The organism is Rhizobium yanglingense, assembly GCF_977109285.1.
In genome coordinates this window covers 825,359-883,029 of sequence record NZ_CDSAWY010000005.1, presented here as the reverse complement: position 1 = coordinate 883,029, position 57,671 = coordinate 825,359, and the positions used below count along the sequence as shown (strand labels likewise).

The following is a 57,671-nucleotide window of genomic DNA, read 5'->3' as shown; positions in this document are numbered from 1 at the left end:
ACGACAATCCGCAGCCGAATGCCTTTGCCACGGGCCGCAATCCGGAGAATGCCGCCGTCGCGGCCTCGACGGGGCTGCTCAGCGCGCTCTCGCCTGAAGAGGTGGCGGCTGTGATGGCGCATGAACTGGCGCATATCCAGAACCGCGACACGCTGACGATGACGATCACGGCGACGCTTGCCGGCGCAATCTCGATGCTCGGTAACTTCGCCTTCTTTTTCGGCGGCAATCGCGAGAACAACAACAACCCCCTCGGTTTCGTCGGCGTGCTTCTGGCGATGATCGTAGCGCCGCTCGCCGCCATGCTTGTGCAGATGGCGATCAGCCGGACGCGCGAATATTCTGCCGACCGTCGCGGCGCTGAAATCTGCGGCGACCCGCTCTGGCTCGCTTCCGCGCTCGGCAAGATTGCCCGTGGCGCGGCGCATATCCCGAATTATGATGCCGAGCGCAATCCTGCGACGGCGCATATGTTCATCATCAATCCCCTCTCCGGGGAACGGATGGACAATCTGTTTTCGACGCACCCGAATACGGAAAACCGTATTGCAGCCCTTCAGGAAATGGCAGGAAACGGTATGAATGGCTCGACGGCGACGGTTCGCACTGGTAATCCGTCGCGCAGATCGCGCTCGGTTCCGAATACGGGTATTGGCCGCGGTGGTTCCCAACCGCCAAAAGGGCCCTGGTCTTGAATTCAGACGGCAGAAACAAGCCATTCAACAAAATGAAACCGCCTGCCAAACGCCTCGCGGTCAAGCCGGGCCTAGAGGCGCGTGCGGCAGCAGCGAAGATTCTCGCTGCCGTGATTGACCGCAAACTGCCGCTAGATGGTGCATTGGATCATGAACACGGAAATCCCGCATATAAGGCACTCGGGGAGAGCGATCGCGCATTGGTTCGCGCTATTCTCAACACTGCGCTCCGTCACCTGCCTCGCATCGATGCGGCGATTGCTTCTCTATTAGACTCGCCATTGCCGGAAGGCGCGCGCGCACTTCATCATGTGCTTGCGGTTGGAGCGGCGCAGATCCTTTATCTCGACGTCCCCGACCATTCGGCAGTCGATCTTGCCGTCGAGCAGGCAAATCAGGATCCTCGCAATCGCCGCTTCGCAAAACTGGTGAATGCGATCCTGCGACGTCTTGGCCGCGAGAAGGAGAAGGTCCTCGAAGACATCGCGAGGATTTCGCCGATGCCGGCTTGGTTTATCGACCGTCTTGAAAAGGCTTACGGGAAAGAGGCCGCCGCCGCGATCGCCGAAGCTCAGCTCGAGCCGGCGGCAATCGATCTCACCGTGAAGTCGGATGCGGCAGGCTGGGCAGCAAGGTTGAATGGGGAAGTCCTGCCGACCGGTGGTGTGCGTCTTGCAGCCTTTGATGGCACTATCCCCTCCCTGGACGGTTTCGATCAAGGCGAATGGTGGGTGCAGGACGCCGCGGCAAGCATTCCGGCCAAGCTCCTTGGCGACCTGTCTGGCAAACGCGTCGTCGATCTTTGCGCCGCACCCGGCGGCAAGACCGCACAACTCATTCTCGCCGGGGGTTGCGTCACTGCGATTGACCAATCCGAAAGCCGATTGAAGCGCCTACGCTCCAATCTCGATCGCCTCGCCCTCAAGGCTGAAACGCTCGCGACGGATCTTGTGAAATACCAGCCGGGCGAGCCGTTTGATGCCATCCTGCTCGACGCCCCCTGCTCCTCGACGGGCACGACGCGCCGTCATCCGGATGTTCTCTGGACGAAGGGGGCCGAGGACATCGCAAAGCTTGCTGGCGTGCAAGAACGCCTGCTTCGCCATGCGCTGACGTTCCTGAAGCCTGGCGGTACTCTCGTCTTTTCAAATTGCTCGCTGGATCCCGTCGAAGGCGAGGATGTCGTCAGCCGCATCTTGGCGGATACACCGAATGTCGAGCGCGTCCGGATCGACGCTGCTCGATGGCCCGGTTTGGAAATGGCGATCAGTCCGCTTGGCGAATTCCGTACGACCCCCGCCATGCTGCGCATGCCCGCAACGGTCGCTTCAGGTCTTGACGGTTTTTACGCTGCAGTGCTGCGGCGTGTTGCCTGATTGGCATGGACCGTCCCTAGATTTCGTTTCTGTCACAATTAATGCAGTCTTACCGCTGAAACCGGCCCTCATTCACCTATTCTTAATCATGAGGGTCAATAGACAATAGAATATGCAGTCCGGCCGGCGGTTTTCGAGTTTGTATGTTCGGGAGGCTTGGCGCCGCATGTCGCGGCGCATCGCATCCCTGCGCCTTCGCCTTTTGCGCCATACAATCCAAGTGCCCGAGAGGCTTATCGTTGCGCCGACCGATCTTCGCGCCATCGATCCTCATATCGCCGAGGAGATCATGAATGGCCGCTTTGCTCTGGCAGGCCGCCTGCTGGAGACGAACGGCAAGTCGCCCTTCGGCTTTACGCTTCCCTCACGCGCTTTTGCCAGCCGTTTGCATGGCTTCGGCTGGCTTCGCCATATGCGTGCCTACAAAAGCGACCTAGCTTCCGCGGTTGCCCGGGCGATCGTCGATAGCTGGCTCTCGTTGCATGCTGGCCGCATGGAAGGCATTGCCTGGGAAATCGATGTCACTTCACAGCGAGTGATTGCCTGGCTCTCGCATTCGCCGGTCGTGCTGCAGAATGCTGATCGCGGCTTTTACCGCCGTTTTATGAAGTCTCTGGCGTTTCAGGTTCGCTACCTGCGGCGTATGGCGGCTTTCGCGCCGGCGGGGGAAGTTCTTTTCCGCCTGCGGATCGCCCTCGCCATGGCTTCGATTGCAATGCCAGCGCGACAAGGTGTGCTGCGCAAGGCCGCCCAGGCGCTGGATAATGAATTCGATAGCCAGATTCTACCCGACGGCGGGCATATCTCCCGCAATCCACGCACAGGCCTAGAATTGCTTCTCGATCTCCTACCGCTCCGGCAGACCTATGTGAATCTCGGTCACGATCTGCCGCAGAAGCTGATTTCAGGCATCGATCGCATGTATCCGGCGTTGCGCTTTTTCCGCCACCACAATGGAGACCTCGCGCTCTTTAACGGCGCGACATCGACGCTTGCCAACGAGCTGATGTCGGTTCTGCGCTATGACGAAACGGCCGGCCCACCGTTCAAGGCAATGCCGCATTCGCGCTATCAACGTCTTGCGGCGGGAAATACCATTTTGATCGCCGATACCGGCCCTCCCGCAGCAGGCCCCCTATCGCGAACGGCGCATGCGGGCTGCCTTTCCTTCGAAATGTCGTCGGGTCGGCATCGCTTTATCGTCAACTCCGGATCACCGAAATTCGCTGGCCGCCGCTATGTGCAGATGGCGCGCACGACTGCGACGCATTCGACCGTGACACTGAACGACACCTCATCCAGCCGCTTCTCGGCCTCGGAATTTCTCGGTTATGTCATGACGGATTCGGTGAAGACCGTTAGCGTCGAGCGCGCTGAAACCGACGACGGACGCGATGGCATCAAGGTCAGTCACGACGGCTATCTGAATAATTTCGGCATGCTCCATGAGCGCGAACTGACGCTGAATGCTGCAGGCTCCATCGTCACTGGCCGTGATCGGCTGGTGCCGCAAGGCGAGCGCGTCATTGACGAGCCTCTTCGTGCTGCCGCGCGCTTCCATATCCATCCGGCCATAAATGTGAAGCAGAATGATCGCGAGTCCGTGTTGCTGACAGCGCCGGATGGCGAAAGTTGGCTCTTTTCGTCGCCGGGGAACGAAGTTCTGATCACTGAGGATATCTTTTTTGCTGACGCCTCCGGCATCTGCGGTTCTGACCAGATCGAGATCGACTTCGTTTTTGCCGAGAAGCCGGAAATTCGCTGGTTTTTGTCCCGCAAGAGCTAGTCGCCGTTTGCGCAGCGGCATAGCTCGTGCTAACGCGGCGCCATTATCCTATACGTCCCTTGCCGGATGTCTCCCGAAGCCCGAACGGAGAAGGTTCATGGCCGTCACTTCCAAGAAAATCCCCGCCCCTGATAAGGTCAAGGTCAAAACCGCGCTACTCTCCGTCTCCGATAAGGCGGGTATTGTCGAGCTGGCCCGCGTGCTTTCCGAAAAGGGCATCCGCCTGCTTTCGACAGGTGGGACGCACAAGGCCATCACAGCCGCGGGTTTGGCTGTCACCGACGTTTCCCAAGTCACCGGTTTTCCGGAAATCATGGACGGCCGTGTGAAGACGCTGCATCCGACGGTCCACGGCGGTCTCCTGGCAATTCGAGATGATAGCGCGCATCAGGAAGCCATGAAGGCGCATGGTATCGAAGGTATCGATCTTGCCGTCATAAATCTCTATCCATTCGAAGATGTGCGTGCCGCCGGTGGTGATTACCCCACGACGGTCGAGAATATCGATATCGGTGGTCCGGCAATGATCCGTGCCTCGGCGAAGAACCATGCTTACGTTACGATCCTCACCGATCCTGCAGATTACCCGGAACTGCTCGAACAGCTTTCGGCCGATGCCGGCCAGACGAACTACGCGTTCCGCCAGCGTATGGCAGCCAAGGCGTATGCCCGCACCGCTGCCTATGACGCGATGATCTCCAACTGGTTCGCTGAAGCGCTTTCCATCGATACGCCGCGCCATCGGGTGATCGGCGGCGTTCTGAAGGAAGAGATGCGCTACGGTGAAAATCCACATCAGAAGGCGGCTTTCTACGTTACCGGTGAAAAGCGACCGGGTGTTTCGACGGCGATGCTGCTGCAGGGCAAGCAGCTCTCCTATAACAACATCAACGACACCGATGCGGCCTACGAACTCGTCGCGGAATTCCTGCCTGAAAAGGCACCCGCCTGCGCCATCATCAAGCACGCCAATCCTTGCGGCGTTGCCACGGGGCCAAGCCTTGTCGAAGCCTACAAACGGGCGCTCGCCTGCGATTCCGTTTCTGCGTTCGGCGGCATCATTGCGTTCAACAGCACGCTCGATGCGGAGACCGCGGAAGAGATCATCAAGCTCTTCACCGAAGTGATCATCGCTCCGGATGTAACCGAAGAAGCCAAGGCGATCGTTGCGAGGAAGCCGAATCTGCCGCCTGCTTTCTGCCGGCGATCTGCCCGATCCGCGTGTCGCTGGCCTGACGGCGAAAACAGTCTCCGGTGGCCTGCTGGTCCAAAGCCGTGACAACGGCATGATCGAAGATCTGGAGCTGAAGGTCGTGACCAAGCGCGCGCCGACGCAACAGGAACTGGAAGACATGAAGTTTGCCTTCAAGGTCGGCAAGCACGTGAAATCGAATGCCGTCGTTTACGCCAAAGATGGCCAGACGGCCGGCATTGGCGCCGGCCAGATGAGCCGTGTCAATTCCGCCCGTATCGCTGCCCTGAAAGCCGAGGAAGCCGCCAAGGCGCTGGGTTTGCCTACTCCGATGACACGCGGCTCCGCAGTTGCTTCGGAAGCCTTCCTGCCGTTCGCCGACGGTCTCCTGTCGATGATTGCAGCGGGTGCGACGGCAGTCATCCAGCCGGGTGGTTCGATGCGCGACCAAGAGGTGATCGACGCTGCCAACGATCACGACGTCGCGATGGTATTCACCGGCATGCGCCATTTCCGCCATTGAGCGGACAGAACGTTAGCGCTCAGCCGGGGTTCATTTCAGTCTTGCTTCCTGTCCGCCGGATAAGGGGTCGCGATCAGCAGGATCAGTCCGCCTGCGAGGAAAAGGATCAGCGTTGCCATGCCGAGACGCGCTGATCCGCTGGCATAGGTTATCAGCGAGAAGAAGAGCGTTGCCATGAAGCTCGTGGCGCGGCCGGATAGCGCATAAATGCCGAAATAGCGCCCTGCCTCCTGCGGGCTGACGCTGCGCGCCAGATAAGAGCGCGACGAAGCCTGGACGGGACCGAAGGCGAGGCCGATCAACAGCCCGTAAAGAATATAGGCTTTTTCCGCCGCCGTGCCGAAAAGCCCTCCGGCGTCCGCCGTTGACATCGGCAGCAGGCCGAAAAGCGTATAACCCGGCCCCGTCGAAATGATCCCGAGGGTGGCGAGCAAAAGCAGCGTCAGGCTGATCAGGATCGTTGCTTTTGATCCGATCCGGTGATCAACGCGCCCGGCGATGACGCAGCCGAAAATCGCGACGACATTGAGTATGATCCCATAAAGTCCGATTTCGATCGTCGCCCAGCCAAACATGCCGGCGGCGAAGGCGCCACCCAGGATCAGCAACCCGTTGACCCCGTCTTGATAGATCATGCGGGCAGTCAGGAATTTCAGGATGCCTCTTCGGATCTTCAATTCGCTGATTGTGTTTGCGACCTGCCTGAGGCCGGACCGGACGGCAGCAGCGAGCGGCAATCCCTTCGCCGCATCGGGCGTGAAGAGGAACATCGGAATGATGAAGATGAGATACCAGACCGCGGAAATCGGCCCTGTAATGCGCGCGTCCTCGCCGGTATGAGGATCAAGCCCGAACAACGGGTCGAGCCCCAACAGCGTCGTTCCCGTTTCCAGGTTTCCCGCAAGAAGCGTCACAACACTGATGAGCACGATCATGCCGCCGAGATAGCCAAGCCCCCAGGCCGTATTGGACAGCCTGCCGACTTCATCCTTGCCCACAAGGCGCGGCATCATGGAATCGTTGAAGACGATCGAGAATTCCGCGGCGATCGAGGCGAGGATCATCAAGATTACCGGATAGACAAGCGGCGAACCCGGCGCGGCAAACCAAAGGCCGAAGAGGCTGACAACCTTGATGATAGCGAAAAAGGCTATCCACGGTTTGCGGGCGCCGGACTGATCGGCGATGGAGCCGAGGATCGGAGAGAGCAGGGCTATGATCACCGAAGAGATCGTCGCGGTATTGCTCCACATCGCTTGTGCCGAAACCGGATCGTCCGTCAGGCGTGAGACGAAGTAGGGTCCGAAAATGAACGTGGTCACGACCGTGAAAAACGGTTGCGCGGCCCAATCGAAAAGCATCCAGCTCCAGATGCCCTTTTCCGACGCCTTCTGCGGCGCCGGCGTTCCTGTTCCGGTCCAGTCTATTCTACTCACGCCTACACTCCCGCATTCGCGGCGGACTGTGTCACCTCGCCCGGTCGCGCGCAAGATCGGTTAAAAGACCTGCGGCCACTGTAATTCGTGCAAGAGTTGGATCGCCGCTGTCGCTGAGGTTTGACAGCTCTTCGGCAATGCGGTTGATCCTGATGCGATCGACTCCGTGCCACGCCTGAACCGGCAGCTTTTCCTTGCCATGCTCGGACAGCGCCGAGATGACGATATCGCGGCGGGCACTGGCAATTTGGTCGATGCTGCGCGCCAAGGCCAGGCTTTCGTAGTGATCCGAGGTGAGAATGCGGGCGCCGGCTGCGAGCAGCCTTCCGACGCGGAAGGTCTGCGATACCGCAAAATAGCTTTCCGCAGCACGTCCGAGCGCCTCGCCTGTGCGTTCGGCGATCTGCATGATCTCCGGCACCAGAACAAAGCCCGGCAGCCCCGCAATGACGGCGGCCAATCTTTCTGGCAGCCCGGCTTCGCGATACTCCATGGCACGCGCCTCGAACTCTGCGGGAGCCTGCGCGGCGAAGGAGGGTTTCAGTTTCTTCAACGCAGTCTGAAGCCGACTAATGGTTTCTGCTATACCGCCTTTTGCCATGCCGGTCTTCAGGAGCAAGCGAGTCAAAACGGTGAAGCTATGGCCGATCTCTTCATAGACACGGTTTTGCATCTGTCCGGAAATATTGCCGTCCAGCGCATCGGTCTCGGTCCAAAGCCTGGTCAGGTCGAAGCCATCGCGGGCGATGATCGCGGCACGGACGACTTCCGGCGCTGACGCCGCTGTCGCATCCATCATGCTCACCACAAAGCCAGGGCCGCCACGATTGATTGCCTCGTTGGCAAGCACCGTCGCGATGATTTCGCGTTTCAGCCGGTGAGTTGCGATGTCGGAGGCATTGGTTTTTTGCATCTTAGCCGGGAAGTAGTTTGAAAGGGTCGACGCAAAATAAGGATCATCGGGAAGGTCGCTTGCGGCAATGGCATCGAAAAGCACGATCTTGGCGTAAGAGAGCAACACGCCGATTTCCGGCCGCGTGAGCGGCTTGCCGGCAGCATAGCGCTCGGCAAGAGTCGCCTCATCGGGAAGCGTTTCCACCTTCCGGTTGAGCTGCTTGGCCCCTTCCAGCACGCTCATGAAGCGTGCGAGCTCAAGGCCGTTAGCGGTTCCCTTACGTTCGGTCAGCGAAATCGCCAGCGATTGCAGATAGTTGTTGCGCAGCACGAGTGTCGCGACTTCGTCCGTCATCGAGGACAGCAGCTGATCGCGTTTTGCCCGTGTGAGCTGCCCGTCATGCATCGCATTGGCGAGCGCGATCTTGATGTTCACCTCGACGTCCGAGGTGTTGACGCCGGCTGAATTGTCAATCGCGTCGGAATTGCTCGCGTCCGCCTTCAGGCCATAAGTGATGCGGCCCTTTTGCGTGACGCCGAGGTTGGCGCCCTCGCCGATCACCTTCGCCCGCACCTCATCAGCCGTGATGCGGATCGGATCGTTGGAACGATCGCCCACTTCCGTATCGGTTTCCGTCTGCGCCTTCACATAGGTGCCGATGCCGCCGAACCACAGAAGATCTACCGGGCTCTTCAGGATTGCTGTGATGATCTCGAAGGGGGTTGCCACCGCTTTGTCGATGCCGATCGCGGCAACCGCTTCCGGGGTCAGCGTGACGGATTTCGCCGCGCGTGAAATGATCATCGCGCCTTTCGAAAGAACCGACTTGTCGAAGTCCTGCCAACTTGTACGCGGCAGGTTAAAAAGTCGCTGCCGTTCGACGAGCGTCTTTTCCATGTCCGGATCGGGATCGATGAAGATGTCACGGTGGTCGAAAGCGGAAACCAGCTTGATCTTCGGAGAAAGCAGCATGCCGTTGCCGAAAACGTCGCCGGACATGTCGCCGACACCGGCCACCGTAAACGGTGTCGTCTGGATGTCGATATCCATCTCGCGGAAATGACGCTTTACGGTTTCCCAGGCGCCACGCGCGGTGATGCCCATTTTCTTGTGGTCGTAGCCGGCCGAGCCGCCTGACGCAAAGGCGTCGTCGAGCCAGAAACCAGCTTCCTGCGCCAGTGCGTTGGCGGTGTCGGAGAAGGTTGCCGTTCCCTTATCGGCGGCGACGACGAAATAGGGATCGTCGCCATCGAGCCGTACTGTATCTGCCGGAGGCACGATTTCGGTGCCTGAAATGTTGTCGGTGATCGAAAGCAGGGTGCGGATATAGGTCTTGTAGGCTTCGCGGCCGGCATTGAAGATCTCATCGCGGCTGCCGCCAGCGGGCAGTTTCTTCGGATAAAAACCGCCCTTGGCGCCGACTGGAACGATAACGGCGTTCTTCACCTGCTGCGCCTTTACGAGGCCTAGGACTTCCGTGCGATAGTCCTCGGCGCGATCCGACCAGCGCAGGCCGCCGCGGGCAACCTTGCCGAAACGCAGGTGCACGCCCTCTACCTCGACGCCATAGACAAAGATTTCCCGGAAAGGCTTTGGGTCCGGCAGGCCATCGACGAGATTCGGATCGAGCTTGAAGGCAAGCATCGCCTTCGGCGAGCCATCGGCACTGCGCTGGAAGTAGTTGGTCCGCAGCGTCGCGTCGACGACATTGATGTATCGGCGCAGGATGCGGTCATCGTCGAGGCTCGGCACATTGGCGAGCGCCGCCTCGATCGACCGATGCAGGTCGGCGAGCTTTTTCATGCGCGCCTTCTCGCTAAGCTGCGGATCGAGCGCATCGAAAAAGAGGCGGAAGATCGAAGCGGCGATCCCTGGGTATTTGTCGAGGGTCGTTGCGATGTAGTCTTGCGAATAGGCTATACCTGCCTGACGAAGATAACGCGCATAGGCCCGCAGGACATTCGTCTCGCGTGCGGAAAGCCCGGCTGAAAGGATCAGCCTGTTGAAACTGTCATTGTCGATCGTGCCGTCGAAAGCAGAAATGAAGGCCTCTTCCAGCGCCGCACCATGACGGCTGAGGTCAATCTCGGCGCCACTGCGGGCTTCAAGCTCCATATCGTGCAGTACGACGATGTTGACCGTGCCGTCTGCGGTTGGAACTTCGATGTCGAAGGTTCGCTCGCTCAGCACGTTGAAACCGAGATTTTCGAGAAGCGGCACGCGGCGTGAGAGCGGAAGCTGCTCGCGAGCATGGAAAATCTTGAGCGAGAAGACCCGGCCGCGTTCCGCATCATTGCGATAATAGAACTCGATGCGTATCGGCTCGCCAGAGGCGCAATCGGTGATGTCCGGGAGATCGGCAACCGTTTCTTCAGCGGTGAAGGAATCCTGGAAGGCATTGCTGACGGCGATCTTCGGCGCCTTCGGCCCAGCCAGCGCTTCGAAGCGATCGTCCCAGCGGGCGGTGATGGCGCGGATCGCTTCCTCGAGCTTCGATTGCGGAATGCGCGGCGTTTTGCCGCCGGACCGGCCGATGATGAAGTGTACGCGCGCAACCCGCCCTTCCGGGAAGGCCGGGTAATAGGCAGACACCCGGCCGTCATAGACGGTCTTCAGATAGGTGCCGATCTTTTCGCGAACGATGGAATCGTATTCCTCGCGTGGTACATAGACGATGACCGAGACAAAACGGTCGAAATGATCGATGCGCGGCAGAACGCGGACGCGCGGACGCTCGACAAGATCATTGATCTGTTCCGCGAAATTCGCGAGCAGCGTCGTGTCGATCTGGAAAAGATCGTCGCGTGGATAAGATTCCAGCGTGTTGTACAACATTCGGCCGGAATGGCTCATGGGATCGAAGCCGAAATGATCTGTCACTTTGGCAACTTTGGAACGGATGAGCGGAATTTCCGAAGCCGAAGACGTATAGGCCGTAGAGGTAAAGAGGCCGACGATGCGCAATTCACCGGTGACGTTGCCGTCCTTGTCGAATCGCTTGACGCCGACATAATCCATATAGGCGCGGCGATGGACGACCGATTTCACATTCGCCTTGGTGACGATCAGGAAATCCGGACCATCGAGAAAGGCGAGGATTTCCGGCGTCGTCGTTACGGCATCCTTGCCGGTGCGCAGCACCAAGACATCCGGATCGGAAAGAATGCCGAGGCCAGCGCCTTTGTCACGCTCGACCTTCGCTTCGCTCCCCTTGCTGGAATAGACATATTCACGCATGCCAAGGAAGGTGAAGTTTTCATCGCGTAGCCAGGTGAGGAAAGCCAGTGCTTCGTCCCGATCGGCCTTCTTGCGGCTGGCGCTGTAGCTGCCCAATTCGGCAATCACGGTGTCGAGCTTGGAAAGCATAGGCTTCCAGTCGGAAACAGCCTGGCGGACCTGCTCCAGCACGATCATGATGCGCTTTCGAAGATCGCCGGATTGCGCCGTAGTCAACGGCGAAATGTGAAATCTGGATATGGCTGACACGTCTTACCGGATCGCTCGGCTCCTCGGCTGAATAAAGTACCGGCGTTTTGCCATGCTCCATCACCAGGATCGGATGCACCGCCATATAGAGATCGCGATAGGTGCTTGTGATCTCGCTCATAACCAACTCGTAGAGGAACGGCTTATTCTGATCGGTAACCGTCAAGACAGAGACTGCAACGCCACTGGGTTCGACATCGGCCACCGTTTCGATCGTAACGCGCGGGACCTTGCCGTCCCAGCCAGCAAGCTCCTTAGCGGAATGAGCGGCCGAAAGCGCCAGCATCTCCGGTGTGTAGCGATCGAGGTCGTCTCCACTCGCCCGGCCGAAGAGGATTTCCGGATCGAGATGCGGCTCTTTGGCTGCAGCAGCGATCTTCTTTGCGCTTTCGATCAGCTTTTCCCGTCGCGGATGGTTTTTGGCAGCCATTGAGACATTCCCCCAATTTGTGTGATTTGCCGCAAGTTAGCAGAAGAATTATCGAAAAAACCCCTAAAAGAGGCTCCACCTTGGCAGTTTTTGTGCGTTTTTGCCCTTGTTTCAGTAAAATTTCAGAGGATTCTCCGATTATAGGAAACCTAGGCCGGTCTTGGATTTCTTCAGCTCGCCGAGATTTCCACGCATGGATGAAGAATGGTTGACAGCGACGCGGCAAAAGGACGATCAACAGCGCATCGAATTCGGGGTTTAAAATTACTATGCCGGATAATAGTGCTGCAGGAACGGTGATCGTCATCTCCAGCCATGTCGTTCGCGGTTCGGTCGGCAATCGTGCCGCCGTGTTCGCGCTTGAGACGCTCGGCCATCAGGTCTGGGCACTGCCGACGATCATTCTGCCCTGGCATCCCGGTCATGGCCGTTCGACCCGGCTCACTTTTGCGGAGGCCGATTTCGATGCCGCCATCGATGATCTCATCCGTGCACCGTGGGTGGGAGAAGTGAAGGCGGTCTTGTCTGGTTATTTCGGAAACGCTGCCCAGGCTGGTTCTGTTGCCCGTCTCGTCAGTGCATTGCGTGAAAAGAACCCCGAGCTGCTTTATGTCTGCGATCCGGTGATGGGCGATCTGGGAGGCCTCTATGTGCCTGAAGCGACGGCGGAGGCGATCCGCGACCATCTGATCCCGCTTGCGTCTTTGGCGACACCCAACCGCTATGAGCTGGCCTGGATGGTGGGCGCACCAGTTGAAGGACAATACAGCTGTTATGGAGGCTGCTTTGTCACTCGGTCCCTCCCGCATGCTTGTCACCTCCGCTGTTCCGATGATGGCTGGCGGCACCGGAAATCTCTATCTTTCCGGCCGCCATGCTCTGCTTGCCGAGCATCGTGTCGTCGACAAGGCGCCGAATGGACTGGGCGACCTGCTGGCGGCCGTCTTCCTCTCGCGGCTTCTTTCCGGGATGGACGACGAAAAGGCGCTGCAGCTTGCAACAGCCAGCGTCTATGAAGTGCTGGTGCGTGCGGTCAAACGCGGCAGCGACGAGCTTACGCTCGCAAGCGATGCATCAAGCCTGTCGACACCGATGGCCATGGTGCAGATGCGCCGCCTCATGCATCCCGCCCAACGGAAGAAGAGTTAGCGGCGCCCGTTTGCGCATTTCGCATGCGCAGCAGTTGATCTTGCGGCGCCTGCGCGCTAATCGACAGTCATGCAGTGTTTTCCAACTTCACTTCTGGACGGCTATCGCAACTTCATGAACGGGCGTTACGCCGACGCCCGCGACCGCTATAGGATGCTGGCTGAAAACGGTCAGAGTCCGAATACGCTGGTTATTGCCTGTTCGGACTCGCGCGCAGCACCGGAACTCATCTTCGACGCCGGCCCCGGTGAGCTTTTCGTCATCCGTAACGTCGCCAACATGGTGCCTCCTTACGAGCCGGATGGCCATTTTCACTCGACATCTGCTGCTTTGGAATTCGCCGTACAGGTCTTGAAGGTTTCCGACATCGTCGTCATGGGCCATGGCCGCTGCGGCGGTATTCGCGCAGCGCTTGATCCCAATTCCGAACCGCTGTCGCCTGGTGATTTCATTGGACGCTGGATGTCGCTTGTCCGGCCCGCTGCCGAGCAGATCCAAAGCAATGACGTGATGACTGCCGCTGAGCGCCAGACGGCGCTCGAGCGCGTCTCGATCCGCAACTCGCTCAATAACCTCAGAAGTTTTCCGGATATCAAGGCGCTTGAAGAGGCAGGGAAGATCGCCCTGCATGGGGCCTGGTTCGATATCTCGACCGGCGAATTATGGGTGATGGACGCGGAAACGCGCGATTTTATCCGCCCGGAAGTATAACCTTCGCGGGCGGGAAGCTCACTGGCCGTCGATCTGCTGGCCGATATAAGCGATTGCCTGTTGGTAGACCGTTGCGGCGTTCCAGCCTGCGATTGCTGCAAAGTTCGCCTCGCCTGGCTGATAACCGGCGCCCGGCTGCCAGCCGTGGCCTCTGAGGAAGTTTGCCGTCGAAGCCAGGGCATCAGCGCGCGAGCCAACCATGTCGACGCGGCCGTTGCCGTCGCCGTCGGCTCCGAAACGGACCACATTGCGCGGCAGGAACTGCGTCTGGCCGATTTCGCCATGCGCGGCGCCCCGAGCCTGCGGGTTCAGATAGCCTTCGGAAACTAGTTGCAGGGCGGCGTAAAGCTGATCGGTGAAATAATCCGAGCGGCGGCAGTCGTAAGCGAGCGTCGAAACGGCAGACAGGGTATGCTGATTGCCCATGTAACTGCCGAAGCCGGTCTCCATTCCCCAGATCGCGATCAGCGGACCGGCCGGAACGCCGTAGCGGCCCTCGATCGAGGCAAAGAGTCCTTGATTGGCGCGTTTCATGCTTCTGCCGCGGGAGATGATCGTTGCGCCGCCCCGCTTCTTCATGAATGCGTCGAAGGATAGCTTGAAGCTCTTTTGGCCACGGTCGGCTGCGATTGTCGATTTATTATAGCTTACATTGGCGAAGGCCCGGCTCAGCACCGATGGGCTGACGCCGCTGGCGGCCGCTTCCTGCTTAAAGTCGGCAACCCAGGCTTGAAAACCCGCGCTATTGTTGCCGCACTGGGCAGCCTTTGCTGCTGCCGGAAGAGCTTGGAGTACGCTCGCCGCTGCGACGACCGCCACAAAGAATTTTGTCATGCTCATCAGAAACCCCGATCTCCATCTGCACAAGCTTGGCGCCGCGCAAGAATGCCAGCAGCAGATAATTTTGTCACGATCACCTTTCGGTGGGCCCTTGCAACCTGATGGCCGTCGGCCAGTTTTCGTAGGAAGCCCCGCATGATCAGGCGATATGCGGGGCTGATAGTAAATTATGGTTAATTTTTGGTATCAGGCGGCCTTCTTGCGTGGCTTGATGAGGCCGCGGTTGACGAGGAGCTCGGCAATCTGGATTGCATTCAGAGCAGCGCCCTTGCGTAGGTTGTCTGAGACCACCCATATGTTCAGGCCATTCTCGACCGTCGCATCTTCGCGGATGCGCGAAATATAGGTCGCGTCTTCGCCGGCAGATTCGTAAGGCGTGATATAGCCGCCGTTTTCGTGCTTATCGATGACGAGGCAGCCTGGAGCGTCACGCAGGATATCGCGCGCCTGATCGGCGGTGATCTCGTTTTCGAACTCGATATTGACCGATTCCGAATGGCCGATGAAAACCGGAACGCGTACCGCCGTGCACGTGACCTTGATTTTCGGGTCGAGCATCTTCTTGGTCTCGGCTAGAACCTTCCATTCTTCCTTCGTGTAGCCATCCTCCATGAAGACGTCGATATGGGGAATGACATTGAAGGCGATGCGCTTCGTGAACTTCTTGTTTTCGATTGGATCGGCAACGAAGACGGCGCGTGTCTGGTTGAAGAGCTCGTCCATGCCGTCCTTGCCTGCGCCGGAAACCGATTGGTAGGTCGAGACGACAACGCGCTTGATCTTGGCGAAGTCATGCAGGGGCTTCAAAGCCACCACGAGCTGTGCGGTCGAGCAATTCGGGTTGGCTATGATGTTGCGCTTGGTGAACTGCGTCACGGCATCCGGGTTCACTTCCGGAACGATCAGCGGCACGTCGGCGTCGTAGCGCCAGGCCGAGGAGTTGTCGATCACGACGCATCCCTGCTGGCCGATCTTCGGCGAGAACTTCTTGGACACCTCGCCACCAGCAGACATCAGGCAGATGTCGGTGTCGGAGAAATCGTAGTTCTCCAGATTGGAAACCTTCAGTGTCCGGTCACCGTAGGAAACTTCCGTACCCTGCGAACGCGCGGAGGCGAGCGCCACGACTTCGTCGGCGGGGAAGCCGCGCTCCGAGAGGATGTTGAGCATTTCCCGGCCCACATTTCCGGTCGCTCCCGCAACTGCAACTTTGAAACCCATTTCAAGCTCTCTTTCTCTCTCTCCTCTTGTCCGGTGAGGGGGAAGGCGCGAAACGATCGCGGCTTCCTGTCCCCAGCCGGGCCGGGGAGAGAGCGGCAGGCCAGAGACGTCAGACGGTTTTCGTCGTCGTTTTGGCCTTGGTTTTGGAAGAAACCGGAACAGCAATATCCATCCCGGCACTTGGTGCCAGATCATTGCGTGCAGCAATGGCGTGTTCGGCGCGAACCATGGATATTCCTTTCCGCCGTTGCTCATAAAAGGTTTTCCACAGGAGTCAAGGTTTTTGCAACCTTGCTCCCTGTCGAGCACTCGGGCAGAGGTTGCGGCCCAAATCGGAAGAAGCCTTGCCTGCGACAATCTGTGCATAGGCATTAGACTAAAGTCATAATCCCAAAGCCGCTCTCTTTCTCCGAATCCTTTTCTGTCACACTCTCGTCAGGCGAGTTGCGTCCAAGGATGCTTTGAGGAGAGCTTGGGGCGCGTCTCGTTGCTTATCACTCTGTGGAGGACAGACAATGGCAAATGTCGCAAGCGTCGGAGACGCGAGAGTCGGCCCGATGACAGGCGAGGAGAAGAAGGTCATCTTCGCCTCGTCGCTCGGGACTGTTTTCGAATGGTATGACTTCTATCTTTACGGTTCACTCGCCACCTATATCGGCGCTACCTTTTTCAGCCAGTATCCGGAAACGACGCGAAACATCTTCGCGCTGCTCGCCTTTGCAGCGGGTTTCCTGGTGCGCCCGTTCGGCGCATTGGTCTTCGGCCGCCTCGGCGATCTGGTCGGCCGCAAATATACGTTCCTGATCACGATTCTGATCATGGGTCTGTCGACCTTCCTCGTCGGTATCCTTCCAGGTGCGGCGTCAATCGGTATTGCAGCTCCGATCATCCTGGTCGGCTCTGCGCCTGCTGCAGGGCCTGGCGCTCGGCGGCGAATACGGTGGTGCAGCGACCTATGTGGCCGAACATGCGCCGCATGGCCGGCGCGGCTTCTTCACGTCATGGATCCAGACGACGGCAACACTCGGCCTGTTCCTTTCGCTGCTGATCATTCTCTTCGTCCAGTCCATGCTCGGCGCCGCCGATTTCGCCGCCTGGGGCTGGCGTATTCCGTTCCTCGTCTCGGTCGTCCTGCTTGGCGTTTCCGTCTGGATCCGTCTGAAGATGAACGAGTCACCGGCTTTCCAGAAGATGAAGGCCGAGGGCAAGGGTTCGAAGGCGCCGCTGACGGAAGCCTTCGGCCAGTGGCGCAACGCTAAGGTGGCGCTGCTTGCGCTCTTTGGGGCCGTCATGGGGCAGGCCGTCGTCTGGTATTGCGGTCAGTTCTACGCGCTGTTCTTCCTGCAGAACATCCTGAAAGTCGACGCGCAGTCGACCAACCTGATGGTCGCTGCATCGTTGTTGCTCGGCACCGGCTTCTTCGTTTTCTTCGGCTGGCTTTCCGACAAGATCGGTCGCAAGCCGATCATCATGGCCGGCCTCCTGCTCGCCATGGTGACTTACTTCCCGCTGTTCAAGGCTCTGACCAATTTCGCCAATCCGGCGCTTGCAGAGGCGCAGGCCACGATCCGCGCAACGGTCACTGCGGCACCGGGCGATTGCAAGTTCCAGTTCAACCCGACCGGCACCGCGAAGTTTACCACCTCGTGCGATATCGCCACTTCATTCCTGACGAAGAATTCGGTGCCCTATGATGTCGTCAGCGGTGCCGCCGGTTCAGCCGCCACGGTTAAAATCGCCGACGACACGATTACCAGCTATGATGCCGCTGCCGCTGGCGACAAGGCGAAAGCCATGAACGGCGCTTTCGAAAAGGGCATCAACATCGCGCTTCGCGATGCTGGCTACCCCCTGGTTCGCGGTGCGGCGAAGGTTCCGGAATCCAAGCTCGATGCCTTTATCGCCGCCAATCCGGAGCTCGCTCTCAACGCTGATGCGCTTCGGGCAGGTCAGAAGGAGACGGTCCCAGCCTCCAAGCTCGTGACCGACAAGCTGCTGACAGCCGACGAGGCCAAGGGCGTCACCGACATGGCTGTCTACACGATCGCCAACGGTGGTACTTTCACCATGGTTGCCGATCCGGCAAGGCTGAACTGGGTGGGCGTCGTCGCTGTTCTGACGGTCCTCGTCATCTACGTGACGATGGTCTACGGGCCGATCGCTGCCCTTTTGGTCGAGCTCTTCCCGACCCGTATCCGCTATACCGGGATGTCGCTGCCCTATCATATCGGCAACGGCTGGTTCGGTGGTCTGCTTCCGGCAACCGCCTTCGCGATGAGCGCCTTCAAGGGCGACATCTATTACGGTCTCTGGTACCCGATCATCTTTGCGGGCATCACCCTGGTCATCGGCATGATTTTCCTGCCGGAAACCAAGGACCGCGATATCCGCACGATGGACTGAGGCAAACCATCAGAATTGAGAAACGGGACCCGGCGCCTCCAACGGCGCCGGGTTTTTTATACCCGCAGAAGCCCTTTCGGCGGCGGCCGTCCGTCAGGACCCGGGTTGAAGCGCAGCCCGTAGCGCGAATAGACGATCGCGGTCATCCATGGCTGCTTCGAAAAATCATCCGTTCGAAAAGTGTCTTAGGAACAGCACAACGGCAGCAGACGGTAACGACAGTTTTTTGAGCAGAGCTCAAATAAGCCTGCTGAGCCGTGGCACAGGCCAGCCTTCGCGACTGACAGCAAAGACCAGACCGAAGCGGGCAAAGAGGATTGAGACGGCAAATGCGAGCCAGGCACCGAGTGCCAGTCCTGCTACGACATCGCTCGGATAGTGGACGCCGATGATGATGCGGGTTGCACCGAGCCAGAGCCCGATACCGATGAAAATGAGCCTGACGTGCGGAAAAAGGAGGACGAGTGCCACAAAGAGCGCGCCGATATTGGCCGAATGACCTGATGGGAAGCTCTGATGCAGGAAATCCATGTTCAAGGGCGAGAAACTGAAAATGCCCTCCTGCTCATAGATAAGCGGACGCGCCCGCCCGATCAGGAATTTCAAGGCGTTGGCACAGACACTGGCCAGGATGACGGAGAGCCCGACATAGGCCGTCATCTGGACGAAATAGGCCATGCGGAATTGACGGCGGACCTTCCAAAGTCGCCGGCGAACGGCGTAACCGGTGGCAAGAACGGTGCAAAGCCCCGCAAGGATCCAAGCAAGGCGGCCGATATCCGTTACGTCGCCGGCGATCGATACCAAGGGAGGCGAGAGGCTTTTGGCTGCCTGTCCGAGCGGCCTGTCGAAGACAAAAAAGGCAATGACGACCACATTGATCGCGGAAAGCGTGAACGCCTTCCAGGGAACTCTGCGATGGATCGTGCGGCGGGCGTCGTAGCGCCTGCCCAGATAGGATCGGCAGCCTGGTTTGTGATCGGCGGTATTGCTCATTCCATTCCTTCGTCGTTTTGCCCTTCGTCGGTTTGCAGGACATAGGAACCGGAGCTGATACCTTCAACAAAAGCCCTCCGTATCGATAGATACGAAGGGCGGAAAAGCGTTTCACGTGAAATATCAGGCAGAAAGCGTCTTGAACTCGGCAAGGATCGCCTGGCCCATTTCGACAGTTCCAACCTTCTTGGCGCCTTCGGCCATGATGTCGGCCGTGCGGATACCCTTGTCGAGAACGTTGGCGATCGCCTTCTCAAGATTGTCGGCTTCCTTCACGAGGTTGAAGGAATAACGCAGGCACATGGCGAAGGAGGCGATCATCGCAATCGGGTTGGCGATGCCCTTGCCGGCGATGTCGGGAGCGGAGCCGTGGACCGGTTCGTAGAGCGCCTTGCGTTTGCCTGTCTTGCCATCCGGCGCACCGAGAGAAGCAGACGGCAGCATGCCAAGCGAGCCGGTCAGCATCGCCGCGACGTCGGAAAGCATGTCGCCGAAGAGGTTGTCGGTGACGATGACATCGAACTGTTTGGGCTGACGTACCAGCTGCATGCCGCCGGCATCGGCCAGCATATGCTCCAGCTGGACGTCTAAATATTTTGCCTTGTGCGTCTCGGTCACGACCTGGTTCCAGAGCACGCCGGACTTCATGACGTTGCGCTTTTCCATGGAGCAGACACGGTTTTGACGGGTTCGGGCCATTTCGAAGGCGACGCCGGCGATGCGTTCGATTTCGTAAGTGTCGTAGATCTGCGTATCGATGCCGCGTTTCTGGCCGTTGCCAAGATCGACAATCTCCTTCGGCTCGCCGAAATAGACGCCGCCCGTCAGTTCGCGGATGATGAGAATGTCGAGACCTTCGACAAGTTCCGGCTTCAGGGAGGAGGCGGAGGCAAGCGCCGGATAGCAGATTGCCGGGCGCAGGTTTGCGAAGAGTTCCAGGTCCTTGCGCAGGCGCAGAAGGCCCGCTTCCGGGCGCACTTCATAAGGCACGCTGTCCCATTTCGGACCGCCGACTGCACCAAAGAGAACGGCATCTGCCGCCAGCGCCTTTTTCATGTCGTCTTCGGAGATGGCCGCGCCATGCGCATCGTAGGCACTGCCGCCGACAAGGCCTTCACCGATGACGAAGCCGGCGTTCATCGCCTCATTCATGTAAGCAATGATCTTGCGGACCTCGTCCATTGCCTCGGGACCGATGCCGTCGCCCGGCAGCAGGAAAAGATTGCGCGCTGTCATGAAACCCTCCGCGGAAAAACAAGCTGCGGCTTCTTAGACCCCGCCGGACACCATTTCAAGGAACAGAACGGCTGAATCGGTACGGTTTGCTGCCGCACGATGGTGATGTGCATCCTGGCTTGGAAGCAAAGAAAAAGCCGGGAGGAAGCCCGGCTTGATCGCATGCCGTGTTTGGGCGATTAAGCTGCCCAGGGACGCGACGCGGCGTTTGACTTTTCGAACTTGTCGATCGCAGAGGCCTTTTCCAGCGTCAGGCCGATATCGTCGAGACCGTTCAGCAGGCAGTGGCGCTTGAATTCGTCGAGGTCAAACTTGATCGAACCACCGTCCGGGCCGGTGATTTCGAGGTTTTCGAGATCAACCGTCAGGATGGCGTTGGAACCGCGCGAAGCGTCGTCCATCAGTTTGTCGAGGTCTTCCTGGCCGACCCTGATCGGGAGAATGCCGTTCTTGAAACAGTTGTTGTAGAAGATGTCCGCGAAGCTTGTGGAGATGACGCAGCGGATGCCGAAATCGAGAAGCGCCCACGGGGCATGCTCGCGCGAGGAGCCGCAGCCGAAATTGTCGCCGGCAACGAGAATCTTGGCATTCTGATAAGCCGGCTTGTTGAGCACGAAATCCGGGTTCGGCGTGCCGTCTTCGTTGTAGCGGGCTTCCGCGAAGAGGCCTTTGCCGAGGCCGGTGCGCTTGATGGTCTTCAGGTAATCCTTGGGAATGATCATGTCCGTGTCGATATTGACGACCGGGAGGGGTGCTGCAACGCCCGTGAGCTTCACGAACTTTTCCATGGAAACCTGCCTTTGTATGCCGTTTTTCAACGATTGCTCCGGCAATAGAGCAAAACGCCGTAAAAATGAAGGAGAATCTTGGGGCGCGTTTAGAGATCGATGATCGTGCCGCGGCCGTCGTTCCAGATGCGCATTTCGCGCTTTGGCTCAGCCTTGGCGCGGACGGGCGCCGGCTTCATCTTCATCGAAAGCGCGCGGCCAGCCATGAGCACGGTCAGGATAGCGCCAACGGCGAGCGTCACCGAAAAGGTGAGAGCAGCGAGCGCCACGAATACAGTGATCCCTGCCAGCATGAGGAAGATGGAGCGTATATTCTGCATGAGTTTAGACCTTTCTTCGAAAGGAATGTGGTCCTTGTTTTTTATTTCTGCAAGTCAAGCATGGCTTTTTGTTGTCTTGTCACTCTTCACAAAGCTTGGCACACATTCGTGATGAGCCAGAATTCGCCCATCCGTTCCTTCAGTTTGCACCGCTCTGTGCTGAGCGTTCCCGCAATCAATCTCCGCGCGCTCGAAAAGACCCATGCGCTCGATTGCGATGCCGTCATTTTCGATCTCGAAGATTCCGTGGCGTTGGAGAAGAAGGAGGCGGCCCGCGAAAACCTGAAAACCTTCTTTTCGGGCAAGCCGCTTACGAACAAGGAAAAGATCATCCGCATCAATGCACTTTCGTCGGGTTTCGGCCATGCCGATATGGAGCTAGTACTGGCGCTGCGGCCGGATGCGGTGCTTTTGCCGAAGGTGGACGAACCGCAGGATGTCATGGCCGTGAGCGACCTTCTTGCTGATGCGGATGCACCAGAGACCTTGCGTATCTGGGCGATGATCGAGACGCCGCGCGGTATCCTGAACGCGGCGGCAATCGCAGAGGCTGGCCGCACCCTCGGCTCGAGACTCGATTGCTTCGTCGTCGGGCTGAACGATCTGCGCAAGGAGACCGGCGTTCTGCCTCAACCGGGGCGAACCTTTCTCGTGCCGTGGTTGATGCAGGTCATCCTCGCCGTGCGCGCCTATGGTCTCGATGCGATCGATAGCGTTTTCAATGATTTTAAGGAATTAGATGCCTTCGAGGCCGAATGCGCGCATGCCCGGGCCATGGGCTACGATGGCAAAATGCTGATCCATCCGATGCAGATCGAGGCTGCCAACCGGCACTTCGCGCCCGATGAGGCTGCCATCCGGGAGGCGGAAGAAATCGTCGCCGCTTTCGCCGACCCTTCGGCCGAAGGTCTCAACGTCATCACTTTGAACGGCCGGATGATCGAGCGGCTGCATCTTGTCCAGGCGGAAAGCCTGGTCCATAAAGCCCGCCTGATTGCCGAACGCCAGACTACTGAACGAAAGCCTTTATCATGAAGCTCTATCGCCTTCTGACCGGCCAGGACGACGCCGCGTTCTGCCATCGCGTAACCGACGCGCTCAACAAGGGCTGGTCGCTTCACGGTGCACCGTCGCTGACCTACAATATCCAGACCGGCCAGGTGATTGCCGGCCAGGCGATCGTCAAGGAGGTAGAAGGCAAGGATTATCATCCGGAGATGAAGCTCTCCGAGCAATAGCTCAGCGCTCGACGGCCTCCTCGACGCTCGCTTCGATCCGCTCCATGTCGTCATCGCTCAGGCCGAAATGGTGGCCGATCTCATGGATGAGGACGTGGGTGATGATGTCTCCGAGCGTTTCATCGTTTTCCGCCCAATAATCCAAAATGGGACGCCGGTAGAGGCGGATGCGATTGGGCATCTCGCCGGTCTCGACCGTGAAGCGCTCGGAAATACCCCGGCCTTCGAAGAGGCCAAGCAGGTCGAACGGCGTTTCTAGCGCCATATCCTCGAAAACATCGTCGTCGGGAAAATCTTCGATTTCGATCGTTAGATTGTCGGTGAGCGAGCGGAATTCATCCGGCAAGTGGCTATAGGCGTCCATCGCCAGGGACTCGAATGTGCTGAGCGTTGGGGCATGGCGGTCCCGCCAATCCTCGCTCTGGTCTATGCGGGCCATGAAAATTCCCTTCCTTTGGCGCCCATATAGAACCTTTGCGGAGGATTTTCGAGTGTGGAATCAAAGGCAGGAATAAATTCATAAGAATTGGTTGTTGACTCTTTTAGAAAGCTCTGGAATCCATAAGAACATAACAGGAACAATCTGGCTTAGGAGTGAACGTCATGGCGCAGACGGCCGTGGCGCGCGAGCAGCTTTGTGCGCTCCGCGAAACCATTGCGAAACTCGAAGGCAAGCCGGCACCGGCGCTTGCGGCGGCGGCGCAAGAAGCTTTTGCGACTGGTGATGAAACCTTTTCGAGACCTGCAAACACGCCGCTGCGTCTGTCCTTTGACATTCCAATTCTCGATGAAGCGCTCGAAGGCGGTCTGCCGCTTAACGGCATTAGCGAAGTCCGGTCTCTGATGCTGCGGGATGCAGCCGGCGCCAGCGGTTTCGTGCTGGCGCTGGCGGCCTGGCTGCAGCGGCAGGAGACGGCGAATGGCATGCCGGTTTTTTGGATTGGTGACAGAATATGCACAATGGAAGCAGGGCATCCCTACGCTGTTGGCCTCAAGGATTTCGGGTTGGAGCCGGAACGCTTTCTCATGGCCTCGCCACACAAGCTGGAAGAGGCGCTGTGGCTTGCCGAAACGGCTGTGGAAAGCGGCGTCTTCCCAGCCACGATCCTGGAGGTGCGCGGCAATCCGGTCCAATTCGGTCTTACGGAAAGCCGGCGATTGAGCATGCGGGCAAGGGCTTCCGGCCGCCCACTTTTTCTGTTGCGGCAGGGCGGCGAGGAGGAGGCGAGCAGCGCCTTTTTCCGATTCTGTGCCGAACCTGCGCCAGCCAGCGCACGGCCTTTGCCGGATGGTTCGATGTTGGACGGCGGCATCGGCAATCCGGTTTTTCGTCTCATCCTGGAGAAGAGCCGCAACCCGGCTCCCCTCTCCTTTCTTCTGGAGTGGAACCCTCATGACCGCCGGTTTTTCCCCGTTAGCCAACCAGAGCGCACTCGTTCTCCAGGCGAGCAATCAGCGCATTCTGTCGCTCAGCTTTCCCCATCTTCCAACCGACAGGATCGCCCGCAAGAGGTGGGGTCTGTCCTGGCGTTCGGCCGGACGCCCTGATGCGCCGCCGATCGTCTGTTCTGGACGGCTCAACAATGCCATGCGCCTAACGGCGCTTGATGAGGTGGCGGAACGGATCAAACTGAAAAGAAACCAGGGAGTGGCCGAAGCGCGTGCCATATACCCGCTTCTGGATGTCATCGAGGAAGACCCGGCGGCCGATCGTCGGCTTCTCGAGGGCATCGCTGATTGGTGCGACCGTTATACGCCGCTGGTGGCATTCGACGACAAGGACGGGCTGTTCCTGGATATTACCGGCTGCGCCCATCTCTTTGGCGGCGAAAGGGCCATGCTCAAGGATATCCTTTCCCGGCTCTTCCATATGGGGTTCGATGTCCGCGGCGCGATCTCTTCGTCGCCGGGCCTTTCCTGGGCCGTTTCCCGATTCGGGGATGGTGGTGTCATCGAAACCGATCAAATGGAACACGTGCTGGCACCACTGCCGGTCGCAGCCCTTCGACTGGAGGAAGGGACTGTCGAGGCGCTGAAGAAGCTCGGCCTCAAATATATCGTCGACCTTCTTTCTGCCCCACGCGCACCGTTGGCCCGCCGTTTCGGCGCGAAACTTCTGCTCAGGCTCGACCAGGCGCTTGGAGTGGAAGAGGAGCCGGTTTCCCCGCGGCGGCCCGTTGCCAGTCTTTCCGCCGAACGACGCCTCATCGAGCCGATCGGTACGGAAGAAGATATTCTCGCCGTCACCGGCCAGATCGCCCAATCACTGAAAGCCTCGCTTGAGGCACGCGGCGCCGGCGGCCGTGTATTCGAACTCGTGCTGTTTCGCGTCGACGGCAGGGTCTTCAGGATTCCCGTCGGCGCCTCGCAGCCGCTCAGGGATCCGAAGCATATCGCTTCGCTTTTCTGCGAGCGTCTGCAGGCAATCCACGACGATCTCGATGCCGGCTACGGCTTTGAAATCCTGCGGCTGAATGTGCTGCGCCATGATCCCTTCAATGCGACGCAGGGGGATTTCGAAGGAGGCCGACAGAGGGAGACATCGCTTGCGGCGTTCATCGATAAAATCGCAGCCCGCCTCGGCGCGGATTGCCTGCAGAGATTTCAACTGCGCGAGAGCCATGTGCCGGAGCGGGCGGCGATTGCAATTCCCGCCATGGAAGGCCTTCAGGCACGCCGCAAGGCGGAGGAAGGAAATCCTTTTCCCTCCAGAAGTGAGCGTCCCCTGCGGCTTTTTGCCAGGCCGGAGCAAGTGGAGGCCCTACTTGCCGAAGTGCCCGACGGTCCGCCGCAGATCTTTCGCTGGCGACGCATGCAGCATCGCGTGGCAAGGAGCGAGGGACCGGAGCGGCTTGCCATGGAATGGTGGTTCGATGGCGCGGATGCCGAGGCACGCGATTATTTCCGAATAGAGGATGATGCCGGTCACCGCTTCTGGATCTATCGCGAAGGTTTTTACGGGCATGAACTCCCTCCTCGCTGGTTCATGCATGGGCTCTTTGCATGAGCACGACGCCCGCATTTTTCGAGATTGGTGCGAGAACGAACTTCTCGTTTCTTGAAGGAGCCTCCAGTCCCGAGGAGATGGTGGTGCAGGCAGCTTGCATGAAGCTCGGCGGACTCGGGATTGCTGACAAGAATTCGGTTGCCGGGGTCGTGCGGGCGCATGCTCAGGCGGAGGAGATCAGGAAAAAATTCGAGAGGAAGGAAGCCGGCCTTCTGGAAGAGGACGAGAAGCAGCAGATCATTCCCGATCCAATCCGCATCCAGCCAGGTGCGCGTCTCGTCTTTTCGGATGGAACTCCGGATGTTCTTGCCTATCCACGGAACAGGCGAGGATGGGCACATCTCTGCCGTCTTCTGAGCGACGGGAATCTAAAGCCGGAGGCGGAGAAAGGCTCCTGCATTCTCACCGAGGCGGAGATCATGGAATGGGGAGACGAGATGATGCTCGCCCTTGTTCCTGACCGGCTCGTTGTGAATGATGCCCTTGGCGAACAAGCATTTGAGAATTGCCTGCAGCGTTTTCGAAAACGCTTTCGGAAGACATTCCATATGGCGCTGGCGCCGGCCTACGACGGCCGCGACAAACAGGCTTTTGCAATCCTTTCCATGCTTGCCGCCCGCAACCGCATTCCGCTGATCGTGACCAATCAGCCTCTTTATCATCATCCTGACCGGCGGCCCCTTTCCGATATCGTGATTGCGATCCGCAAGCATGTTCCGATTGCCGAAGCCGGTTTCCTTCTGGCGCCGAATGCAGAGCGCTATCTCAAGGGAACGCGGGAAATGGTGCGTCTCTTCAAGGACTATCCCGACGCGATCGACAATACACGTGCATTCTTCTCCAGCTTGACCTTTTCGCTCAAGGAGCTGGAGCACAATTATCCGCCTGAAAACGATCCTGGCGAAACGCCGTATGAAACGCTCGAACGGTTGACTTGGGCCGGAGCTGCAAAGCGCTACCACCCGCAGCCTGTTCCGCAGAAAATCGTGACACAGATCGATTACGAACTGGATCTCATCAGGCAGAAAAACTACGCTTCCTATTTCCTGACAGTTGACAAGATCATTCAACACGCCCGCTATAAGCTCGGGGTTCTGTGCCAGGGCCGCGGATCGGCTGCGAATTCGGTCATCTGCTATTGCCTTGAAATAACGGAAGTCGATCCGAACAAGGCCACCTTGCTTTTCGATCGGTTCATCTCGATGGACCGGGATGAACCGCCAGATATCGATGTCGATTTCGAGCACGACAGGCGCGAAGAAGTCATCCAGTACATCTATAAAAGATACGGTATAGAGCATGCCGGGCTGACAGCGGGGGTGACCACCTATCGCACCCGCTCTGCTGGCCGCGAGGTCGCCAAGGCCTTCGGGCTTTCGGAAGATGTCCAATCGGCGATCAGCAGCCTCGTCTGGGGCTGGTCGGAAGACAATCTGTCGGAGCGCGATGCAAAGGCGGCCGGTCTCGACATTGGCGATCCGGTGACGAAGAACGTCCTCAGATATGCGTCCGAGCTTCTCGGCTTTCCGCGCCACCTTACCCAGCATGTCGGCGGATTTGTCATCACCCGGGACCGGCTCGACGAAGTCGTGCCCATCATGAAGACGGCGATGCCGGACCGCTACATGATCGAGTGGGACAAGGACGATCTCGACAATGTCAAGATTCTCAAGGTTGATGTTCTGGCGCTTGGGATGCTGACCTGTCTTCGCAAGGCCTTCGAACTTCTTCAGCTGCACTACGATGTGAAGAAAACGCTCGCCGATCTCGGCAACAAGGAGCATGGGGAAGAGGGCAAACCGGTTTACGAGATGATGTGCCGGGCCGATACGCTGGGCGTCTTCCAGATCGAAAGCCGGGCGCAGATGAGCATGCTGCCACGACTGAAGCCAAGGGAATTCTACGATCTCGTCATCGAGGTGGCAATCGTCCGGCCGGGACCGATACAGGGCGACATGGTGCACCCCTACCTCAAGAGACGGGAGCAGAAAACACCCATCGAATATCCCAGCAAGGAATTGAAGGCGGTGCTGGAAAGAACCCTCGGCGTTCCCCTGTTTCAGGAGCAGGCAATGCAGATTGCGATCACCGCTGCAGGCTTCAAGCCGGCCGAAGCCGATCGGCTTCGGCGCGCGATGGCGACGTTCAAGAGAACCGGCACGATCGGCAATTTCGAGAAGCGATTCATCGAAGGAATGGTTTCGAGAAACTATTCGTCTGAATTTGCGCGGCAGTGTTTCAATCAAATCAAAGGCTTCGGCGAATACGGCTTTCCGGAAAGCCATGCGGCCTCCTTCGCGTTGCTCGTCTATGCTTCATCTTGGATGAAGGCCTACTATCCCGATGTCTTCTGTGCGGCGATGCTGAACTCGCAGCCGATGGGATTTTATGCGCCGGCGCAATTGGTCCGGGATGCCAGGGAGCACGGCGTCGAAATTCGTGCGGTGGATATCAATCGTTCGGATTGGGATTGCCTCTTGGAGGATGCGCATTTCGACAAGTCAAAGATCGACTTCCGGCACAGGGACATGCACAAGATCATCCGGACGAAGAGGGCGGTTCGCCTCGGTTTCCGGCAGGTGAAGGGCCTTTCCGGCGACATGATAAAGGCGAAATTGATCGCAAATCGAGGTGCCGGCTATAGATCGATCCGCGATCTATGGCTGCGCTCGGGCCTCGAAAAATCGGATATCGAACGGCTGGCAGATGCAGATGCGTTCGGTTCCATCGGCTTGTCGCGGCGAGAGGCGCTCTGGGCGGCGCGGGCGCTGGATGTGAAAAGTGCCGCAGAGAGGCTGCCTTTGTTCGATCGGGTGTCCCATGTCGATCTCCAAGTCGAACCGAGGGTGACACTGCCCGAAATGCTGCCGGGCGAACAGGTGATCGAGGATTATCGCTATCTCTCGCTGTCACTGAAGGGGCATCCTATCTCCTTCCTGCGAGAGGATTTCCAAAGAGCAGGGATTACGCGCAATGTCGATCTTCTGGCCGTGCCGAACGGAAAGAGAGTGACGATTGCCGGGCTGGTGCTGGTACGCCAGCGCCCCGGCTCGGCCAAGGGCGTGATCTTCATGACGCTTGAGGATGAAACGGGTGTTGCCAATGCCATCGTTTGGAAAAGCGCCTTCGAGAAATACCGCTCGGTTGTCATGGGGGCGCGGCTCGTGAAAATCCATGGAAAATTGCAAAGTCAGAGCGGCGTCATTCACACTGTGGTCGAGCATATCGAAGATATGACGCCCGCTCTCGGCCTTCTGCAGAAGGAGGCGCAGCGCTTTGGTCTTTGCGAACGCGCCGACGAGGCTATGCGGCCGACGGCAGATCCGCGTGGAAAAAAGATGGCGCGTATCCTCGAAAAGGCAGCCATCGAAAGGCGAGGGATATCAACAAGCATTGAAACGAATGCTGGGGAGACCGCAAAGGTCATGCCGAAGGGGCGCAACTTTCATTGATGGTTAGCGATAGATGTTGCCCACGTCAGCGTGCCCCAGCCCTGATCCCCAGGCGCCTAGTGATTGCCCCGTCACGTAACTTTGTCGCGCGGGCACGCCGTCGTTGCGAGCGGTGCCCTCAAGCCCTTACCGCACTCACTTGGCACAGGTCCTAAAAAGTTTCTGGCAGGATATTCATTTTAATGATATTCGAATATCCATAAGGGAGATATCCAATGCCACTCTATGTCCGCGATGATGATGTGCTGGCGATGGCCGCCGAGCTGCAGAAGCTCATGAAAGCGCCGAGCAAGACGGAGGCTGTCAGGACCGCGCTACGCCATGAGATCGAGCGCACGCGCAAAAGCATGCCCATTCGCGAGCGTTTGGCAAGGGCGCGCGCAAAGGCGCAGGAGATCGGTCCCGGCGATCCGAATTTCGACATGAAGAAGTACACCGATGAAATGTGGGGCGACATGTGATCTTCATCGACGCTTCCGCGATCGTCGCCATACTCAGGCCGGAACCGGACGCAGACGATCTAATGGATCGGCTCGAGAAGGCCGGAGGCCCTTTCTTTGTCTCACCGCTCGTTCGATACGAGGCGACAATGTCTCTTGCCCGCGCTCAAGCGCAGCAGATCAAGAAGAACACCGCTCCAACTCCCGAAATGGTCGCGATCGCCCGTGAGGCAGTCGACTATTTCGTTCAGGACCTGGAGGCGCGCGAGATCGCGATATCGAGCGACATCGGCCGGATTGCGATCGATGCGGCCATGACCTACGGCAAGGCCATCAGCCACCCGGCCGACCTCAATTTCGGGGATTGCTACGCCTATGCTTGCGCCAAGGCTTATCGCCTCAAGCTTGTCTATAAGGGCGACGACTTCGCCAAAACCGATTTGGCGTAGGCCGGATAGGACACCAGTTTCGCTCGCCGCGCCTTCTACCTCGATTTTTTTCTTGACAGGCACCATCTTCTTTTGCAGAAAACACGATAGTCAGTGTCATGTTTGGAAATGAAGACGTGCTCGTCTGCAGTTGCAACTATATAACCGACAAGGAAATCCGGGAGGTCATCAACGACCTCCTCGATGAAGACTGTTGGCAGCTTATCGTGCCTGCGAAGGTCTATCATGCGATGGAAAAGCGCGGTCGTTGCTGTGGCTGTTTCCCCAACGTCGTCAACCTCATCATCCAGACCACCGAGGAATATCATGCCCGTCGCGACTCGACGGATGACGAGATATTTGATTTCATGTCCCGCCTGAAACAGTTCCATGAAGAAAACAGGAGAGCGGACATTGAAAGGCGACAAAAAGGTCATCGAGCGGCTTAACGAGGCACTTTTCCTCGAACTCGGCGCAGTCAACCAATATTGGGTTCACTACCGCCTGTTGGAAGACTGGGGCTATACCAAGCTTGCCAAGAAGGAGCGCGCCGAATCCATTGAAGAGATGCATCATGCCGACCGTCTTGTCGCGCGCATCATCTTCCTTGAGGGGCATCCAAACCTGCAGACGCTTGCTCCGCTGCGCATCGGCCAGAACGTCAGGGAAGTTCTGGAGGCCGATCTTGCCGGCGAGTATGATGCCCGCACAGCTTACAAGAAGTCGCGTGACATCTGTCATGACGCCGGTGACTATGTCTCCATGAAGCTCTTCGAGGAGCTCCTTGCCGATGAGGAAGGCCATATCGACTTCCTCGAAACGCAGCTCGACTTGCTCGAGAAGATCGGCGAAGCCAAGTATGGCCAGCTGAACGCCGATTCTGCCAACGAGGCCGAGTGACTGAACCTTCAAGGCCAACCGGCCGCAAATATGCGGCCGGTTGGCTTTCCACGTCGAGGACGCGTGTTGCGCACGGATGGAATTGCGTTCCGTCGAGCGCCGCATCCAGGTCCCCCAGCTAATTCCGGTTAATTTCTCTCAGTTCCTTGTTTTGTTGGACCTGCCGGGTCCCGTTTTGGCGTCACCCGCGACCTGACGCACGCACGAGGTCGGCCATTTCCATTGCGAGTGCCGGTGGCGCCTCGATAATGCCGGAGGGAGGGTCGGGATCTTCGATCCAAGTCTCCTCGTATTTCGCGGGAACGGTGCTCTTCCCGTCGCCGGTGGCGAACAAGGGCATTCATGGCGGTCCTCCCCCACGCCGTTGAGAACCACGGCCCCGTGCGCCTGCTTGGCCGAGGATCCAACCTTCCCACTGACCAATAACCTTGTCATCCGGGACACCGTCATCACGATAGCCATCCACCACATCGAGCATACCGAACAGGCCGACCGTTGCGTCGAAACGATCCTCGCCGGTCTTGTCTGACCCAAATCCGTCGGAAATGGCTTTGCGTATCGCCGTCCCGTCGACCTGCGGGCGTGCAGCCAGCCACCGGATGAGATGGCGGCCGATGGATTGGCGGCCTGATTGCTGTCGTTTGCTCCAGATGGGTCGGCGGGGGATGCCGAGCTGGCCATAGACGTCGCCGGGATAGGTCTCGGCGACGATGGTGACGTCAGGGTTCGCGAGGGCGTCGATCCCACCGTCGAAAGGCCAGAGGGCGATCTCAGCAAGGTTGGGGACGATGATCTCGCGCCAACCGGCTATCGCGGCCTTACCCACCTGATTGCCGCCCAATGTCCAGAAGATCATGCAGGCATTTCCCCGCTCGCCAGTGGCACGCTCGCAATGCCGAAGAAGATCGTTACCTGTCGCGACTCCCAGCGCGTCAAACAGATGCTGGCGTTGCGTGCCGCCCGGGCGCATTGGATAGAACGGCCGGTGCAACGAGATCTGGCTGCGATGCTCGGCGACCATGAACCACTCGGCAAAGGAACCCGTGCCGAAGGTCTGCAAGGCCTCGCGGAAAGAAAAAAGCCCGATCGCCCTGCCATAAGCCTCTGGCAGTCCGATTGGAAAGTCGAAGCCCACCAGCGTCGCACCATCGACTTTGGCTCGCTGCCGTAGCCGGGGCGTTAGTGTCGCCGTATCACTGACGGGCTCCGGCGCCGATATTATCCAACGGCCACCGTCGCAAACAGCGACGCACTTCCAGCGCTTCTGTCGATCGATGCTCCAGTCGCAATGTGCGACGAGGGCTACGGACATAATCCGCTCCCGGATTCGATTGACGCATTCGCTGACCGGATCGGATTTTCAGGCGTTGGTTTAACTCGCGCACGGTTCCGATCTGGAACAAAGTCTTGCGGCGTCTGCCGGTCGTATCGGTCCCACGACCCGGCGAGCAAGGCCGGAGCGACAAGATAGAGAATGGTGGCGATCACCACGACGCCAGTGAACCCGATATGCATGGCAAGCAGTACGGCGAGGATTGCGCTCAGCACCGATGCACAGCCATTGATCCCCCACGCCCAGGGAATAAACGCCTCCGAGCAGGCGCCAACGTGACCGAGGCCGAGGGGGAAGGGCATGCCCATGAAGACGGCGAGCGGCGCTATGAGGAGGAGTGCGATCGCGATCTTCGCGGCATCCGGGAGTGCCAGCAGCCGTTCGAATACCAAAGGCAGCGCGAGCAGGTAGGTGGTAGCCAGGCATGCGATCACCACGACGGCGAGTGCAATGCCGCGCACCGCTGATCCGCGTCCCACGACCGCCATCCAGCGTGCGGCTATGGCGCTACCGAGACCCGCGAAGGCAAGGAATCCCGCAAGCACGACGGCGACAGCGTAAAGCGGATGGCCGAGGAACAGCACGAAGCGCTGAATGAAGGCGATCTCGATGAAGAGGAAGGCCAGGCCCAAGGCAAGGAAATAGAGCCCGAAGCGCAGTCGATGTACTCCTCTCCCGAGCGCCTGCCGGCGAAGCCAGAGCGGCAGCAGAATCAGGACTGCGCTGAGGATCGCGGCCTGGACGAGCGTCGTCGCCAGGATCAGGTAGCCCCAGTCGAGCATCGCTGCCCCGCCTTGGGTGCGCAGCGTTAGGAGTTCGGGCAGGGCGCGCCAGCGGAAAAAGTCGAAGAAATAAGGCCGATTGTCAGTGGCCGGTGCAATATCGAACTTGTAGCGCTCGATGAAGTCGGCCCGCTCGGGGCCGAGGAGGTCGAGGGCTCCCTCGTAGAGATATTCCTGGTCGAGCTGGTTGTAGCGGTTCACGTCGGCCGACGAGATGCCAGGCGCCCAGGAGACGTCAAAGAAATTCTCGGCCGCGAAGCCGCGGATGGCTGCGACGTCTTCGCCGGTGAACGCCGACTTGGCGACGAGAAGGGTTGCGGTGTTCCAGCTGCGGATCAGCGCGAGGTGCCGGCCTGCCTCGGTCACGCCATCAGCTTCAAGCGCTGCGGTAGCGGTGGCGAACAGCTTGAGGATGTCGCGTGGCGGCACCCGCAGCCATCGCGTGATGGCGATGATACCACCCGGTCTCAGCACTGCGAGGTAATCCCGCAGCGCCTCCAGTGTGTAGGTGTAGTTCTCATGCATGGTCTGTACGCCGGCCGCGGTCGCACTGAAAGAGTCAAGGAGCGGCATCTGGATCAGGTCGTAACGCTCGCCCGTAGCCGCAGCGAAGGCGCGCGCCTCGGCCAAATGCAGATGCACGTTCGGGCGGCTAAAGATGCCGCCGGCGAAATCCGCAAAGCGATTGCGAGCAAGGTCGATCATCTGCGGGTTGAGCTCTACGGCATCCACGGTGTCGGCTCCGGCGCGCAGCGCGAGCAGCACCTGCTCGCCGCCGCCGGCACCAAGGATCAGCATTCGCGGCCGCTTAAGGATGCGGTACGGGAGCGCCGCCGTTGTCCGGTCGAGATATGCAACTGTCGCCGGATCGCCGCCATAGGCGGTGATCGTCGTAATACTGTCCCCATCGGTGAAGACGGCGAGTTGCGCGGGCGGCTCTTGGGTGTTGACGAGGCTGAGGCCCGGCGCGTACCGGAAAGGCACGGTCGGGCTCTCGACGATCGTCAGCAGTCCCAACGGGCTTGATCGCTCCTCGACCACTCGCGCGTTCGGCACTTCGAGAGCCATGCGCAGGCCCTTGTACTGCGACATGTGCGGGCCGGGGTCCGTCCAGGACGGTGGTAGCCATACCGCGATGAGCAAGGCTGCAAGCCCCAAACTGCCCAGGGCGAGCCACCGATGACGAGCCATGTCCGTCGCGGCGAGGGCAGCCGCAGCGAATCCCAGCGCTGCGACCAAGTACAGTGCTGCAGGGGGAGGGACAAGGAACAAGAGCCCGACGGTCCCCAGCGCACCGATCCCTGCGCCGACCAGGTCGAAGGCATAGACGCGCCCAATCTGGCCAGGGTCGCGGATGAAGGCAAGGCCGATACAGGTTGCACCGAAAAAGAACGGCAGAACCAGAAGAGCATAGCTGGCCGCGAGCCAACCGAGCTGCCCCGGATTCCAGATAATCTCGAGCGCGTTGAACGGAAGCCGTTCGGCACCGGCGACACTGGCAACCGCAGTAATGCCGAACAGGGCTGCCGACGCTGCGAACGCGGCGGGATAGCGCTCCACCAGGGGGCGGCGGGCGAACGCAAGGAATGTACCGCTCGCGCCGAAGCCCAGGAGCGCGATGCTTATGATCATATAGGCGAAATGATGCCACTGAATGATCGAGAAGAGCCGCATCAGTAGCACTTCGTGGGCAAGGGTCGCCGCCGATATGAGACCGACCGGCAGCACGCGACCCACTCTCATCGGGCCTGACCTCCCCTCAGCGGCACAAAGCTCACCGGCAGCAGCTGCCGGGTCGTGATGCTTCCGTCCACTCGCTTCTCGACCAGCATGAGAAACTGGGTCGCGAAGGGACCTCCGACGGGGACGACCATCCGGCCGCCCCTTGCGAGCTGTTCGACCAGTGGCGGGGGGATGTGGCTGGCAGCGGCAGTCACCACGATCCCGTCGAATGGCGCGTGCGCAGGCCAACCATAGTAACCGTCGCCTACCTTCACCTCGACATTGCCGAAGTGGAGCTCAGCGAGCCGGGCGGCTGCCCTTTCGCCCAGTTTCGGGATGATCTCAATGGAGTAAACCTTTGCCGCGAGTGGCGACAAGACGGCTGCCTGATAGCCCGAGCCAGTTCCGATCTCGAGGACAACGTCACCAGGGCCGACATTGATCAGGTCGGTCATCAGCGCGACGATGAAGGGCTGCGAGATCGTCTGACCGTATCCGATCGGCAGCGGTCGATCTCGATAGGCCGCCCCGCGCAGCTCCTCGGGCACGAAGAAGTGGCGCGGCACCTTCCCCATCGTCTTCAGCACCACCGGATCGATGCCCTGGCCCTCGACGGCTGACGGCGCTGAGCGGGCGTGCAAATTGATTGTTTCGATCATCGCCGTACGCTCTGCGAGGCGATCCTGAGCGGACGCAGATGTCGAAGCCACAGCGGCAGCGCCCGCCAGAACCGCGGCCAATAACGTTTGGCACTGGGCTAGTGGACGCATGAACTCTCTCCCGTCCAATGCAGAGAGTATAGTGGCTGCGGGGGCAAGTTTGAACAGGGTTCGCTTGGCTCTCAGCCGCTTTCCGGCTTGAGACTTCACAACAAAAGCGACCTGGCTGACGGAAAGTGGCTGCGCCTACTGGGGCCGCCGACCCTCGATGAATTGCAGAACTTTTCAGCCCCTTGAAATCAAAGATTTTCCATGTCGAACAGGATTGGAAAAGGCAGGAGGCTCGCCGGCAGCTATCCTGCTTTCCTTCAAACTTCGAAGCTTGAACAGGAAAGGCGAAAATCATCCATGTGTAAGCCCCGGCGTCTTCGGTTGTTCGGGGACCGACAAATTGGACTTGGATCGAGAGCCTGCTGCCGCCGTCAGTCCGCCGCTCGCAGGCCGGCCAAGTGGCTGAATTCCGATACGACCCGATCGTAGACGGCGCGTTTGAAAGGCACGATCAGTCCAGGCAGCTCATGCATGGATTTCCACTCCCAGGCATCAAACTCTGGCTCGTGGCCGCCGGGCGGCGGGTTGATGGCGATTTCGCTTTCATCGCCTTCGAAGCGAAAGGCGAACCAGCGTTGCGTCTGGCCGCGAAACTTTCCCTTGAGGCCGATGCCGATCAGCTGCGGCGGCAGATCATAGTTGATCCAATCTCTCGCCTCCGCGAGCAAGGTCACGGTTCTGATACCGGTTTCTTCGTAGAGTTCGCGGTATGCCGCTTCGAGCGGATCCTCGCCCTTGTCGATACCACCTTGCGGCATTTGCCACAGTTGTGGTGAGCCATCATATTCGGAATTGCCAACCGGGACACGCCGGCCTGCCCATACAAGCCCGTCGCGGTTGAGGATCATCACGCCGACGCAGGGACGGTAAGGAAGGTCTTCGGCTTTGATTGTCGCCTGATTCACGGGGTGCTCCTCAAGGATTTTTAGGATCTGCAGCAAGAGCAGCAACACCGACGATCTCAATGCCGCGCATGCCCGCCTCTTCGCTCCATTTGGATATTGCCTCAATACTCTCGTCGAAAGCCGCCGCAACACCAATTGCCTGGCCGTTGCGCTTGGCAATGCGCTCGAGCTCGTCAAGCCTCTGCAAGATAGCGTTGACATCGACCTGACCATCGAGCTGCAGGTCTGCAAAAGCATGAGGAAGCTCTGTTCCCTTCGCCACAGCTTCCGTCTTTGACTGCGCAGACGAACCGTCGTCGAGAAACAGCAATCCGCGCTTGCCGATATCGCGCATCACCGGCTCCATGGCATCGGGATTGGAGAGGAAACGCCCTCCCAGATAGTTCATGATGCCCGTATAATTGGTGATTTCGCCCATCGCGCGGTGCAGGTTTTCTATATTCCTTGCGGGCGACTTCGAGGTCAGCAGCGTCTCGGGGCCGGGATCGTTTGCCGGATAATCGAAGGGCTCCAGTGGAACCTGCAGGAGGATCTCATGGCCGCTGCGGCGCGCTTCCTGCATCCAACGCTGCAGGCTGTTGCCGCTCGCGGCGAATGCGAGGGTGACTTCCTCCGGAAGTTCCTTGATGGCGCGCTGTGTACCCGTCTGACTGAGGCCGAGACCGCTGACCACGATCGCCACACGGGTGCCGCGCGCGCCCGACCATGGACGCGCATACTGATCCATCGGGCGACGGCCATCCGGCCCGATGACGGGTAGGCGGCCAAATTGGCTGTCTTCCAGAAGGTTCTCATTCGGCATCGCTGCCATGCGCGGATCCTGGCCGACTTGCATGGCGTCTACTAGCGCCGGGCCGTTATCATCGCGTGGCCGCGGGCTGTATTTGGTCACAACCGAGCCGTCCCCGGTCACCATCCGCTCGACATTCGCACCGGAATGCGGCATCGGAGCGAGGCATGCCATTTGCGGCCTGGCTCTGCGTCGGGGAGGGCTGGACGGTATCTGTTGGTGGTGACGCCGCTGGATCTGCCACAGGGGGCTGTGTCCGCTGAAGGCCATCGTCACTGAGCATTGTGTAGAGAGAAAAGCCGCCGATGGCGATCAGGCAGAGGCTGGCGGCAATCCGGCCGATCCGCAGGATATTCGGCCGCTTTCGGCCACCCTTGCGGTTCTGGCCCAATGGTGCATGCAAATCCGTTCCCAATTTCCTCGCCCGCTCCAAAACCGGGAAACAGCAAAAAATCAGGCCGGATCAAAAACCCGGCCTGACGACCCATGATAGTTATTTGGCGGAAACCGCCTTGTCCGGATTCGGGGGAAAGGCCGGGTCGGTCTTCTTGCCGCGAAGCAGGTCGAACGCATAATTCAACTGCACGTCGTCCTTCGGATCCGGGGGAACATAGGCAACGGAACCTGAGCCTTCATCGGTCTCGCTCTGACCCTTGATATGGCCGCGCAGGCTGGATTCGCCCTCGGTTGCCATCTTGTCCTTCAGATCGTCCGGCAGCGGCTCTTCGACCTTGATGTCCGGCGTAATGCCGGTGCCCTGAATCGAGCGGCCCGACGGCGTGTAGTAAAGCGCGGTCGTCAAGCGGAGTGCGCCGTTTTCGCCAAGCGGAATGATCGTCTGGACGGAGCCCTTGCCGAAGGACCTCGTGCCGAGAACAGTCGCGCGGCGTAGATCCTGCAGGGCACCGGCGACGATTTCCGAAGCGGAGGCCGAGCCGCCGTTGACGAGCACAATCACCGGCTTGCCATCCGTGAGGTCGCCCGGGCCGGCATTGAAGCGGCGGGTCTCGTCCGGATTGCGGCCGCGGGTCGAGACCACTTCGCCGCGCTGCAGCAGAGCGTCAGAAACCTTGATTGCCTGATCGAGCAGACCGCCGGGATTGAGACGCAGATCGAGCACATAGCCCTTGAGCTTGTCGGCCGGAACCGTCGCCTTGATCTTGGCGATCGCCTTTTCGAGGTCCGGATAGGTCTTTTCGGTGAAGGAGATGACCCGGAGATAGCCGACATCATCCTCGACGCGAGACTTGACGGCCTGTACGGCGACGATGTCGCGAACGATCGTCAACTCGATCGGCTTATCCGCACCTTTGCGGATGAGTGTAAGCTTGATCGGCGTGTTGACGGCGCCGCGCATCTTTTCGACAGCTTCTTCGAGCTTCAATCCGCGGACGGACTGGCCGTCGATCTCGGAAATATAATCGCCGGCAAGAACGCCTGCCTTGGACGCGGGCGTATCGTCGATCGGCGTGATGACCTTGACGAGTTCGTCTTCCATCGTGACTTCAATGCCGAGACCGCCGAATTCACCCTTCGTCTGGGTGCTCATATCCTCGGCATCCTTGGCATTCATATAGCTCGAATGCGGATCGAGGGACGAAAGCATGCCATTGATGGCATTTTCGATCAGTTTGTCTTCTGCCGGCGGCGTGACGTACTGGGCGCGGACGCGCTCGAAGACGTCCCCAAACACGGAGAGTTCCTTGTAGGTGGATGCCCCGGCCGCTTCGGCCGGCACTCCTGCCGCATAAATTACGCTCATGGCAGTCGCACCCATCAATGCGCCGACCAGAACAAGAGAAGCCCTACGAATCATTGCGTGCCTTTCCAGTGTCTTTGGCGGACCACCACGGTCGGGAATCGACCGGTTTTCCGTCCTTTCGAAATTCAATGTAAAGCGTTGGCCGGTTGGTTTCCAGCGCCAATGCTGTTGCGCTCGCGACTCTTTTTGCACCCATCACCGCAAGCGGCTCGCCTGCGAAAACGAATTTTCCTTGGCGCGTGCTGATTATGTCCATTCCGGAGAGGACCAAGTGATATCCCTCGCCTGCATCGAGGATGATCATCTGGCCGTAGCTGCGGAAGGCGCCGGCGAAAACCACCAGTCCATCCGCTGGCGCAGTCACCACCGTATCCGGATTGGTGGCTAGCGTCATTCCCATGGCCTCGTGTCCAGTGCCGTCGGCGTCGCCGAAGTGGCGCAGAATATCGCCCGCCACGGGCAGCTCCAATTTCGCCTTCAATTCTCCGAACGGATATGCGGGCGCAATGCGGTTTTTATCGGGCACACCGCTATCGGCAAGTGCCCTGGCCTGTGCCCGCTGCTCGTCCGTAAGCAGCTTCCGGTTCTCTTCCTCGCGCCTGGCCGCTTCAGCGGCTTCGCGCACGGAGGCGATCTCCGATTCCATCGAAGCCACGAGGCCCTCGAGCGTTGTCGCTTTGCCTGCCAATTCCTCAGAGCGTTTCTTTTCGGCTTCGAGATCGGCCGCGTTGCTGCGGCTTAGCTTATCGTTTTCGGCAAGAAGCAGGTCCATGCGCCGCTCCTCTTCGATACCATTCGTCATGGTGGCGGTAAGATTTGCCTTCTCCACCACGCTCGCCGCCTGCAAGGCCGCGAGGTTGGCGAGATCTGCGGCAAGCTTATCGGTCTCCTTGCGCATGCCGGGCACGACAGCACCCAGCAGGATGGCGCTACGCACCGACGCAAGCGCATCGTCCGGTGTCACAAGGAGAGCGGGCGGCGGATTGCGGCCCATCCGCTGAAGGGCGGCGAGCACTTCGGCCAGCAGCCCGCGCCGCTCATGAAGCGAGCGGCGGATGGCGTCCTCCTTGATGCCAAGATCGGCAAGCTTCTTTTCGCTTTCGAGGATCTGTTTTTCGAGCGTCTTGCGCCGCGCGGCGGAATCGATCAGCGCCTGGCGGATGTTCGTGCTGCTTTTGTCCAGATCGGCGATGCTTTTTTGCAGCGCCATCACTCTATCTGACGAAAGATTGATCGTTTTTGACAGGGCCTCGAGCTCAGTGCGGGTCTCGTCGCGTTTTTTTTTGAGCTCGGCGGCCGGGTCCGGCAACGTCTCATCGGCCTGTTGAGATGTTCCAGCCACAGGCGCTGCGACTGGTGCATCCTGGGCGAACGCGCCCGCTCCACCAAAATCGAACTGGACGAAAATGACTGTCGCGCCGAGGCCAGCCGCGAATGCGGGCAGGATCAGTCGCGTTCGCTTGCGGGCAGTTCTCGTCATGCGTGTTCAGGGGCAACTTTCAAATCGCGCGGAGACTATGCCGATTTGCCGTCATTTGCCAGAAAGATTGGCGAACAAGGCTACACTTGGCAAAACACGGCTGCGTGACCGATCAAACGCGGTGATAGGGGTGACCGGAAAGGATAGTGACGGCACGGTAGAGCTGTTCGGCAATGAGCGTCCTCACCAACTGATGCGGCCAGGTCATCTTGCCGAGGCATAGGGTCATGTCGGCACGGTCGTAAAGCGCAGGGTCAAGGCCGTCGGCTCCGCCGATGGCAATCATCAGATCCCGTTTTCCCTGGTCGCGATAGTTGCCGAGGACCTTTGCAAAAGCTTCGCTGTCCAACGCCTTGCCGCGTTCGTCGAGGAGAATGAGAATGCTGCCTTCAGCCAGCGTCTTTTGCAGCATGGTTGCCTCTTCGCGCTTGCGCGTTTCTGCATTGGCGGCGCGACTTTCAGCAACCTCGGCAACGCGAGAGAATTCGAGACCGATCGCAGGACCAGCCTTGGCAAAACGGTCGAAATAGCGGGCCGCAAGATCCTTCTCGGGGCCGGACTTCAGCCGTCCCACCGCAAAAAGACCAACCCGCATCCATCCGCTCCTGTCATGCGCCGCGAAGGCACAATACCGGCCTTGGGCCGGTTCTCATGTTTCCGGCCTTGACTGCCGCGCTCAGGCACCGGACAAGCCGGCCCGCCTATCAGTGCCGCGTTTCTTCGTCCATATCCGGCGCTGCCCACATCTTTTCGATGTTGTAGAACTCGCGGATTTCGGGGCGGAAGACGTGCACGATGATATCGCCGGTGTCGATCAGGACCCAATCACCGCCGTCCTTGCCCTCAACGCGGGCTGCGCCAAAGCCCTCGTCTTTCAAGTCGGTGAGCAGATGATCCGCGATCGCCAGGACATGGCGGTTCGATCGGCCGGAGACGACGACCATATAGTCCCCCAGCGCAGATTTCCCAGCAATGTCGATGGTGACGATATCTTCAGCTTTGGAGTCCTCAAGGCTCGTGAGGACAGCTTGCAGAGCGCGGGCGGCGGCATCGGCGCCACGTTCCAGGCTCTTCGGGACAACGGCGAGCGTTCTTCCCTTGGCGTGTACTGTTGTCAGTGCTTTTCCTTTCCTGCAATAACAGAACATGCGCATCACTGATTTGGGCGAACCAAATCATGGTTAAGATAGGCATCAAACTGCTAATCTTTCAAGACACGAGCCGGTTTTCATTTCGCGAAGACTTAAATTCGCGTTCAAGATTTATGTCGTTACCGGCAGCAAGGCGGCTGTGTACAGCGCCAACGGCCAAGCGTAAAGTGGCTGCGATTTTCCGTAAGTGCAGAACCGAATGGACACTACCGCCAGAAATCAACTCGTTCCCATCCTGCGCATCAGCTTTCCACACGAGGATCGCCTAGGCCACGGCAAGATGGAACTCCTGGAGCACATCCGCCAAACCGGCTCGATCTCGGCAGCCGGCAGGGCGATGGACATGTCCTACCGGCGCGCCTGGTTGCTCGTCAGCGACATGAACCGCATGTTCAACGCGCCGGTAGTCGAATCCCAGCGCGGCGGCCAGAAGGGTGGCGGCGCTGCGTTGACGCCGTTTGGCGAGGAGTTGCTATCGCGGTTTCGGCATATGGAGGACGCCATGCGAGCAGCCCTTGCGGGTGATCTTGCCTGGCTGGAAGGCAACCGCCGTCAGGCCGAGGCGGCAAGAAAATAGTCAAGGCTGCAGCGCGACTGTCTTGATGACAGCGAAGACAGGCTTGTTGGGCACAAGATCGAGCCTCCCAACGGACAGGGCGGTGATACGCGACAGGATGATATCGCCGCCGCAGTCGATCTGCACCTCGACCGTTCCGTCTTCCGCAGGCGATATCTGTCGGACGATGCCGTCGATAATATTCAATGCGCTTAAACCTTCCGGCCTGACGGTCGCCAGCATGACATCGCGGGAAGGAATGTGGACGCGAACGCGCTTGCCCGGCGGCACCGTGGCACCCGGCACATAGAGGCGGGACGCCTTCAACGCGAGCGTCGCAAGGCGATGTTTTTCATCGAAGCTTTCGACGGTGCCTTCCAGAAGGGCACCTGCTTCGCGCCGGTCTTCGGCCGCCGAAGGACGGCTCAGCACATCCGTCGCGCTACCCGCCGCCTCAACCTTGCCATCGCGCATCACGACGACCTGATTGGCGAGGCGCGCCACTTCGAAGATCGAATGGCTGACATAGACGATCGGAATCTGCGTCTCGTCACGCAGGCGTTCGAGATAGGGCAGGATCTCGGCTTTGCGGGCCTCGTCAAGCGCTGCGAGCGGTTCGTCCATCAGCAAAAGACGCGGAGAGGAAAGCAGCGCACGGCCGATCGCCACCCGTTGCTTTTCTCCGCCTGAGAGATTGGAAGGGCTCCGATCGAGCAGGCTTTCGATACCGAGCAGGTCGACGATGTGGTCAAAGTTGCCGGTTGGCGAAACCTTCGGCGCGAACCAGCTTCCATAGGAGAGGTTCTTTCGAACGCTCAAGTGCGGGAAGAGCCTGCCATCCTGGAAGACATAGCCGAAACGGCGGCGATGGCGGGGAACGAAGATGCCTTTGGCCGTGTCGGTGAGCGGCGTACCGTCGAGGAGAACACGGCCTTCATCCGGCCGGACGAGGCCGGCAATGATGCGGATCATCGAGGTCTTGCCCGAACCGGACCGGCCGAAGAGGGCCGTCACGCCGACTTCGGAGGTAAAGGCTGCATCAAGGGTGAAGGCGCCGAAGCGGTGCCTGGTTTCGATGGTGAGCGTCATTCCGGGTCTATCCTCCGGCCCGCGAGATGCGCCATGAATTCAGACGCCAGCAGCGCTGCCATGGAGATGACGATAGCAACCAGGGTAAGGCGCATAGCGCCGGCATCGCCACCTGGGACCTGGGTGAATGTGTAGATGGCCGAAGACAGCGTCTGCGTCTCGCCCGGGATGTTCGATACGAAAGTGATAGTTGCGCCAAATTCGCCCATGGCCTTGGCAAAGGACAGGATCATCCCGACGATGATTCCTGGCGTCGTCAGCGGCAGCGTGACGGTGAGGAACACCCATAGCGGGCTCGCGCCGAGGGTGCCTGCCGCTTCCTCGATCCTGCGGTCGATTGCCTCGATCGAAAGCCGTATGCTTCGGACCATCAGCGGGAACCCCATGACCGCACAGGCGAGAGCTGCGCCTGTCCAACGGAAGGAAAAGACAATCCCGAAATATTGATCCAGCAAGGTGCCGATCGGTCCCCTGCGGCCGAAGAGGATCAGAAGAATGAAGCCGGTGACGACCGGCGGAAGAATTCAGCGGCAGATGAACGATGCCATTGACAACAGCCTTGCCATAGAAGCGGCCGCGGGCAAGAAGCAGCGCAACCGCAATGCCGAACGGCAGGCTCGCGAACATGGCGACAACGGAAACCCGCAGGCTGAGCAAGATCGCCGTCCACTCATCATTGCTCAGGCCAAAATCCAAGTTGGTATCTCCGATAGATCGGTTTGAAGCTGCAGGATAAAATCCCTATTCACTTCAGGATCGTAAAGCCCTGCGCAGTAAAGAAGCGAGCGGCGTTCTCCGACTTTAGAAACTTTAGATAGGCAACGGCGTCGGGGTTCTTGCTGGCGGCAAGCAGAGCGATAGGGTAAATGATCGGCGGATGCGAATCGGCTGGAAACATGCCGACGATTGCGACGCCTTCGTCTGCCGCCGCATCTGTCTGATAGACAATGCCATAAGGCGCTTCGCCGCGGGAGACGAGCGCAAGAGCGGCACGCACGCTTTGGGCACCGGCAATCTTCGGCTCCACCGATGTCCAGACGCCGAGCTTGTCGAGCGCGGCCTTGCCGTATTTGCCGGCGGGGACGGATGTCACTTCTCCCATGGCGAGCCTGCCATCGCCAAGAAGACCGGAAAGATCGAAACCCGGCTTGATATCGACTTGCTTCGCCTGATCGCTGGCAGTCACTAGCACGATGCGGTTGCCAAGGAAGTCTGCGCGGGTGTCTTCCCGGATTAGGCCCCTCTTGGCGACGTAGTCCATCCAGTCGAGATCGGCGGGGATGAAGATATCGGCTGGTGCGCCATTTTCGATCTGCTTGGCGAGTGCGGAGCTCGCTGCATAGGAAACGACGGCTTCCTTGCCGCTTTCCTTTGCCCAGGCTGCATTTGCGGCGTCAAGCGCATTCTTGAGGCTCGCCGCCGCAAAGACGGTAATTCTATCTGCGGCGCCTGCGGGCTGGGGCAGCAGCCCTGCAGCGCCAATCCAGGCCACGGAAAACATCCCGACGACGCGTTTCATCCATTGCCGGCGATTATGCATATCTTCACTTCCCCTTCGAAATATTCAGAGGAATATATCGATATCGATAGAATTGGCTATGGATATGTTTTGAAGAATATATCGTCTTTTAAATTGTTTGATGACGAAAAGTTTCGAAGCGGCGGCATCCGTTTGCACTATCCCGCCGCAACCTCTGATGAAACGGACCTTAAGTAAGGCGTTCTGCTGGAGCTAGGATTTGATGATGTCACGCCGAATCGGGCGGTCGATATCAGTCCTTGGGCTTGCGGCTATGCTGCCAGCAAGGTGGACATCCTCGACAACCGCGCGCCCGGCATCGCCTGTTACCATGCCGGTTACACGCTCGTGGAAAAGCTTCAAACGATCTCCACGAAATTCCGCAAGCAGCGCGAAACGGGCGAATTCCCCGCCAATTTCCTGTCCGTCGCCGGGTGTCACATCGTTATTGGACAAGCCGGACGGCGCCGAGATTATTGATTTCGTTGCTCGCCAGTTCCGACTTGCAATCGAGCTTGAAAGTACTGTTGCCGGTCATGGTAATTTCCTGGGCGATGATTTGGACGCACTCGCCAGACGTCGTACCATTGCCGGAATACTCGACTTCTTCGGCTGCTGGCATGTAGATGATGCCGCTGATGTTCGAGTTGCTGTTGCCATTGATCACTGCGGAGGCCGTGTTATTGCGGTCGGCGACGATAACGAAACCCGCCCATGGCCCCGATGTCGGGGCATTGACGTTAACGGTCGAACCGCCATGAATGTCGACTTCAGCGCCATTGAGCAGGAAGAATGTGACCCCTTCGCCAGTGATGACCGACTGGCTCCCGAAACTCAGCTTGCCCCCGTCAATGATGTAGTCACCGGGTTGCAGCTTCACATCGCCCTTGACCTGGAGACCCTTGTACGTCCCGGGCACCAGTTCGCCGGAGCCGTTGTTCTTGGCCAACGTCCCTGCTTTCGGCATCGTTTTGAGTTTGAACGGGTCAAGGGCCGCTGCCGTTCCTTCGTACGGCTTGTCGCATTCGAGATCGATTTTGTACGGCGAGGCGGAGACCTTGCCTGGCGTATAAAGACATTCCGCCTTTAGGCTTCCTGATCCACCGACATAGATGGCTTCGTTGCTGCGCGAGTTCGCGGTGATCGTACAATTCGACGTGTCGACCTTCGAACTACCCGCAACCTCGAAGGCGCGGTCTGCCGTCCGGCTGAGCGCCAGAATGCAGGCTTCGCTGCCCGCTTGGTAAGTGGTGCTGCTGCGGCGCGAGATAGGGAATGATAATCGAGTGAGAAATACCGGCTGGTAGTTGGCTGCATAGTCAGCCGTCGCCGTTACCTGCTGTCCCGCCAGGGAATAGACGATATGCAGGGATGGAGGTTCTGCTGCCGGGGTGATTGCATCGTTGCCCTGGGAGACGGCAGCCACCTCTTGATAATTGCCGAAGAACATTTCGTTCGCCAATTGAGTGGCTTCCGCCTCGCTGTAGCCCTCGCCGTAAAGGCGCACCGCCGCAAGCGTGGCGCTGTCCAACGCCTCCTGCAATTTGTCAGCCTCGAAACTGGCATTAACGAAGTCGATCGCGACGGAGGCCGCCCCCAGTAAGGGAACGATTGCAACCGCAGTCAGGATTGCAAAGTTGCCGACCTCGTCGCGAATAAATCGATCGACATGCCGTTTGAGAACTTCACGCATGAGTATGCCCCCAGTTCCGAGTACCCAAGCTGAAGTATTAGATGTTAGCAATATACGATTGATTGCTTATTTCATTCGAATTGTACGTATCCCAAAGAATACAAATCCTACCCGTGTGCCAAAACGCCCGCTTTTGCGCATTCCGGGAATAGATGGACCTGTCCAGCGCAAGCGCTCATGCGCCAGGTCATCAATCTGTTCGGCAAGTAGCAGTCACGCGGAAAACGCCGGGTACGTGCCGAGCTACGAGGGCCAAGGTGGCCGAGGTCGATCAGTTGCTTGAGGTCGATCAGTTACTGAGGCGGAGACGGTTCGTAGGCGGCTCGGGAGCCAGTCCAGACCCAATTGCTCCGGCATCGGAGGCAGGGTCGGGCGAGATGCTGCCCCTGCGTGGTCGCGTTTGCTACTGAAACAGTCGGCAGCCGCTACGGCCCGACGCGTCATAGCTTGGCGAATCTGGCCTGGTCCTAACTTCGTCAGTTTTGCGCCCTCTCCAGCTTGAGGACCGCTCCGCCCTCGCTTTTGGACTAGAATTCCGCTCACGTGGATATGCTATTAGACTGTGCGAACGGGATAGAGCAAATTTCCCATGCCGCAAAAAGCGGCAACACTGAGATATGGATTCGAGGAGCTTTGCGCACATCGCATTGCTGCAATGCAATATACGATATTCCAGTTTACCGAAATTATGGTAAAACATACTTATCGAAACGGCGATCTCCTCCTCCCAAAGCCGTTAGATATGGGTCGGCAGCACTCCTCCTCCCAGCTGTCGATCAAGTTTATAAAGCCCGACGGATCCTCCCCCGTCGGGCTTTTCATTTGTCAGCCTTCCTGAAATTGCCGCTACTCAGCCGCTTTGCGAATAGCGGTCGAACTCAATGCCGAGCGCGGGCCATGAATAAAGGTCCAGGCAGGGGCGGATTTTTTCCAGAGCACGCGGGCATCGTCCTCGTCGATACGGGCGAAATCGAAAGTCTTTGCCATTTTCGACGAGAGATAGGAAAGCGTCGCCCCGGGGCGATCGATGACGGCGATCGGGAAGGTGCGCGCGATCTCTTGCCACTTTTGCCATTTGTGGAAGGTTTGCAGGCTGTCGGCACCCATGATCCAGATGAAATGGATGTTCGGATTGCGCGCCTTTACCCTGGCGAGTGTGTTTGCCGTGTAACTGACGCCGAATGCCTGTTCGAATGCAGTCACCTTGATATGCGGATCGGTTGTGATCGCTTCGCTGAGTGCGATCCGCTCGGCAAGCGGCGCAAGATGGTTGCGATTTTTCAGCGGATTGCCAGGCGTCACCATCCACCAGAGTTGGTCGAGGCCGAGGCGCCGTATGGCGATCTCCGCAACCAGCGCATGCCCCTGGTGCGGTGGATTAAAGGATCCGCCGAAAAGACCGACGACCATGCCGCGCTCGGTGTGCGGCATGCGAAGGTAGCGACGGTCTATTTCGTCTGTCGTCACGTCAGGGCCGCGTTTGTCCGGTGCCGCGCACGCGGTATTTGAAGGAAGTCAGCTGCTCGACACCAACAGGACCGCGGGCATGCATCTTGCCCGTCGCAATACCGATTTCCGCACCCATGCCAAACTCGCCGCCGTCGGCAAATTGCGTGGAAGCGTTATGCAGCAGGATGGCCGAATCGATCTCGGTGAAGAATCGCTCGACGACGGCCGGATCTTCCGCGATCACCGCTTCCGTATGGTTCGAGGAATACTTTTGGATATGTGCGATCGCGCCGGAAATGCCGTCCACGACGGCAACGGAAATGACCGCATCGAGATATTCGGTCGACCAATCCTCCTCGGTCGCCGGCTTCATGCCCGGGGCAACCTTCAACACTGTGGCGGATGCGCGGATTTCACAGCCGGCCTCGGCCAGCACTTTAAGAAGCGGTGTCAGATGCGTGCCGATTGCAGCGCCGTCGACAAGCAGGGTTTCCACGGCCCCGCAGATGCCTGTGCGGCGCATCTTGGCGTTGACGATGATCCTCTTTGCCATTTCGATATCGGCAGACTTGTCTACATAGATGTGGCAAAGACCCTCGAGATGGGCAAAAACCGGCACGCGGGCTTCGTTCTGCACGCGGGCGACGAGGCTCTTGCCGCCGCGCGGCACGATGACGTCGATTGCACCGTCCAAGCCCCGCAGCATGGCGCCAACGGCGGCACGGTCCGAAACCGGAACGAGCTGTATGGCATGCTCCGGAAGATCGGCTGCCTTCAGCCCTTCAACGAGGCAGGCATGGATCGCCTGCGATGAACGGCGCGAATCCGAACCGCATCGCAGGATCACAGCATTGCCTGCCTTTAGGCAAAGCGCACCGGCATCTGCCGTCACATTCGGCCGGCTTTCGAAGATCACGCCGATGACGCCGAGAGGTGTGCGGACCCGCTCGATCTTCAGTTCGTTCGGCCGATCCCAGGCGGCAATCACTTCGCCGACCGGATCTCTCAGCGCAGCAATGGCGCGGATGCCTTCGGCCATTTCGGTGATGCGCTGGTCATTCAATGTCAGGCGGTCGATGAAGGAGGCAAGCATATCGGTGCCAGCGACATCCTTCAGATCCTTGGCGTTTTCAGCAAGGATGTGCTCCTTGCCTGCGAGGATCGCGTCGGCCATCGCATTCAGCGCCTTGTTCTTGGCCTCGGTGGACGCAAAGCCTAACGGTCGTGCCGCAGCCTTGGCCTTGCGGCCGATGTCGTTCATCAGCGCGTCAATGTCAGGGCTTTGCACAACGGTCTCAAGCATGGGCCGTGTCCTTCTTCTGTCTTTCCGATTTCGAATTTACCTGTGACGTCATCACCATATCGTCGCGATGGATCATGGCGGTACGGCCGGGATAACCGAGGATCGCTTCGATCTCCGTTGATTTGCGGCCAACGATCCGGCGGGCGTCTTCTGCGTCGTAGCTGACGAGGCCGCGGGCGATCTCGCGCCCCGAAGGGCCGATGATTGCCACGGTGTCCCCCCGGCTAAAAAGCCCGATCACCTTGCGAACGCCGGCGGGAAGCAGGCTCTTGCCCGCACCCAGCGCCGCCACGGCGCCGTCATCGACATGCAGTTCTCCGGCTGGCTGCAACTGACCTGCGATCCAGGTCTTGCGGGCGGTCACGGGGGTGCCGGAGGGTGCAAACCAGGAGGAACGTGCGCCGTTCGAAATCGCCGATAGCGGGCTATCCGTTTTGCCGGAAGCAATGATCATTGCGCAGCCCGACGTCGTCGCGATCTTGCCGGCGTCGATCTTCGTGCGCATGCCGCCGCGCGAAAGCTCGGAAGCGGCGCCGCCTGCCATGGCTTCGATCTCCGGAGTGATCTCGGCGATCGTCTCAAGGAATTCCGCCCCTGGATCGAGGTGCGGCGGCGCCGTATAAAGCCCATCGATATCGGATAGAAGGATCAGCAGGTCGGCGCCCGTCATCGTTGCGACACGGGCCGCGAGGCGATCATTGTCGCCGTACCGGATTTCGCTGGTCGCGACGGTGTCGTTCTCATTGATGATCGGAACGGCGCCGATCTTCAGCAACTGGTTGATCGTGGCACGGGCGTTCAAATAGCGGCGGCGTTCTTCGGTATCACCGAGCGTCAGCAGGATTTGGCCCGCCACGATCTCATCGCGCGAAAGGCTTTCCGACCAGGCACGCGCGAGCGAAATCTGGCCGACGGCTGCGGCCGCCTGGCTTTCCTCCAGTTTCAGCGCACCAGAAGGCAGATCCAGCACAGAGCGGCCGAGCGCGATTGCGCCCGAGGAAACGACAAGCACATCCGCGCCTCTTGCCTTCAGTGCGGCGATATCGGCGCACATTTTATCCAGCCACGCGCTTCTGAGCCCGGTCTTGCGGTCAACAAGGAGTGCTGAGCCGATCTTGATGACGATGCGGCGGTAGCGATCGAGCGGCTTACGCGTCGTCATCCGTTCTGTCCTCGTCGGCAGCGATCATGTCGCGATGCCGCAGCTTCGGCGCTTTGGCCGGCTTCTCGCCGCCCGCATTCGCTTCGACAATGATGTCGCGCAAAGCTCGCAGAACCTCGGTCATGCCCTTGCCGGTCACGGCCGAAATCTGGAACGGCGTCTTGCCGCAAGCCTTGGCGAGCTCCTTCGTCTTCTTCTTCAGCGTCGCGTCGTCGAGCACGTCGATTTGTGAGAGCGCAACGATTTCCGCTTTGTCGGTCAGTTCGTTGCCGTAGGCCTCAAGCTCGTTCTTCACAGTCGTATAGGCTTTGCCAACCTTTTCCTCCTGCGCCGAGACCAGATGCAGCAGCACGCGAGTACGCTCGACATGGCCGAGGAACCGGTCGCCGATGCCGACGCCCTCGTGCGCGCCTTCGATCAGCCCCGGGATGTCGGCGAGAATGAATTCCTGTCCGTCGATGGTTGCCACCCCGAGATTCGGATGCAGCGTGGTGAAGGGATAATTGGCGATCTTCGGCCGCGCGCGGGTGACTGCCGCCAGGAACGTCGACTTTCCGGCATTGGGCAGACCGACGAGCCCGGCGTCCGCAATCAGCTTCAGATGCAGCCAGATCGTCTTTTCCTCGCCAGCAAGGCCCGGATTTGCCCAATCCGGTGCCTGATTGACCGAGGACTTGAAATGCGCATTCCCAAAGCCGCCGTTGCCGCCGGCGGCAAGCCGGAAACGCTGTCCTTCTTCCGTCAGGTCGCAGATCAGCGTTTCCTGGTCTTCTTCGAGCACCTGTGTTCCGACCGGGACCTTGAGCGTCACGTCGTCGCCATTGGCGCCGGTGCGGTTCTTGCCCATGCCGTGCATGCCGATCTTGGCCTTGAAATGCTGCTGGTAGCGGAAGTCGATCAGCGTGTTAAGCCCGTTGACGGCTTCAACCCAGACATCGCCTCCGCGTCCGCCGTCGCCGCCGTCCGGCCCGCCGAACTCGATGAACTTCTCGCGCCGGAACGAGACGCTGCCTGCGCCGCCGTCACCGGACCGGATATAGACCTTTGCTTCGTCGAGAAATTTCATTTTACTTCCATCATCGGTGGCTTTTTACGCGCCCCATCCTGCCGCTTTCGATATAGGCGGTTCAAGCTAAGGTCAAAGATTATCGTGAAGTTTGCGAGCTATAACATACAGTACGGCTTCGGTCTTGATGGGATTTATGATCTTGGCCGTATTGCGGACAGCCTCGATGGCGCGGATATCATCGGGCTTCAGGAGGTGACCAGAGGGTTCTCGCGAAACGATTTTTCCGACATGGCGGCCGATCTCGCGGCCTTCTTTCCCAACCATTTCTGGGTCTATGGCCCGGCCTGCGATCTGCATGTCGACGCCGGTGAAGAGGGCTTTCCGCCGCGCGGCACGCGCTTCCAGTTCGGCAACATGATCCTTTCGCGTTGGCCGATCCTGTCGGCGCGCACTCTGCTTTTGCCGCGCAGCCGCACAGTTTCGAAAATCAATTTGCAGCGTGGGGCGAGCGAGGCCGTCATCGATACGCCGGAAGGCGCGTTTCGCGTCTATTCCGTTCATCTCGATCACGTTTCGCCCGACGAGCGTATCCGCCAGCTCGCCTATTTGAACGAGCGCATCAATGCGTTTCCGTTCGAGGGCGGTTGCCTGACGGGTGCCAGCGAATTCGAGATTGCGGATCTGCCGCTTCCGGAAGACTACGTCATCCTGGGTGATTTCAACATGGTGCCGGAATCGCCGGAATATTGCTCGTTTGCCGGGACGAGGGACGGATATTACGGCCGCGTGCCGCGCATCGGAACACCTGTCGATGCGCTGGCCGCTCTCGAAGCCTACGCGCCCGCAAGCTATAGCTGGATGGACCCGAAGAATCACGGCAAGCGAATGCATCTCGATTACTGCTTTGTCAGTTGCGGCCTGCATGGCCGCTTGAAATCTGCTCATGTGGACACAGCTTCGGTGGGCTCCGACCATTTCCCTGTCTGGATTGAGATCGGCGGATAGAAAAGCACCGCAGCGCCGGCTGCGGTGTTCTTGTCTGGTCAGGCAGCCTTCGTGATCTGCAGAGCGCCGGGCTGAAGCACGGTTTCGACGTGCGATACCATGGTGTTGCGGGCGAAGCTGTAGATCTCCGCGCATCCCGTCATCCGGAAACCGAGCTTCTCCTGCAATCTCAGCGAGGCTGGATTATCCGCGAACACGCCCGAATGAACAGCGCTTTCCGGCATCCGCCGGGAAAAGCGCTCCAGCACGGCTGCGACAGCCTCGCTCATATAGCCGCGCCGCCAAAAGTAACGGTTCAGCCAGTAGCCAAGGTGCCAGCGGCCGTGGCGGAGCTCGACGGAGACGACGCCGATATGCGTGTCGTCGCCATCGGTGACCGCCAAGTGCCAATCCGGCAGACTGCCGGACGTCACGGGAACCAGCCAATCAAGCGCGTCCTGCCTGTCATAGGGCGCGGGCACGCGGGCAAGCATGCGGGTGATTGCGAAGTCGGACAGCAATTCGGCAATCGCATTCGCATCGGCCAGCCTGTGCGGGCGGAGCGTCAGCCGAGGCGTGGTGACGACCGGCGCGGGGCCGGGCGTCACTTGCTCGCTCTTGGGTCGCTGCAAGATGGCGGCGCTCATCACAGGCTCCCCCAACTTCTCAGCGACATCCAGGTCTTCCGGTCGAGCCGGTACCATTCCACGGGCACGTTGCTGCCGAGCGCCAGAGACGCGGCAAGGCCTGAGCCCTGGAACTGGAAGCCGCACTTCTGGATGACCCGCCGCGATGCGATGTTCATCACCCGGCAACGGGCGTCGATCTGATCGACGTTTTCGCGCGTGCGAAAGACCATATCGACCAGAGCGTGGCATGCTTCGGTCGTATAGCCTTGGTTCCAATAGGGTTCACCGAGCCAATAGCCGATCTCGACGGTACGCCCGTCTGCATGCGGCTCGACTCCGCAGCACCCCATGAAGGCGCCGTTTTCAGCTTTGGTGATGGCATAGACGCACTTACCAATCTCGCCATTCTTCGTCCGACGCACGAAGTCGGCTGCATCATTGGCGGTATATGGGTGCGGCATACGCGATACCATTGTGGCGACTTTGGCGTTGTTGGCGAGATGGGAAAGGGCGTCAATGTCTTCCTCGTGGGGCGCGCGCATGACGAGCCTTTCCGATAACAAGACAGGGCAATCGGTCCTTAACCGCTCCGGCCTCAGCCGTTCTTGGGGTGACCGTGATTGGTCAACCCTTATCAGTTCGCCTTGCATGTTCAGTCCTCCTTATGGACAAAGAAAAAGGGGAGATGGCGCCCCATCTCCCCTGTTTTCTGGACTGAACCTGGTACGGCCAGCCGGGTCGATGAGACGCCGGCTGTTTTTGAGCGCTACCGGCTTATTCCGCTGCTTCCGCTTTCGGCATTACAGACACGTACACGCGACCATTGGCCTTCGTTCGGTAGTCCACATTGCCTGCCGTAAGCGCAAAAATGGTGTGGTCCTTACCGAGGCCGACATTGGCGCCCGGATGCCACTGCGTACCGCGCTGACGCACGATAATGTTGCCTGCGATGACGGCTTCGCCGCCGAACTTCTTCACGCCAAGGCGCTTGGATTCGGAATCACGACCGTTACGCGACGAACCGCCAGCTTTTTTGTGTGCCATTGGAGTTCTCCTTTAAACCTTTAGTCCCGTGATCTTACTTGGCAGCCACGATGTCCGTGATGCGGACGACCGTATGATGCTGGCGATGGCCGCGCGAACGCTTCGAGTTCTGACGGCGGCGCTTCTTGAAGGCGATGACCTTCTTGCCGCGGTTGTGCTCGACCACTTCGGCCTTGACGGAAGCGCCCGTGACGAAGGGAGCACCAATCGCAGCGTCGGCGCCTTCGCCGATTACGAGGACTTCGGTGAATTCGATGGAGTCGCCAGCGGTTGCTTCAAGCTTTTCGATGGTCAGCACGTCGTTGGCTGCCACACGGTACTGCTTACCGCCGGTCTTGATGACTGCGAACATTTTTTGATCCTTTCATGTTCGATCCAGCTCTCCCCGCAAACCGCAGGTGGCTGTCTTCTTATCAGTCGAAGTTAAGCAGGGATTTCAGGGCGTTCGCCCGGAACTCTGTCTGCCGGTGAAACCCCGCGCGGGCGCGAGGCTGGCAAGGCACGGACTTCTCCATGCCTATTGCGTGAGCGAGATACGCGAGTGTCAAAAAGCTGTCAAGGCAAAAGGATGAAAAGCTTTACAATTTCGTCTTGCCAGTCCGCCTTTTGATCGCTATGAGACAGCCCGCGCGAAACAAGCGCCAACCAGCACCGCGGAGAGGTGGCAGAGTGGTTGAATGCACCGCACTCGAAATGCGGCATGCCTGCAAGGGCATCGGGGGTTCGAATCCCCCCCTCTCCGCCAGATTTTTTTGAAATCAAATGGTTGTGAAGCCTCGGCATCTGCCGAGAGCCTTTGCCGTTGAGTGGCTTCGATCACAAATCATCGCAGGCCACGCTGACGGCGCGTCCGTTGTAGTTGGGCTCTATTCAAGCCGTTGCGATGTGATTCAGCCGAAGCTCTCGACTGCCCTCTCAATCCCGGGCCGGGCCTTCGCCAGGTCATCGCGGTTCATGACCGCCTTGATCTCAACACTGGCATCAAACGCAAGGAACCATGGCTCAGCAACGGCCGGCATCTCCGAGGTGTCCGTCATGTCGAAGAAAATCAGGCCCGTTCTTTTCCCGTCGAATTCAGTGAAGTAGGCCGCTTCGGGTTTGAGATCAGCAAGGATGGATTGAATCTTGGTGACGAGGCTGCCGTCTTTGATTGCTGCGTTTCCCTTGTCAACGGGAAGCGAAACTTTGAGCATCATTCGCATTTCTATTCTCCGTTTTCCTGCATATGTGGCGTTCAGCGACGCCTCATGCCCGACGAGCGGGTCGAGGAGGCCGTGCCTTACGCTGCTTTAAGCATCTCCGTATATAAGAATGGGATGAGATACGTCATCGCTGCTTTTATCCTAGCGTGTTTCGTTACCTGGGATTTTGCCGAGAAAAAGGGATCCTTCTCTTTGGCGGCTCTGGATACCATCACTCATTATGCGAAGCAGCCATCTGGAATTCTACAAAGGCTAGCGCCTCGATAATAATTAGCGCACGCTCCCTTATTCCATACGCATTGGAATCTCGGAGATTTGGATTTTCTAACTTGCGTTCGGGATTTCTGCCGCCTCCATAGCTCAGAGGCCGATGGCAAGCACAAGTGCGCCGGCGCAGTATGAAGCCTCGCTGTCGGCTACGTTGAACCAGAAATCCTCCCGTTCTCAATCAACCGCGATTTGCCTCGGGCGCTGATCTGGGACACAGTGGGACGCACTTGTCATCCAAGAACGCAGTAGCAGTTCGAAGCACGTAACGCTTTTATTAGATATTAGATATACGCTTACAAGGAGAAGTATTAGCAGACGTGAGGAGTCGCTAATCGTGGTTCTGCGTATTCGAAAATCCTTGCTTCGAAAAGGAATGTATATTGAAGCGGTAGAATGCGCTGACTTGGAGTTCTCCGGACGACGCTTCCTGCTTGAAACGGATTCCGCCCTGCATTCCATACTCACCTCTTCGGCGGAATACGTTCTGATCAACCGTGCAAAAAGCAATGTCGATTGCGGCTTGCCTGTTTGCCGCCAGCCGGACGAACACGTCCAGCCCAAGTCTCTGCGTGAATCAGACCAGCGCACACGGATCCAGCATGCGGTATCTCAAGTAACCGCAACTTTGCGGGACGGTTTTGACGAGATCAAATCAGGCAAGTTCGATATCGATCGGTTCGCCCCCGCCGCCATGAACATCACCGCTTCCTTAATCGCCTCGCCCGATGTCTTGGTCGAGGTCACGCGGCTAAAGACCAAGGATGAGGGAACTTATATCCACTCGCTCGCGGTCAGCGGGCTCATGACGGGGCTCGGCCACCTGTCGGACCTGGGAGAGGAAACGACAAGGGAATTAACCATAGCCGGGCTGTTGCATGATCTTGGCAAGTTGCTGATACCCAACGCTATCCTCAACAAGAGCGGACAGCTGACAGAGGCCGAGCGGCATGTAATGCGCACCCATCCTGAGCGTGGCTACCTCCGCCTTAAGCAGCATCCGGAGGTATCTGACCTGATTCTCGAAATCTGCCGATTTCACCACGAAGCCCTTGACGGAAGCGGCTACCCGCTTGGCCTTCGAGCTGATCGACTGAGTTTACCTGTTCGCATATGCACCGTGTGCGACGTGTTTGACGCCCTTACGAGCGTCCGCCCCTACAAGCGCGCATGGACCAGCACGGAAGCGCTGAAGTGGATGTTCGATAGGGGACATCTCTTCGACAGGAGACTGGTCCTGCGGCTCGGAAGCCTGATTAACTAAGTGCAATTTGGTCTGATGGTTGCCGAGGAGAAAACCAGTTCCAGGAGTTCAAAAGTCGATCCGGCTCGCCGAGCAGTGAATAAAGGCATGCGAGATTTAATAGGTGAGGATGCCGGGATAATCCTTTGGCTCAGCTCCCGGGGGCTTCCTACGCGCGATCTCAACATCCGCTGGAAACCCCATGGCGACAATCAGAAAACTATGAGGGCGTCTGGCTGGTGCCGTTGCAGATGATCCTTCGTCAGTGTCCTGCGGCCGTCCAGAATCCGGCCTTCTTCGCGTGCTTGCCCCTCAGATCTGCAACATAGCCGGGATGTGAGGCAAAAGTGTCGAAGTCGAAAATCTTCGTCGACAGTCGCTCACATTCAACGAGATGTCGCGCGGCAAAGCGATAGCGACTGGATTTCGCTCGATCGAGCGTAAAGTCAATCATAGCCCGCAGGACGATGGTCGCTGCCAACGGATACTTCTCCTGCAAATGCTCGGACGCCGGTGTCAAAAGTTCGTAGTGATCGCCATCAAGTTCGGCTGCACGCGCGCGAACGAGCGTCGCAGCCCTGTCGAGCGCCGGCCATGACAGCAGGAAGGCGAGCGCCTGGTGGACATCCGAGAAGTGGCTCACACAATCGAAGGCGTTTTCCTCTGCTTCGAGATCATCGAAATCCGGTAGGCGCTTCAGAAAAGCGCGCAGGTGCCGCTCGTTCAGCGATTGTTCGAAGCACTGCCAGCGAAAGGCCTGCGCTTCGTCCGTCCGCCCCAGAGCTTCAAGCACATCGAGGCGGGCTTTTTCCCACTCGAACGGGGATTGTCGGCCCTTCATCTCAACGCGATTGATGGCATCCCATGCCTCTCCGGCCC

General features: G+C 58.9%; 46 protein-coding genes, 1 tRNA gene and 8 pseudogenes (2 of these 55 running past the window's edge). 20 read left to right on the top strand and 35 right to left on the bottom strand.

Going from position 1 to position 57,671, the window contains the following annotated elements; translation table 11 throughout:
- The 4 genes and pseudogenes from htpX to purH form a co-directional block, all read left to right on the top strand.
- Positions 1–695: the 3' portion of a zinc metalloprotease HtpX gene (gene htpX / locus ACW4PC_RS13900; protein ID WP_455874178.1), read on the top strand. The gene continues 268 nt to the left of window position 1, outside the view; 695 of the gene's 963 nt are visible here — the last part of the coding sequence; its start codon lies beyond the left edge, outside the window; it ends in the stop codon at positions 693–695.
- Positions 686–2,071, top strand: coding sequence for an RsmB/NOP family class I SAM-dependent RNA methyltransferase (locus ACW4PC_RS13895; protein ID WP_455875009.1), 1,386 nt, complete (start codon positions 686–688; stop codon positions 2,069–2,071). The genes htpX and ACW4PC_RS13895 overlap by 10 nt, the downstream gene beginning before the upstream one ends.
- 112 nt (positions 2,072–2,183) lie before the next feature.
- Positions 2,184–3,857: a heparinase II/III family protein gene (locus ACW4PC_RS13890; RefSeq protein ID WP_455874177.1), complete on the top strand. Its 1,674-nt coding sequence runs from the start codon at positions 2,184–2,186 to the stop codon at positions 3,855–3,857.
- Positions 3,858–3,954: 97 nt separating this feature from the next.
- Positions 3,955–5,572: pseudogene (gene purH, locus ACW4PC_RS13885) on the top strand (bifunctional phosphoribosylaminoimidazolecarboxamide formyltransferase/IMP cyclohydrolase).
- A gap of 35 nt (positions 5,573–5,607) precedes the next feature.
- Here the strand turns inward: purH and ACW4PC_RS13880 are convergent.
- Positions 5,608–7,008, bottom strand: coding sequence for an MFS transporter (locus ACW4PC_RS13880; protein WP_455874176.1), 1,401 nt, complete (start codon positions 7,006–7,008; stop codon positions 5,608–5,610).
- 31 nt (positions 7,009–7,039) lie between these two features.
- Positions 7,040–11,819, bottom strand: a pseudogene (locus tag ACW4PC_RS13875) (NAD-glutamate dehydrogenase).
- A 204-nt stretch (positions 11,820–12,023) separates the two neighbouring features.
- Between ACW4PC_RS13875 and pdxY the strand changes: the two are divergent.
- Positions 12,024–12,968 (top strand): annotated as a pseudogene (pdxY, locus tag ACW4PC_RS13870) (pyridoxal kinase PdxY).
- Positions 12,969–13,037: 69 nt separating this feature from the next.
- Positions 13,038–13,679, top strand: coding sequence for a carbonic anhydrase (locus ACW4PC_RS13865; protein ID WP_455874175.1), 642 nt, complete (start codon positions 13,038–13,040; stop codon positions 13,677–13,679).
- Between the two features lie 18 nt (positions 13,680–13,697).
- On the opposite strand, the gene ACW4PC_RS13860 is transcribed toward ACW4PC_RS13865, so the two are convergent.
- The 3 genes and pseudogenes from ACW4PC_RS13860 to ACW4PC_RS13850 all read right to left on the bottom strand — a co-directional run bounded on the left by ACW4PC_RS13860 (position 13,698) and on the right by ACW4PC_RS13850 (position 16,106).
- Positions 13,698–14,519: a lytic murein transglycosylase gene (locus tag ACW4PC_RS13860; protein ID WP_455874174.1), complete on the bottom strand. Its 822-nt coding sequence runs from the start codon at positions 14,517–14,519 to the stop codon at positions 13,698–13,700.
- A 186-nt stretch (positions 14,520–14,705) separates the two neighbouring features.
- Positions 14,706–15,740, bottom strand: coding sequence for an aspartate-semialdehyde dehydrogenase (locus tag ACW4PC_RS13855; protein ID WP_455874173.1), 1,035 nt, complete (start codon positions 15,738–15,740; stop codon positions 14,706–14,708).
- Between the two features lie 109 nt (positions 15,741–15,849).
- Positions 15,850–16,106: pseudogene (locus ACW4PC_RS13850) on the bottom strand (hypothetical protein).
- Between the two features lie 149 nt (positions 16,107–16,255).
- Between ACW4PC_RS13850 and ACW4PC_RS13845 the strand changes: the two are divergent.
- Positions 16,256–18,143, top strand: a pseudogene (locus ACW4PC_RS13845) (MFS transporter).
- A gap of 237 nt (positions 18,144–18,380) precedes the next feature.
- Here ACW4PC_RS13845 and ACW4PC_RS13840 read toward each other — a convergent pair.
- The 4 genes from ACW4PC_RS13840 to ACW4PC_RS13825 form a co-directional block, all read right to left on the bottom strand.
- Positions 18,381–19,139, bottom strand: a complete 759-nt coding sequence (locus ACW4PC_RS13840) for a phosphatase PAP2 family protein (RefSeq protein WP_455874172.1) — start codon at positions 19,137–19,139, stop codon at positions 18,381–18,383.
- Positions 19,140–19,262: 123 nt separating this feature from the next.
- Positions 19,263–20,375 (bottom strand): 3-isopropylmalate dehydrogenase, encoded by a 1,113-nt coding sequence (gene leuB, locus ACW4PC_RS13835; RefSeq protein ID WP_455874171.1) that lies wholly within the window; start codon positions 20,373–20,375, stop codon positions 19,263–19,265.
- A gap of 179 nt (positions 20,376–20,554) precedes the next feature.
- Positions 20,555–21,163 carry a 3-isopropylmalate dehydratase small subunit gene (leuD, locus tag ACW4PC_RS13830; RefSeq protein ID WP_455874170.1) on the bottom strand — a complete coding sequence of 203 codons (609 nt, stop codon included), beginning with the start codon at positions 21,161–21,163 and terminating at the stop codon, positions 20,555–20,557.
- 89 nt (positions 21,164–21,252) lie between these two features.
- The gene (locus ACW4PC_RS13825) at positions 21,253–21,483 is read right to left on the bottom strand and encodes a hypothetical protein (protein WP_455874169.1); all 231 of its coding nucleotides are present in this window, start codon (positions 21,481–21,483) and stop codon (positions 21,253–21,255) included.
- 111 nt (positions 21,484–21,594) lie between these two features.
- Between ACW4PC_RS13825 and ACW4PC_RS13820 the strand changes: the two genes are divergently transcribed.
- Both ACW4PC_RS13820 and ACW4PC_RS13815 read left to right on the top strand, forming a co-directional pair.
- A complete protein-coding gene (locus ACW4PC_RS13820) occupies positions 21,595–22,518 on the top strand; it encodes an HpcH/HpaI aldolase/citrate lyase family protein (RefSeq protein WP_455874168.1) in 924 nt (307 codons plus the stop codon).
- Positions 22,515–22,721: a DUF1737 domain-containing protein gene (locus ACW4PC_RS13815; protein ID WP_022717565.1), complete on the top strand. Its 207-nt coding sequence runs from the start codon at positions 22,515–22,517 to the stop codon at positions 22,719–22,721. Before ACW4PC_RS13820 ends, ACW4PC_RS13815 begins: the two co-directional genes overlap by 4 nt.
- 1 nt (position 22,722) lies before the next feature.
- On the opposite strand, the gene ACW4PC_RS13810 is transcribed toward ACW4PC_RS13815, so the two are convergent.
- Complete coding sequence (locus ACW4PC_RS13810; protein WP_455874167.1) at positions 22,723–23,160, bottom strand: metallopeptidase family protein; 438 nt, start codon at positions 23,158–23,160, stop codon at positions 22,723–22,725.
- Positions 23,161–23,324: 164 nt separating this feature from the next.
- Between ACW4PC_RS13810 and ACW4PC_RS13805 the strand changes: the two genes are divergently transcribed.
- The 7 genes and pseudogenes from ACW4PC_RS13805 (at position 23,325) to bfr (ending at position 30,948) form a co-directional block, all read left to right on the top strand.
- Positions 23,325–24,269, top strand: coding sequence for an ImuA family protein (locus ACW4PC_RS13805; RefSeq protein ID WP_455874166.1), 945 nt, complete (start codon positions 23,325–23,327; stop codon positions 24,267–24,269).
- Complete coding sequence (locus ACW4PC_RS13800) at positions 24,181–25,728, top strand: Y-family DNA polymerase (protein ID WP_455875008.1); 1,548 nt, start codon at positions 24,181–24,183, stop codon at positions 25,726–25,728. Before ACW4PC_RS13805 ends, ACW4PC_RS13800 begins: the two co-directional genes overlap by 89 nt.
- Positions 25,725–29,180 (top strand): error-prone DNA polymerase, encoded by a 3,456-nt coding sequence (locus ACW4PC_RS13795; RefSeq protein ID WP_455874165.1) that lies wholly within the window; start codon positions 25,725–25,727, stop codon positions 29,178–29,180. Before ACW4PC_RS13800 ends, ACW4PC_RS13795 begins: the two co-directional genes overlap by 4 nt.
- A gap of 215 nt (positions 29,181–29,395) precedes the next feature.
- Positions 29,396–29,641, top strand: a complete 246-nt coding sequence (locus tag ACW4PC_RS13790; RefSeq protein ID WP_022717560.1) for a type II toxin-antitoxin system VapB family antitoxin — start codon at positions 29,396–29,398, stop codon at positions 29,639–29,641.
- Positions 29,638–30,069, top strand: coding sequence for a type II toxin-antitoxin system VapC family toxin (locus ACW4PC_RS13785; RefSeq protein WP_455874164.1), 432 nt, complete (start codon positions 29,638–29,640; stop codon positions 30,067–30,069). The genes ACW4PC_RS13790 and ACW4PC_RS13785 overlap by 4 nt, the downstream gene beginning before the upstream one ends.
- 52 nt (positions 30,070–30,121) lie before the next feature.
- A pseudogene (locus tag ACW4PC_RS13780) lies at positions 30,122–30,497 on the top strand ((2Fe-2S)-binding protein).
- A complete protein-coding gene (gene bfr, locus ACW4PC_RS13775) occupies positions 30,463–30,948 on the top strand; it encodes a bacterioferritin (RefSeq protein WP_074070070.1) in 486 nt (161 codons plus the stop codon). The pseudogene ACW4PC_RS13780 and the gene bfr overlap by 35 nt, the downstream one beginning before the upstream one ends.
- A gap of 181 nt (positions 30,949–31,129) precedes the next feature.
- Here bfr and ACW4PC_RS13770 read toward each other — a convergent pair whose 3' ends face one another.
- The 10 genes and pseudogenes from ACW4PC_RS13770 to rsfS form a co-directional block, all read right to left on the bottom strand.
- The gene (locus ACW4PC_RS13770; RefSeq protein ID WP_455874163.1) at positions 31,130–31,288 is read right to left on the bottom strand and encodes a hypothetical protein; all 159 of its coding nucleotides are present in this window, start codon (positions 31,286–31,288) and stop codon (positions 31,130–31,132) included.
- A complete protein-coding gene (locus ACW4PC_RS13765) occupies positions 31,289–32,260 on the bottom strand; it encodes a DUF429 domain-containing protein (RefSeq protein WP_455874162.1) in 972 nt (323 codons plus the stop codon).
- Positions 32,251–34,791 (bottom strand): spermine/spermidine synthase domain-containing protein, encoded by a 2,541-nt coding sequence (locus ACW4PC_RS13760; RefSeq protein WP_455874161.1) that lies wholly within the window; start codon positions 34,789–34,791, stop codon positions 32,251–32,253. The genes ACW4PC_RS13765 and ACW4PC_RS13760 overlap by 10 nt, the downstream gene beginning before the upstream one ends.
- An 11-nt stretch (positions 34,792–34,802) precedes the next feature.
- A complete protein-coding gene (locus ACW4PC_RS13755; RefSeq protein WP_455874160.1) occupies positions 34,803–35,444 on the bottom strand; it encodes a protein-L-isoaspartate(D-aspartate) O-methyltransferase in 642 nt (213 codons plus the stop codon).
- 482 nt (positions 35,445–35,926) lie between these two features.
- Positions 35,927–36,460, bottom strand: coding sequence for an RNA pyrophosphohydrolase (locus tag ACW4PC_RS13750; protein ID WP_455874159.1), 534 nt, complete (start codon positions 36,458–36,460; stop codon positions 35,927–35,929).
- 10 nt (positions 36,461–36,470) lie between these two features.
- Positions 36,471–37,665, bottom strand: a pseudogene (locus tag ACW4PC_RS13745) (divergent polysaccharide deacetylase family protein).
- A gap of 78 nt (positions 37,666–37,743) precedes the next feature.
- A complete protein-coding gene (locus tag ACW4PC_RS13740; RefSeq protein ID WP_074070065.1) occupies positions 37,744–39,066 on the bottom strand; it encodes a S41 family peptidase in 1,323 nt (440 codons plus the stop codon).
- The gene (locus ACW4PC_RS13735; protein WP_455875007.1) at positions 39,056–40,462 is read right to left on the bottom strand and encodes a murein hydrolase activator EnvC family protein; all 1,407 of its coding nucleotides are present in this window, start codon (positions 40,460–40,462) and stop codon (positions 39,056–39,058) included. Before ACW4PC_RS13735 ends, ACW4PC_RS13740 begins: the two co-directional genes overlap by 11 nt.
- Before the next feature lie 142 nt (positions 40,463–40,604).
- A complete protein-coding gene (gene rlmH, locus ACW4PC_RS13730; RefSeq protein WP_022717542.1) occupies positions 40,605–41,087 on the bottom strand; it encodes a 23S rRNA (pseudouridine(1915)-N(3))-methyltransferase RlmH in 483 nt (160 codons plus the stop codon).
- Between the two features lie 109 nt (positions 41,088–41,196).
- Positions 41,197–41,640: a ribosome silencing factor gene (rsfS, locus tag ACW4PC_RS13725; RefSeq protein ID WP_028740009.1), complete on the bottom strand. Its 444-nt coding sequence runs from the start codon at positions 41,638–41,640 to the stop codon at positions 41,197–41,199.
- A gap of 202 nt (positions 41,641–41,842) precedes the next feature.
- Here rsfS and ACW4PC_RS13720 point away from each other — a divergent pair, with 202 nt between their 5' ends.
- Positions 41,843–42,220: a winged helix-turn-helix domain-containing protein gene (locus tag ACW4PC_RS13720; protein WP_455874158.1), complete on the top strand. Its 378-nt coding sequence runs from the start codon at positions 41,843–41,845 to the stop codon at positions 42,218–42,220.
- On the opposite strand, the gene modC is transcribed toward ACW4PC_RS13720, so the two are convergent.
- From modC to obgE, 9 genes and pseudogenes are all read right to left on the bottom strand, one after another.
- Positions 42,221–43,288 (bottom strand): molybdenum ABC transporter ATP-binding protein, encoded by a 1,068-nt coding sequence (modC, locus tag ACW4PC_RS13715; RefSeq protein ID WP_455874157.1) that lies wholly within the window; start codon positions 43,286–43,288, stop codon positions 42,221–42,223. It lies immediately after the preceding gene.
- Positions 43,285–43,984: pseudogene (modB, locus tag ACW4PC_RS13710) on the bottom strand (molybdate ABC transporter permease subunit). Before modB ends, modC begins: the two are co-directional and overlap by 4 nt.
- Positions 43,985–44,033: 49 nt before the next feature.
- Positions 44,034–44,828, bottom strand: a complete 795-nt coding sequence (gene modA / locus ACW4PC_RS13705) for a molybdate ABC transporter substrate-binding protein (protein ID WP_455874156.1) — start codon at positions 44,826–44,828, stop codon at positions 44,034–44,036.
- A 192-nt stretch (positions 44,829–45,020) separates the two neighbouring features.
- Positions 45,021–45,263 (bottom strand): hypothetical protein, encoded by a 243-nt coding sequence (locus tag ACW4PC_RS13700; RefSeq protein ID WP_455874155.1) that lies wholly within the window; start codon positions 45,261–45,263, stop codon positions 45,021–45,023.
- Complete coding sequence (locus ACW4PC_RS13695) at positions 45,253–46,500, bottom strand: TadE/TadG family type IV pilus assembly protein (protein ID WP_455874154.1); 1,248 nt, start codon at positions 46,498–46,500, stop codon at positions 45,253–45,255. Before ACW4PC_RS13695 ends, ACW4PC_RS13700 begins: the two co-directional genes overlap by 11 nt.
- 846 nt (positions 46,501–47,346) lie before the next feature.
- Complete coding sequence (locus ACW4PC_RS13690; RefSeq protein WP_239599670.1) at positions 47,347–47,931, bottom strand: nicotinate-nucleotide adenylyltransferase; 585 nt, start codon at positions 47,929–47,931, stop codon at positions 47,347–47,349.
- Positions 47,932–47,968: 37 nt separating this feature from the next.
- Positions 47,969–49,252: a glutamate-5-semialdehyde dehydrogenase gene (locus ACW4PC_RS13685; protein ID WP_455874153.1), complete on the bottom strand. Its 1,284-nt coding sequence runs from the start codon at positions 49,250–49,252 to the stop codon at positions 47,969–47,971.
- Complete coding sequence (proB, locus tag ACW4PC_RS13680) at positions 49,245–50,414, bottom strand: glutamate 5-kinase (protein WP_455874152.1); 1,170 nt, start codon at positions 50,412–50,414, stop codon at positions 49,245–49,247. Before proB ends, ACW4PC_RS13685 begins: the two co-directional genes overlap by 8 nt.
- A complete protein-coding gene (gene obgE / locus ACW4PC_RS13675) occupies positions 50,401–51,480 on the bottom strand; it encodes a GTPase ObgE (RefSeq protein ID WP_022717531.1) in 1,080 nt (359 codons plus the stop codon). Before obgE ends, proB begins: the two co-directional genes overlap by 14 nt.
- 84 nt (positions 51,481–51,564) lie before the next feature.
- Here obgE and ACW4PC_RS13670 point away from each other — a divergent pair, with 84 nt between their 5' ends.
- Positions 51,565–52,428, top strand: a complete 864-nt coding sequence (locus ACW4PC_RS13670; RefSeq protein WP_455874151.1) for an endonuclease/exonuclease/phosphatase family protein — start codon at positions 51,565–51,567, stop codon at positions 52,426–52,428.
- 38 nt (positions 52,429–52,466) lie between these two features.
- On the opposite strand, the gene ACW4PC_RS13665 is transcribed toward ACW4PC_RS13670, so the two are convergent.
- The 4 genes from ACW4PC_RS13665 to rplU all read right to left on the bottom strand — a co-directional run bounded on the left by ACW4PC_RS13665 (position 52,467) and on the right by rplU (position 54,432).
- Positions 52,467–53,054, bottom strand: a complete 588-nt coding sequence (locus ACW4PC_RS13665) for a GNAT family N-acetyltransferase (RefSeq protein WP_455874150.1) — start codon at positions 53,052–53,054, stop codon at positions 52,467–52,469.
- The gene (locus ACW4PC_RS13660) at positions 53,054–53,686 is read right to left on the bottom strand and encodes a GNAT family N-acetyltransferase (RefSeq protein ID WP_028740006.1); all 633 of its coding nucleotides are present in this window, start codon (positions 53,684–53,686) and stop codon (positions 53,054–53,056) included. Before ACW4PC_RS13660 ends, ACW4PC_RS13665 begins: the two co-directional genes overlap by 1 nt.
- Positions 53,687–53,810: 124 nt before the next feature.
- Positions 53,811–54,080: a 50S ribosomal protein L27 gene (rpmA, locus tag ACW4PC_RS13655; RefSeq protein ID WP_022717527.1), complete on the bottom strand. Its 270-nt coding sequence runs from the start codon at positions 54,078–54,080 to the stop codon at positions 53,811–53,813.
- A 34-nt stretch (positions 54,081–54,114) separates the two neighbouring features.
- Positions 54,115–54,432, bottom strand: coding sequence for a 50S ribosomal protein L21 (gene rplU, locus ACW4PC_RS13650; RefSeq protein WP_022717526.1), 318 nt, complete (start codon positions 54,430–54,432; stop codon positions 54,115–54,117).
- A 303-nt stretch (positions 54,433–54,735) separates the two neighbouring features.
- Here rplU and ACW4PC_RS13645 point away from each other — a divergent pair.
- Positions 54,736–54,825: transfer RNA gene (locus ACW4PC_RS13645), tRNA-Ser, on the top strand.
- Between the two features lie 145 nt (positions 54,826–54,970).
- Here ACW4PC_RS13645 and ACW4PC_RS13640 read toward each other — a convergent pair.
- On the bottom strand, positions 54,971–55,282 hold the full coding sequence (locus ACW4PC_RS13640) for a hypothetical protein (protein WP_022717525.1): 312 nt from the start codon (positions 55,280–55,282) through the stop codon (positions 54,971–54,973).
- Positions 55,283–55,886: 604 nt separating this feature from the next.
- Here ACW4PC_RS13640 and ACW4PC_RS13635 point away from each other — a divergent pair.
- Positions 55,887–56,813: an HD domain-containing phosphohydrolase gene (locus ACW4PC_RS13635; protein ID WP_455874149.1), complete on the top strand. Its 927-nt coding sequence runs from the start codon at positions 55,887–55,889 to the stop codon at positions 56,811–56,813.
- A 241-nt stretch (positions 56,814–57,054) separates the two neighbouring features.
- Here the strand turns inward: ACW4PC_RS13635 and ACW4PC_RS13630 are convergent, their stop codons facing one another.
- Positions 57,055–57,671 carry the 3' end of a DUF6880 family protein gene (locus ACW4PC_RS13630; RefSeq protein ID WP_455874148.1) on the bottom strand. The gene runs 820 nt beyond the window's last position, so only the last 617 of its 1,437 coding nucleotides appear in the window; its start codon lies beyond the right edge, outside the window; it ends in the stop codon at positions 57,055–57,057.

Bases quoted from the DNA above. Each gene is read 5' to 3' on its own strand.
- ACW4PC_RS13890 (WP_455874177.1), top strand. From the start codon at position 2,184: ATGCAGTCCGGCCGGCGGTTTTCGAGTTTGTATGTTCGGGAGGCTTGG.
- ACW4PC_RS13865 (WP_455874175.1), top strand. From the start codon at position 13,038: ATGCAGTGTTTTCCAACTTCACTTCTGGACGGCTATCGCAACTTCATG.
- ACW4PC_RS13860 (WP_455874174.1), bottom strand. From the start codon at position 14,519: ATGAGCATGACAAAATTCTTTGTGGCGGTCGTCGCAGCGGCGAGCGTA.
- ACW4PC_RS13855 (WP_455874173.1), bottom strand. From the start codon at position 15,740: ATGGGTTTCAAAGTTGCAGTTGCGGGAGCGACCGGAAATGTGGGCCGG.
- ACW4PC_RS13840 (WP_455874172.1), bottom strand. From the start codon at position 19,139: ATGAGCAATACCGCCGATCACAAACCAGGCTGCCGATCCTATCTGGGC.
- leuB (WP_455874171.1), bottom strand. From the start codon at position 20,375: ATGACAGCGCGCAATCTTTTCCTGCTGCCGGGCGACGGCATCGGTCCC.
- leuD (WP_455874170.1), bottom strand. From the start codon at position 21,163: ATGGAAAAGTTCGTGAAGCTCACGGGCGTTGCAGCACCCCTCCCGGTC.
- ACW4PC_RS13825 (WP_455874169.1), bottom strand. From the start codon at position 21,483: ATGCAGAATATACGCTCCATCTTCCTCATGCTGGCAGGGATCACTGTA.
- ACW4PC_RS13820 (WP_455874168.1), top strand. From the start codon at position 21,595: ATGAGCCAGAATTCGCCCATCCGTTCCTTCAGTTTGCACCGCTCTGTG.
- ACW4PC_RS13815 (WP_022717565.1), top strand. From the start codon at position 22,515: ATGAAGCTCTATCGCCTTCTGACCGGCCAGGACGACGCCGCGTTCTGC.
- ACW4PC_RS13810 (WP_455874167.1), bottom strand. From the start codon at position 23,160: ATGGCCCGCATAGACCAGAGCGAGGATTGGCGGGACCGCCATGCCCCA.
- ACW4PC_RS13805 (WP_455874166.1), top strand. From the start codon at position 23,325: ATGGCGCAGACGGCCGTGGCGCGCGAGCAGCTTTGTGCGCTCCGCGAA.
- ACW4PC_RS13795 (WP_455874165.1), top strand. From the start codon at position 25,725: ATGAGCACGACGCCCGCATTTTTCGAGATTGGTGCGAGAACGAACTTC.
- ACW4PC_RS13790 (WP_022717560.1), top strand. From the start codon at position 29,396: ATGCCACTCTATGTCCGCGATGATGATGTGCTGGCGATGGCCGCCGAG.
- ACW4PC_RS13770 (WP_455874163.1), bottom strand. From the start codon at position 31,288: ATGCCCTTGTTCGCCACCGGCGACGGGAAGAGCACCGTTCCCGCGAAA.
- ACW4PC_RS13765 (WP_455874162.1), bottom strand. From the start codon at position 32,260: ATGTCCGTAGCCCTCGTCGCACATTGCGACTGGAGCATCGATCGACAG.
- ACW4PC_RS13755 (WP_455874160.1), bottom strand. From the start codon at position 35,444: ATGATCGAAACAATCAATTTGCACGCCCGCTCAGCGCCGTCAGCCGTC.
- ACW4PC_RS13740 (WP_074070065.1), bottom strand. From the start codon at position 39,066: ATGATTCGTAGGGCTTCTCTTGTTCTGGTCGGCGCATTGATGGGTGCG.
- rlmH (WP_022717542.1), bottom strand. From the start codon at position 41,087: ATGCGGGTTGGTCTTTTTGCGGTGGGACGGCTGAAGTCCGGCCCCGAG.
- rsfS (WP_028740009.1), bottom strand. From the start codon at position 41,640: ATGTTCTGTTATTGCAGGAAAGGAAAAGCACTGACAACAGTACACGCC.
- ACW4PC_RS13720 (WP_455874158.1), top strand. From the start codon at position 41,843: ATGGACACTACCGCCAGAAATCAACTCGTTCCCATCCTGCGCATCAGC.
- modC (WP_455874157.1), bottom strand. From the start codon at position 43,288: ATGACGCTCACCATCGAAACCAGGCACCGCTTCGGCGCCTTCACCCTT.
- modA (WP_455874156.1), bottom strand. From the start codon at position 44,828: ATGCATAATCGCCGGCAATGGATGAAACGCGTCGTCGGGATGTTTTCC.
- ACW4PC_RS13695 (WP_455874154.1), bottom strand. From the start codon at position 46,500: ATGCGTGAAGTTCTCAAACGGCATGTCGATCGATTTATTCGCGACGAG.
- ACW4PC_RS13690 (WP_239599670.1), bottom strand. From the start codon at position 47,931: ATGCCGCACACCGAGCGCGGCATGGTCGTCGGTCTTTTCGGCGGATCC.
- ACW4PC_RS13685 (WP_455874153.1), bottom strand. From the start codon at position 49,252: ATGCTTGAGACCGTTGTGCAAAGCCCTGACATTGACGCGCTGATGAAC.
- proB (WP_455874152.1), bottom strand. From the start codon at position 50,414: ATGACGACGCGTAAGCCGCTCGATCGCTACCGCCGCATCGTCATCAAG.
- obgE (WP_022717531.1), bottom strand. From the start codon at position 51,480: ATGAAATTTCTCGACGAAGCAAAGGTCTATATCCGGTCCGGTGACGGC.
- ACW4PC_RS13665 (WP_455874150.1), bottom strand. From the start codon at position 53,054: ATGAGCGCCGCCATCTTGCAGCGACCCAAGAGCGAGCAAGTGACGCCC.
- ACW4PC_RS13660 (WP_028740006.1), bottom strand. From the start codon at position 53,686: ATGCAAGGCGAACTGATAAGGGTTGACCAATCACGGTCACCCCAAGAA.
- rpmA (WP_022717527.1), bottom strand. From the start codon at position 54,080: ATGGCACACAAAAAAGCTGGCGGTTCGTCGCGTAACGGTCGTGATTCC.
- rplU (WP_022717526.1), bottom strand. From the start codon at position 54,432: ATGTTCGCAGTCATCAAGACCGGCGGTAAGCAGTACCGTGTGGCAGCC.
- ACW4PC_RS13640 (WP_022717525.1), bottom strand. From the start codon at position 55,282: ATGCGAATGATGCTCAAAGTTTCGCTTCCCGTTGACAAGGGAAACGCA.